This is a genomic window from Thermomonospora catenispora (assembly GCF_006363815.1).
In the GTDB taxonomy this organism is placed as follows: Bacteria; Actinomycetota; Actinomycetes; order Streptosporangiales; family Streptosporangiaceae; genus Thermomonospora; species Thermomonospora catenispora.
This window is the reverse complement of sequence record NZ_RRYT01000001.1, coordinates 225,146-282,816: the sequence shown is the minus strand read 5'-3', so window position 1 is coordinate 282,816 and position 57,671 is coordinate 225,146. Positions and strand designations below refer to the sequence as shown.

Genomic DNA, 57,671 nt, shown 5'->3' with positions numbered 1-57,671 from the left:
TCGTACGGCTCGGCCAACGTCACCGAGTAGACGCCCTGGCGGGCCCGCACCTGGTGGACCAGGCGATCGCCGACGTACCCGGTCGAGCCGGCGGCCGGCGCGTCACGGACGGCCTGGGCGATCGCCGAGGGCGACAGCAGCTCCCGCGGATCGAACCCGAGCAGGGTGACCGGGGCCTTGGACCAGCGTCCCGCGAAGTCCTCCGGCCGCGCCACGGCCCCTCCCGGACCCGTCCAGAACGCCGGCCCCCCGCGAAGATAGGTGTCCCCGTCCACCGTGACCAGCAGGGCCCGCTCGCCGTTCAAGGTCAGCGTGCCGACCGCCGAGCCCGACCGGGTCACCGACAGCACGGCCCGCACGGGCCGCCCGTTGGAGGTGAACGTCCCGGTGTAGCGCAGCGCCGGCAGCGAGCCCAACCGGTCGGCCGCCCTGGTGGGCCATGAAGGCGCCGAGGGCGTGCGGGAGGCGCGCGAGTCAGCCGTGGCCCCGCCGGGGCCGTCCCCCGCCACCACACCGAGCACGATCAGCGTGCCGACCAGCAGCGTCACCGCCAGACCCGCCACCACCGGCCGGGGAATGCCGGACCGTCGCGGGGATGGGGAGCGTGGATGTCCGGACGGCTCCGATAGGTGGGAGCTCACCGCCGCTGTTCCTCCTGCTGTCCACCGGCCGGGCGGTGCTGCCCGGCCGCCGCCGGAGTCAGGATCTCAGCCCCGGCCGCCCAACCCCAAACTCGCGAGGACGAAACGCGGACGAGGCGCGGATGAGGCTCGGCCGAGGCGCGGCCGAGACGACGAAGCGCGGAGAAGGGGTGCAAGACGGGACGAGGAGAGACGAAGAGACGACGGGCGAAGACGCCGCCGGGCGCGCCGGCATCGGCGCGCCCGGCGGGCGGGTGCGGGTCATCCCCGGCTGATGGCGGACAGCATCCGGGAGATGTCGCTGTCATCGACGGCGACCGCCATCGGCTCGGCCTGCATCCACCAGTGGATCCTCCTCTTCTCGGAGGTGCGGTAGAAGGAGGTCCACTCCGGGGTGGAGACGCGGCACTCGGTCCACGTCGACGACAGCCCGATGACGGTCGCGGTGGTGGTGCAGTCACCGAGCTTGCGACCGGTCTTGGTCTCCTCCGTGATCCAGATGTAGACGTTGACCAGGGTCTTGCTGCCGGTGGGCGCCCGGCTCACCGTCACCCGGACCCGGACCGTGCAGCCGGAGGCGCTCTCGTTCTCGCAGCCCTTGACCTCCGAGATCCGGGCGCTCCGGGTGACGTCGAGGGAGTTCTTCAGCTCGTTGACGCGGACGCGGAGCTCGTTGACCGTCGTCACCGAGGACGAGTGCGCGGTCACGTCCGCGTGCAGGTGCGGCACGGTGAGCTCGATCCGCACCAGCTGGTTGTCCTTGGACAGGTAATACGTGCCGCGCGAGGTGACGATCTTGGTGACCCGCCGGCCGTTCCGGGTGACCTCCAGATCCGAACGGATGCCGATGGAGGTGAACGACCGCAGGCTGGCGGCCAGCGCGGACGGGGTGGCGTACCGCTGGAAGTCCAGCTCCAGCGAACTGGACTCGATCCGGCCCCACCGCTCGCCGTCCACCTGGAACTTCTCCAGGTTCACAAAACCCAGCTTGCGCTGCCAGAAGGACTTGTCGGCCTTGACGAACACATCGTCGTCGACCTTCACCAGGGGCCGCGTCTGACCGTCCACGCGGAGCTCGCCGGTGATGTGCCCCGACCGGAGGACCTTGACCCGGCCGCTGTCCAGCGAGCTGCCGAACGAGCCCTCCAGCTCCAGCGCCTGGGCGGAGGACAGCTTGTCGGCGGCCTCCCGCAGCCGCTCCTGAGGGCTGGCGTCGTCGCCGTCGCCGAGCAGCACCACGAACGCGGCGGCGATCAGCAGGACGGCCACCAGCCCGCCGCCGACGAGCAGCGCGATCAGCGCGCCGGAGGTGGACCGACGCGGTGGCGGAGGAGGGCCGGGCAGCCCGAACGGCGGCGGGGTGCCCGGGCCGCCGGGCGGCGGAAAGGGCGGAGGCGTGCTGGGGCCTGAGGGGCCGCCGGGAGGCGGCCACGACGGCCCTCCCGAGGACGGGGGAGGGGTCCATCCTCCACCCGGGGGTGGGGGGGTGCTCATGGGTGGTTCCTTCCAGGTGAAACGTGCGGCGATGCCCCTCAAGTGTGGCGTACGGGAACGACGACCCGCTTCCGGGACGGGCGAAGCCCCCGCCGCGCCCGCCCGAGGGCGATACTTGATCTGACGCGCCCCGGGAGAGGCACCGGGACGGCGCACAGCGCACGGAGAGGTGGCCGTGGTGAGTTACTTCGGTTCGTACCTGGTCATCGCGGTGCTCCTGCTCGTGGGTGCCGGCATCGTCGGCGGGGCTCTGGCGGCCAACCGGATGCTCCGGCCGCACCGGCCCACGGCGGAGAAGCTGACGACCTACGAGTGCGGCGTCGACCCGGTCGGCGAGGGGTGGGCGCAGTCCCATGTGCGGTACTACGTCTTCGCCTACCTGTACGTGGTCTTCGCCGTCGATGCCGTCTTCCTCTTTCCGTGGGCCACGGTGTTCGCCGCCCCTGGTTTTGGGATGACGACTCTGGTGGAAATGTTCGTTTTCCTGGGGTTCCTGTTCACCGGGCTGATCTACGCGGGCCGCAAGGGCGTGCTGTCCTGGGTCTGATCGGCCCGCTCTTGCGGGGAACTGCAAGAATGCAAGGGTGAGCACCGTCGATCTGCCGCCCCCCGGCGTCGGGCCGCTGTCCCGGCTGGCCCCCAAACCGATCAAGTTCGTGCTCAACTGGGGCCGGCGCTACTCGCTGTGGGTGTTCAACTTCGGCCTGGCCTGCTGCGCCATCGAGTTCATCGCCACCTCGATGAGCCGGCACGACTTCATGCGGCTGGGCGTCATCCCGTTCGCACCCGGGCCGCGGCAGGCCGACCTGATGGTGGTCTCGGGCACCGTCACCGACAAGATGGCGCCCGCCGTGCGCCGCCTGTACGAGCAGATGCCCGAGCCCAAGTACGTGATCTCCTTCGGCGCCTGCTCCAACTGCGGCGGCCCGTACTGGGACTCCTACTGCGTGACCAAGGGCGTCGACCAGATCATCCCGGTGGACGTCTACGTCCCCGGCTGCCCGCCCCGCCCCGAGGCCCTGCTGCAGGGCATCATCCGGCTCCAGGACAAGATCGCCCAAGAGTCCCTGGGCGACCGCTACTCCCGCGACGGCGAGCCCGTCGCCCCCGCCCCGCCCACCCCTCCGATGCAGGCCACCGTCCTGCGCCGCCCCCTGCAGCCGCCTCCCGGGCCCGCGGCCGCCCCCTCGGACGCCGAATCCCCCACTCAGGGCGTTCCGGCCGTTCCCGACGCCCCCGAGTCCGCCGCGACCGCCGTCGAGATCGGCGGGACCGCCGAGCCCGCCCAGGGCGCCGAGGCCGCCGAGGGCGTCGGCGCCTCCGAGCCCGCCCAGGGCGCCGAGGCCGCAGGGGCCGTCGGGCCTGACGCGGCCGGCGGGCCCGCCGGGGCCTCCGAGAGCGCTGGGGCGGACACGGCCGCCGAGGACACCGCGCCCGGCGGGGCCGCCAGGTCCGCCGAGACCGGCGGGACCTCCGAGGGCGCCGAGGCCGGCGGACCCGTCGACCCGGACGCCCCGACCGTGGCCCTGCCGGTGCAGGACGGGACCGGCCCCTCCTCCCGGACCTCCACCGGTTCCGCCGACTCCACCGGTTCCGCGGATTCCGCGGACGCCGCCCGCCGGGAGCCTGCCCGGCCGGCCGCCGAGCGGGCGGACCGTCCCCGGGGGCGGGAGGGCCGTCCCGAGAAGGCGGACCGGGGCGAGGCGCGGAAGGAGCCGGGCGAGGCGCAGGGGACCGCCGATCCCGACGCGCCGACGACGCAGCTCCCCGTGGTGGACACCGCACAGGACGCGACGCCGGCCCCGGCACCGGACCCCGCACGGGACGAGGACCGGGCCGCCGCGCCGCACGACGCGCAGTCCACGGAGGGAGAGGAGCCGACGGTCCAGTTGCCGGTGGCGGGCGAGGAGATGGACTTCCTGGTGGAGCGGACCGACGCCCACCCGGCGGTGCCGACGGAGGAGACCGAGCCGCACGGCGGGGCCGATGCGGACCTGTCGTTCATCCCCGGCTTCGACCCTCCTCCGGAGGAGACGGGCCGCGACGACGACCGTGACGACGACCGCGACGACGGACGGCGCCGGTGAGCGCGATGGATGCGACGACGTGGACCGAGCGGTTCGGCGAGGACGTCGCCGTGAGCGACAGCTTCGGCCAGCAGGTGGTCGACGTCCCGGCGGAGCTGTGGACCTCCGCGGTGGAGTTCGCCCGGACCGAACTGGGATGCGAGTACTTCGACTGGCTGAGCGCCGTCGATGAGCTGGAGGCCGGCTTCCGCGTCGTCGTGCACGTCTACTCCCTGCAGACGAGGCTGCACCTGCTGATCCGCACCCTGGTGCCCCGCGAGAACCCGACGCTGCCCACCGTCACCGGCGTCTACCGGGGCGCCGCCTGGCACGAGCGGGAGACCTACGAGATGTTCGGCGTGGTCTTCGACGGCCACCCGGACCTGCGCCCGCTGCTGCTGCCCGAAGGGTTCCAGGGCAACCCGCTGCGCAAGGACTTCGTGCTGGCCGCCCGCGTCGCCAAGCCCTGGCCCGGGGCCAAGGAGCCCGGCGAGGGCGGCACCGGCGCCCCCAGCCGACGTCGCATCCGGCCGCCGGGCGTCCCCGACGACTGGGGTCCGGCCGCCGCTCAGACCTCCCGCGCCGCCGGCAAGGGCGGACCCGGCCGGCCCGCACGGGGCGCGCGCGACCCCCAGGACACCGAGCGCCCCGGGCGCGGACCCCGAAGCGGAGACGAGGGCGGCGATGCTTGAGCTGGTCGTCAAGCTGGTGCTGCTGGCGGCGGCGTTCGCCGTGCTGCCGCTGCTGGTGGGACAGACCGAGCACAAGGTCATGGCGCACATGCAGGCGCGGCTCGGCCCCATGTACGCCGGGGCCTTCCACGGCTGGGCCCAGCTGGTGGCCGACGGGGTGAAGTTCGTCCAGAAGGAGGACGTCGTCCCGCGTGCCGCCGACCGGCGGATCTTCAAACTGGCCCCCGCGGTGGCGTTGGTGCCCTACCTGATCGTGCTGGTCGTGGTGCCGATCGGCCCGGACGGGCAGGTGGTGCTGGACCTGCGGGTGGGGCTGTTCTTCGCGCTGGCGGTGATGGGCGTCGGCGTGATCGGCGCGATCATGGCGGGCTGGGCCAGCGCCAACAAGTACGCGCTGCTCGGCGGCATGCGGGTGGCCGCCCAGCTGATGTCGTACGAGCTGCCGATGGTGCTTGCGGCGGCGTCGGCGGCGATGGCGGCCGGGACGCTGTCGCTGACCGGCATCGTCGAGGAGTGGCGCTGGTGGTGGCTGCCCTGGCAGGCGATCGGCGCGGTGGTGTTCTTCGTCGCCGGCCTGGCCGAGCTGCGCCGCCCCCCGTTCGACATGCCGGTGGCCGACTCGGAGATCGTCTTCGGCCCCTACACCGAGTACGGCGGCCTGCGGTTCGCGTTGTTCCTGCTGGCCGAGTACGCCGGGATCGTGGTGCTGTCGGCGCTGACCACGGTGCTGTTCCTGGGCGGCTGGAAGGGCCCGTTCCTGGAGACCGAGCTGGGCTGGCTGTGGACCCTGCTGAAGGTCTTCGCGCTCTCGTTCGTCGTCATCTGGCTGCGGGTCAGCTATCCGCGGCTGCGCGAGGACCAGCTCCAGCGGCTGGCGTGGGCCTGGCTGGTCCCGCTGTCGCTGCTCCAGCTCGCCCTCACCGGCGTGGTCAAGGTGGCGATGGCCTGACCGGCGCGCCGGTCCGACGCCTCCCGCGCAGGTCACGGCGGACGCCGCCGCATCGACGCCGACCCGCGTTCCCTCAGGGCGAACGGTACGGAATCATGGGGGCGTGGCACGGCTACCAGGAAGCGGACTGGCCAAAGGGCTGGCCGTCACATTGCGGACGATGACACGGCGCTCGATCACGCGCCAGTATCCGGAGGTGCAGCCCGACCTTCCTCCGCGCAGCCGAGGAGTGATCGCGCTGCTGGAGGAGAACTGCACGGTCTGCATGCTGTGCGCGCGCGAGTGCCCGGACTGGTGCATCTACATCGACTCCCACAAGGAGACGCTGCCCGCCGAGGGCGGCGGCCGCCCGCGCACCCGCAACGTGCTGGACCGCTTCGCGATCGACTTCGCGTTGTGCATGTACTGCGGGATCTGCGTGGAGGTCTGCCCGTTCGACGCGTTGTTCTGGTCGCCGGAGTTCGAATACGCCGAATACGACATCGGCGAGCTGACTCACGAGCGGGAACGGCTGCGCGAGTGGATGTGGACGGTGCCGCCGCCGCAGGCCCATGACCCGGCCGCGGAGACCCCCAAGGAGGTCACCGCCGCCGAGCGGGCGGCGCAACGCGCGGGACGGGGCGGCCGGTGACCGCGCAGGAGGTCGTGTTCACGCTGCTGGGCGCGGTCGCCGTCGGCTCGGCGATCCTGGTGGTGACCACCCGGCAGCTGGTGCACGCGGCGCTGTGGCTGGTGGTGTCGTTCGGCGCCCTCGCCGGCGCCTACCTGCTGCTGACCGCGGAGTTCGTGGCCTGGGTGCAGGTGCTGATCTACGTCGGCGCGGTGGTGGTGCTGCTGCTGTTCGGGATCATGCTGACCCGCGCCCCGATCGGCCGGATGCCCCGCGGCGGCCCCGACGACCCGCTGGACTCCGGCAACCGCTGGGCGGCGCTGGCGGTCGCGCTGGCCACCGCGGGAGTGCTCATCACCACCCTGGTCCACGGCTTCTCGGACGCGGTCATCGACCTGAAGGCCGAGGGCGGCGGGGCCGAGCCGCTGGGCGCCAGCCTGTTCCGCACCTGGGTGCTGCCGTTCGAGGTGCTGTCGGTGCTGCTGCTGGCCGCGCTGATCGGCGCGATCGTGCTGTCGCGCACCGACATCGGCCCGAGGGACCGGGAGGGCAGGCGCTGATGCACGCCCTCTACCCCCTGGTGGTCTCCGCGCTGCTGTTCTCCGTCGGCGTGTACGGAGTGCTGGCCCGCCGCAACGCCATCCTGATGCTGATGTCGGTGGAGCTGATGCTCAACGCCGTCAACCTCAACCTGGTGGCCTTCGACGCGCTGTGGCGGGACCGGCTGCACGGCGGACAGCTCCTCACCCTGTTCACCATCGTGATCGCCGCCGCCGAGGTCGGGCTGGGCTTGGCGATCGTGCTGCTGGTGTTCCGCAACCGGAAGACGGTGGAGGTGGACCGGCTGACCGAGCTGGGCGAGGCCCGCCGCGACCCCGCCGAGGCCCGTCGCGGGGCGGACGCCGAGACCTCCGCCGAACCGGTCGCCGCGGCCCGAGAGGGGGACGGCCCGTGATCGCCCTGGTCTCGCTGACGATCGCGCTGCCGTTCTGCGCCGCGTTCGCCGGGATGCTGCTCGGCCGGCGGCTCTCCCGGACGCTGAGCGCCCGCGCGCTGCCCGCCGCCGGATCCGCCGCGCCCGACGCCCCCACCACGCCGCTGCCGGCGGTGGTCCCCGACGCCGCCCCGGCGCCCGGCGACGAGGCCCGGGTGCCGGAGCTCAGCCGCCTGGCCGGCCCCGACCTCGCCCTGCGCCGCCTCCCGCGCAACGGGCCCGCGCTGATCGCCATCGCGTCGACGGCCCTGGCGACCCTGCTGGCGCTCATCGTCGCGACCACCGTCTGGCTCGACCCCGGAACCCGCGAGGGGACCCTCACCCTCGTCCCCACCGGCACGGTCGACATCGCCATCGGGCTCCAGGCGGACGGGCTGGCGGCGCTGGTCGGCCTCATGGTGTGCCTGGTGGCGCTGGCCGTGCAGATCTACTCGGTCGCCTACCTGGCCGAGGACCCCCGCTACTGCTCCTATGCGGCGTTCGTGTCGCTGTTCACCGCCGCGATGCTGCTGGTGGTGTACGCGGCCGACCTCCTGCTGCTGTACGTGGGCTGGGAGGTCATGGGGATCTGCTCGTACTTCCTGATCGGCCACCACTGGGAGGACCGGGCGAACTCCCGGGCCGCGGTCAAGGCGTTCCTGATGACCCGGCTCGGCGACGTGGGCTTCCTGATCGGGATCTTCGCGCTGGGGATCGGAGCCGGCACGTTCTCCATCGGCGGCGTGCTGGACGCGGTGCCCGACCTGCCCGCCGGCACGCTGACGGCCGCGACGCTGCTGCTGCTGGCCGGGGTGGCGGGCAAGAGCGCCCAGTTCCCCCTGCACACCTGGCTCCCGGACGCGATGGCCGGCCCCACCCCGATCAGCGCGCTGATCCACGCCGCGACGATGGTGGCCGCCGGGATCTACGTGATCGCCCGGCTGTACCCGGCGTTCTGGGCCGCCCCCGCCTCGCTGACCGTGCTGGGGATCGTCGCGGTGATCTCGATGGTCGGGTCGGCGCTGGCGGCGCTCGCGCAGACCGACCTCAAACGGGTGCTGGCCTACTCCACGATCAGCCAGCTCGCCTACATGGCGGCGGGCCTGGCGGTCGGCGCGCAGACCGCCGCGGTCTTCCACCTGGTGACGCACGGGGCGTTCAAGGCGCTGCTGTTCCTGGCCGCCGGCTCGGTGATCCTCGTGGCGGGGTCGAACCTGCTGGGACGCTACGGCGGGCTGCGCCGCACCATGCCGATCACCTTCTGGGCGATGACCGTCGGATACGCGGCGCTGATCGGGCTGCCGCCGGTCAGCGGCTTCTTCAGCAAGGACTCCATCATCGAGGGCGCCCGGCACGCCGCCGCCACGGCCGGCCGGGAGGGGACCGGCGACACCGCCGCGGCGGTGCCGGACATCCCCGGCGGAGCGGCCTGGGCGATCTACATCGCCCTGCTGGTCACCGTCGGGATCACCGCCGCGTACGCGATGCGGGCCTGGCTGATGACGTTCTTCGGAGAGCAGCGCGGCTCCTTCCAGGCCCGGGAGGCCCCCGCCCTGATGACCTGGACCGTGGCGGCGCTGGCGGTGCCCTCCGCCGTGTTGGGGTTCTTCGGGCTCGGCGCCGCGGAGCTGCGCCCCCACCTGGTGTCGGCGGGGCTGGCGCTGCTGTGGGCCGCCGGCGGCGGCGCGGCCGCCTACCTGCTGTGGAACCGGGACCCCGCGCGCGACCCCGCCGACCGGCTCGGCCCGCTCCGCACGGTCTTCGACCGCGCCTTCTACCTCGACGAGCTCTATGCCGCCCTCGTCGTCCGCCCGGTGCGCGCGGCGGCCCGGGCCGTCGTCGTCGCCGACCGCCGCGGCCTCGACGCCCTCGTGGTCGGCACCGCCGGATGGTCGCGCCGCGCCGGCGGGGCGCTGCGCCGCATCCAGACCGGCAACGCCCAGAGTTATCTGACCGGCCTGCTCGCCGGTGTCGTCGTCATCGCGGCCGGGGTGGTGATCTTGCTGTGATCCTGCTCGTCACGCTGGCGATCCCGCTGGCCGGGGCGTTGGCGCTGCTCCTGCCGCGCACCCGGTTCCTGCCCGACGAGGAGTCGGTGCGCCGCTACGGGGCCGCGGTCACCGGCCTGGTGCTGCTGACGACCGTGGCGGTGGCGGCGGCGTTCGACCACGGCGACCCGCGGCGCATGCAGCTCGAGGTGGACTGGTCCTGGGCCCCGGCGATCGGCCTGCGGTTCCACCTGGGCGTGGACGGGGTGTCACTGCCGCTGGTGGTGCTGACGGCGCTGCTGACGTTCCTGTGCTCGATCTACACGCTGCGGCACCCGCCGGCAGAAGGTTCGGCCCGGCTGTTCACCGGGCTGGTGCTGGCGCTCCAGGTCGGGATGCTCGGCACCTTCCTCGCCCTGGACCTGCTGCTGTTCTTCGTCTTCTTCGAGGTCGTGCTGATCCCCATGTACGCGGTGATCGCGTTGTGGGGCGGCCCGGGACGGCGCGCGGCGGCCTACAAGTTCATCCTCTACACCCTGCTCGGCTCGGGCCTGCTGCTGGTCGGCCTGCTGCTGGTCGCGGTGAACGCCGGCACCCTCGACATGGTCGCCCTCGCCGAACGGCACGGCCACGGGCTGACCCCCGCCGTGCAGATCGCCGCGTTCGCCCTGATCGGCCTCGGCCTGGCGATCAAGGTGCCGATGTGGCCGCTGCACACCTGGCTGCCCGACGCGCACACCGAGGCCCCCACCGTGGGGTCGGTGCTGCTGGCCGGGGTGCTGCTGAAGATGGGCACCTACGGGCTCGTCCGCATCGCGCTGCCGGCGGCGCCGGAGGGCGCCGAGCTGTGGGCGCCGTGGCTGGGACTGTGCGCGGTGATCGGCATCGTCTACGGCTCCCTGGCCTGCCTGGCGCAGCGCGACCTCAAACGGCTGATCGCCTACTCCTCGATCGGCCACATGGGCTTCGTGCTGCTGGGCATCGCCACGCTCACCCCGGTGGGCGTGAACGCGGCGCTGTTCGGCAACATCGCCCACGGGCTGATCACCGGACTGCTGTTCTTCCTGGCCGGCGCGGTCAAGGAGCGTTACGGCACCGGCGAGCTGAACGCCCTGGGCGGCGGGATGCTGACCGCCGCGCCCCGCCTGGCGTCGTTCCTGACGTTCGCGGCGGTGGCGAGCCTGGGACTGCCCGGCCTGGCGGGCTTCTGGGGCGAGATGCTGGCGCTGCTGGGGGCCTACCGGCCGGCCGCCGGGCTGCCCCGGGAGACGTTCGTGACCTTCATGGCGGTGGGGGCGCTGGGCGCGGTGCTGACCGCCGCGTACTTCCTGCGGCTGCTCGCCACGATCACCCACGGCCGCACCGAGCGCCCCGCGGGGTCGGTGGCCGCGCTGACCCGGGCCGAATACGCCGCCTGGGTGCCGCTAGTCGTCCTCACCCTGCTGGTGGGGCTGTGGCCCAAGCTGCTGCTCGACCTGACCACCGCGCCGGTCCGTGCCCTGCTGGGAGGCGGCTGATGATCCAGTCGATCGACTACGCGGCGATCGCCCCCGTGCTGATCGTCGCGGCGGCGGCGATCGGGCTGCTGCTGGCCGACGCCTTCGACGTGCCGCGCCGGGCGCTGGGGACGCTCGGCGCGGGGGCCCTCGGCGGCGCCCTGATCGCGGTGATCGCGCTGGCGTTCGGCGACGACCGGGGGACGTTCTGCCTGACCGGAGACCTGCGCGGCGACGGGCCGCCGTCCTGCTCGTACGCGACCGACGACTTCACCCTGCTGTTCCAAGGGGTGATGCTGGCGGCGGCGCTGATCGTGGTGCTGCTGTCGCTGGAGGAGATCACCGCCTCCCGGATGCCCGCGGGGGAGTACCACTTCCTGCTGCTGGCGGCGGTCACCGGGGCGCTGACGCTGGCCGCGGCGCGGGACCTGGTGCTGCTGGTGGTGGCGCTGGAGACGCTGTCGCTGCCGGTGTTCGCCCTGGTGGCGCTGCGCCGCTACGACGGCGTGGCCTCCGAGGCCGCGCTCAAGCTGTTCCTGATCTCGGTGATCTCCACGGCGGTGATGCTGCTCGGCGTCAGCCTGCTGTACGGGGTGACCGGGGCGATGCACCTGGACCGCCTCGCGCCCGCGCTCTCCCGGGTCCCCGCGGAGCTGGAGCCGGTGGCGGCGCTCGGCGTGGTGCTGGTGCTGGCCGGCTTCGCTTTCAAGATCGCCGCCGTGCCGTTCCACTTCTGGGCGCCGGACGTGTACGTGGGGGCGCCGCTGCCGGTGGCGGCGTTCCTGTCGGTGGTGTCCAAGGCGGGCGGGTTCGCCGGACTGGCGATCGTGGTCGCGCTGGGACTGCCCGCGTACGCGCACGTGTGGGGACCGGTGCTGGCGGTGCTGGCGGCGGTCACCATGACCCTCGGCAACCTGGTGGCGCTGCGACAGCGGTCCGCGATCGGGCTGCTGGCCTGGTCCTCGGTGGCCCAGTCCGGATACATGCTCGCCCCGTTGGCGGTGGGGGAGGAACGGCTGGGAGAGGCGGTCGCGGCCACCGTCGCCTACGTCGCCGTCTACGCGGTGATGAACATCGGCGCGTTCGCGGTGGTCATCGGCTTCCGCCGCCGCGCGGGCGCCGCGGCGGGACCCGATGCGCTGGAGGACTTCCGCGGCCTGGCGCGACGCAACCCGGCCACCGCGGCGGCGATGGCCTTCTTCCTGATCTGCCTGGCCGGACTGCCGCCGGGCATCATGGGGCTGTTCGCCAAGATCGTGGTCTTCCGGGCCACCGTGGCCGGCGGAGTGACCTGGCTGGCGGTCGTCATGGCGATCAACACGGTGATCGGGCTCTACTACTACCTGGCCTGGGCGGCCCGGCTGTTCACCGCTCCGGCGGGCGAGCGGCCGCAGATGCCGCGCGGCGCGGCGGTGCGGGCGGCCATCGCGGCGTCTGCCGCCGGCGCCGTGGTGCTGTCGATCGCCCCTCAGCTGGTGCTCCAGGCGGCGTCCGCCGCCGGCTGACCCGCAGATGCCGGGTTCGGTTCGGCGGGGCCCGGCGCCGTGCCGGGCGCCGTGGTCGGAGAGGTCCGGGCGGTGTGCGCGGCAGGGGTCGGGCGGCGCGTCCGACGGGGCGCGGGCGGTCGCCCGGCGGGGCCCGTCCAAGCGGCGTCCTGGAACGTTGACGCAGGTCAAACCGTTAATCACACGGTACGCCGTACGGGGCGACGCGGCTGGACATACCACCGCACACGGCACTGTCGGTATCGGGGAGGCTGGCGAAAGTGCAGTTCAACGGTGTCAAGACGGCCGCACTGCTCGGCGCGCTCGCGGCGCTGATGCTGGCGGCGGGCTGGGCGCTGGGCGGCACCACCGGGCTCACCATCGCAGCGATCATCGCGCTGGCCACCAACGGCATCGCCTACTTCTTCAGCGACCGCATCGCGCTGAGCTCCATGCGCGCCCACCCGGTCGGCGAGGTCGAGGCCCCCGTGCTGTACCGGCTGGTCCGTGAGCTGTCCACCGCGGCCCGGCAGCCCATGCCCCGGCTGTACGTGTCGGAGACCCCGCAGCCCAACGCGTTCGCCACCGGCCGCAACCCGCGCAACGCCGCCGTCTGCTGCACCCGGGGGATCCTGCAGATGCTGGACGAGCGGGAGCTGCGCGCGGTGCTGGGACATGAGCTGTCGCACGTCTACAACCGCGACATCTTGATCTCCTCGGTGGCCGCCGCCATCGCCACCGTCATCACCTACCTGTCCCACCTGGCGATCTTCCTGCCGATCGGGCGCTCGGAGGACGACGAGGGGCCGGGACTGCTCGGCGCGCTGCTGATGGTGATCCTGGGCCCGATCGCGGCGGCCGTGGTGCAGATGGCCATCAGCCGGACCCGGGAGTATCAGGCCGACGCCTCCGGGGCGCAGCTCACCGGCGACCCGCTGGCGCTGGCCTCGGCGCTCCGCAAGATCGAGGCGGGCACCCGGGCGATGCCGCTGCCGCAGGACCCCGAGCTGGCCACCACCAGCTCGCTGATGATCGCCAACCCGTTCCGCGGTGGAGGCATCGGCCGGCTGTTCTCCACCCACCCGCCGACCACCGAGCGCATCGCCCGGCTGGAGCGGATGGCCGGGCACCGCTGAGGGAAAACGATTCCCATACCGGTATTTCCATCCCGGGTACAGTCGTCCCCATGGTGCGCACCCCGCTGACCGATGAAGAACGCGACCGCGGCCGGGCGCTCGGCCGGGCGCTGCGGGCCGCCCGAGGCGCGCGCAGCGCCGCCGATGTGGCCCGGGAGGCCGGCATCTCCCTGGACACCCTCCGCAAGATCGAACGGGGCGCCATCTCCGCCCCCGCGTTCTTCACGGTCGCCGCGCTGGCCCGGGTGCTGGATCTGGACCTGGACGCCCTGGCCCGCGATCTGATGCCCGACCGGCGAACCCCGCTGGCCGGCTGAGCCCGTGCGATCGGGCGGCTTCGGCGGCCGGACGACTTCACCGATCGGCCATGAACCGGAGCACCCTTCGCGGCGTCCCACCACATGGGAACGCCGGAGGCCAGTCGGCGGGGTACGGCCTTCGGCGTTCCCCTCGCAAACCCCCCGGGCCTCGCAATAGGCGCGGGCGAAGCCCGGGAACGTCACGCGGCCGGAGTCCGATCCGGCCGCGCGGATCCGGCCGCGTGACGCTCTTGCTCAGCGGTAGTTGACGAACTGCAGGGCCACGTCCAGATCCTTGCCCTTCAGCAACGCGATCACCTGCTGCAGGTCGTCCTTCTTCTTCGAGCTGACCCGCAGCTCGTCCCCCTGGATCTGGGTCTTGACGCCCTTGGGCCCCTCATCCCGGATGATCTTGCTGATCTTCTTGGCGTTCTCCTGGGAGATGCCCTCCTTGAGCCCCACCGTCAGCTTGTAGAGCTTGCCCGACGGCCGAGGCTCCCCGACGTCCAGGACCTTCAGCGAGACCTTCCGCTTGACCAGCTTGTCCTTCAGCACGTCCAAAATCGCGTTGGCCCGCTCCGCGGAGTTGGCCTGGATCTCAATGGCCTGCCCCGACCACTTGATGCCGGCGTCGACGTTGCGGAAGTCGAACCGGTTGGCCACCTCCTTGGCCGCCTGGTTGACCGCGTTGTCGACCTCCTGCCGATCCAGCTTGGACACGATGTCGAACGAGCTCTCGCCGGCCATCCCTCACCCTTCCATAGCTCACGTCACGGCCCTGCAAGGCCCCACTGTCCAACCCACGTAGCCCTCAACCCTAGTCAGCCCGCCGCTTCCGCCGACGCGTCGCCACGACCGCAGCCGGATCGCTCGCCCCTCGATGTCACGAGCACTCGTCATGTCCGCTAAGCTTTCCTCGTCGCCAGCAACGAGGCGCAAGGCGGGTTGCCCGAGCGGCCAAAGGGAGCGGACTGTAAATCCGTCGGCTCAGCCTACCCAGGTTCAAATCCTGGACCCGCCACCAGCAGCCGAACGGCCCCTGACCAGGGAGAACCTGGGCAGGGGCCGTTCGCGTTCACGGTCGGTCGCATGCAGCCGAACGTCGTCGAATGCGGCTTCCTGTCACCGGCCCCGGAGAAGCACGGAACCTGCCTGGATGCATCTGTGCAGGTGGGCCCATCGAGAGCGGCGGCTGCGCCGTGCCTGCTCGCTCGGAGTTCTCGCCGATAGGGCAGGAAACGGGGGCAGGAAGAGGTCAGCGCACCGCCCACTCCTCTTGGGGCACGAAACCGAGCTGGGCGTCCGCCACACCGGGAGCCCACTCGCGGGCGACGAAGACCGGCCGGGTGAGCAGGAGGTCTCCGGCCCGTTGGGTGCGTATCACGAGTCCGAGCTCTTCCGACCCCCATGAGCCGTCCTGGGAGTGGCAGACCTCTGCCCGTCGTGACTCGGCGTACCGCGTGAACCGGTCCTCCAGTTCGGTCGGCTCGCAGCCCGCCGGCGACAGATCCTCCAGCACGACCTGGGGACCGCGGAACGCGTCGACCGCGACGCACATCAGCCGCCCGGAGTCCCCGTAGTACGTCGTCACGGCCGCGTCGCCGAACTCGGCCGGGGAGCCGGGACGCCACGCCACCGGCGGGGTGGCGCCGAGCGCCGCGACGACTTCCCCATGGCTCATCCCGAACCGCAGCGACCCCACGCTCACGAACGGGACGACGGTCCACCGAGGCCGGTCAGATCGGCCCGCCTCATGTCCGGGAGCCCGCATATCTCTCCGACGAACGAATCCTCCCTCGGGCCGGAGCACGGAGTCCGCCATGGCCTCTCACAAAGACCTCAGGGGGACTCGGCGTTGGCCAGGCCGGTGCGGTACCAGTCGGGCATGTGCTCCGGCGAGCGCGGGAACCTCCGCTGCTCCAGGGCGATGTCCTCCGGCGTCGCGGGGACGGACGGCTGGTTCTGGCGGTCGTAGTCGATGGTGTACCGGCCCGGAGGGGTCAGGGAGAGACGGCAGGAGAACCATGTGCCCCTGCCCTCGGCGTACATGCCGGTGCGCAGGTTGTCCAGCGACGTCAGGACCTGGTGGGGAGGCGACCACGCCCGGGTGGAGCCGTCGGACATGGTGAGGGTCCCTCTGACCCCGACGAACCGGCCGATGCTCTCGAAGTCGATGGTCAGCTCCCGCCAGCCTGCGGGGAGGACGTCCAGCAGGCTCACGGTGATCTCCTCCAGCCGCTCCATCTGCTCGATGGGGTTCAGCTGCACGGGCGGCAGGGGCGTCTGGGCCTGCCGCTGCGGCGGCGACTGGGGCGGTGACGGCTGGGAGAAGGGCGGGGCAGCGGCCGGGGGAGCGGGGGATGCGGCCTGAGGGGCCGGAGGAGCGCTCTGCGGAACCGGAGATGCGGCCTGGGGAGGGCCGCCCTGCCCCCTGGCCGGGGCTCGTCCCCTCTCCGGGGCGCGCATGGCGGCCGCGGGTTCCTTGGCCTCGGCGATGTGGGCCCACCAGCCGGCCAGGTCGTCCGCGGTGTGCTGCCCCTCGACGGTCAGGGAGGCGGTCATCAGGGGATGCCGGCGGCCGGGGTTCCAGGAGCGCTGGTAGGAGGGCGGGTCCAGGACGACGACGCGGGTGCCGTTCACCGCGGGGATGTCGGCGGGGACGCCCTCGTTCCAGATCCAGTCGCCGTGGGCGTCGACCAGGTTCCACCAGCCGACGACGGGCGGGGTGCCGGGCTCGACCTCCCCGGAGGTGAAGCAGGAGATCCACCGCGGGTCGGCCGCCTCGCCGGGCAGCCCGTCGGGGTGGCCGACCAGGGCGCCGCCGAGGAGGGTGTGGAGCTGGAAGTTGTCGCCGATGCCGCTGATGGTGACGGTCCAGCCGCGGCGGCTGGCGCGGTCGAGGACCAGCAGCCGTTCCCCGTCCAGCACCCGCAGCAGCTCGGCGGTCCATCCCGCCGGGGCGAAGTACTGCTCCAGCTCGGCGAACACCGACGACCGGCGCTCCCGGTCGGACACCGCGCCGCGGACCATCGGAGAGGTCGCCAGCATGGTGCGGGCGCTCAGCGTGAACTGCGGCATCGCGAACCAGGACAGCATCGCGGCCACCGGGTCCTCCAGGTGAGGGCCGACGGTGTCGACGATCTCCTGGGAGGGGCCGGACTCCTCGGGGTCGGGCGGCTCGGAGCCGGTGGCCTTCTGCCAGGCGTTCGCGAACTCGTGCGCGGCGGCGGCCACCCCGGTGGCGGTCTCGATGACGGCCAGGCCGGCCGGCTCGGGGGAGGCTCCGCGTTCGACCCAGGCGCCGGCCATGACCGCCAGCCAGCAGCCGAGGTTGGGCGGCGCCTGGGCGATGCCCTCGGCCATCGCGGGCAGCGCGGCGGTGAGCTCGGCGGGGGGAAGCCCCTGCGCCTCCTGCATCACGCGGGGGAACAGGTCGCCGAACGCCTGATCCCTCGTCACGGCGGCGCGGACCAGGTCGTCGATCAGACGGGGAAAGCCCTCAAGCATGATCGCCAGCCTTCCACACCCCACTGACGGTCAATCTTGGAATGGAGTTCTAGAATCCGTCTCATGGATGCTCAGGACTTCGCCGACGTGCTCGACGCGGTGCGCAGCTTCGTGCGCGAGCAGGTGATCCCTCGGGAAGAGGAGATCGAGGAGACCGACTCGATCCCCGAATCGCTGCGGCAGGCCGCGCGAGAGATGGGGTTGTTCGGGTATGCGCTGCCGGAGGAGTACGGCGGGCTCGGCCTGTCGCTCAGCGAGGAGGTGCGGCTGGTCTTCGAGCTCGGCTACGCCAGCCCCGCGTTCCGCTCGATGTTCGGCACCAGCAACGGCATCGCCGGTCAGGTGCTGGTCAACGCCGGCACGCCGGAGCAGAAGGCCCGGTGGCTGCCGAAGCTGGCGTCCGGCGAGGTCGTCGGCGCGTTCGCGCTCACCGAGGCGGAGGCCGGCTCCGACCCCAGCACGCTGTCCACCAGCGCGGTCAAGGACGGCGACGAGTACGTGCTGAACGGCGCCAAGCGGTTCATCACCAACGCCCCCGAGGCCGACGTGTTCATGGTGTTCGCCCGCACCGGCGGCCCCGGCTCGCGCGGCATCTCCACCTTCCTGGTGGAGCGGGACGCCCCCGGCCTGAAGGTCGGCCCCCCGGACCAGAAGATGGGCCAGCGCGGCGCGCACACCGCCGAGGTCTTCTTCGACGACGTCCGCGTCCCCGCCGACGCCATGGTCGGGCCCGAGGGCACCGGGTTCCGCACCGCCATGGCGTCCCTGGCGCACGGCAGGCTGAGCATCGCCGCCGTCTGCGTCGGCCTGGCCCAGCGCATCCTCGACGAGACCGTGGCGTACGCCAAGGACCGCGTCCAGGGCGGCCGCACGATCGGCGAGTACCAGCTCGTGCAGGGGATGATCGCCGACTCCCAGACCGAGCTGTACGCCGGACGCGCCATGGTGCTGGAGGCCGCCCGCGCCTACGACGCCGGGGAGGACCGCAAGCTCGGCCCGTCCTGCGCCAAGTACTTCTGCTCGGAGATGCTCGGGCGGGTCGCCGACCGCGCGGTCCAGGTCTTCGGCGGCATGGGCTACATGCGCGGCGTGCCCGTCGAACGCTTCTACCGCGACGCCCGGCTGTTCCGCATCTACGAGGGCACCAGCCAGATCCAGCAGCTGGTCATCGCCCGCCGGCTGCTGAACGGTTGACCCGCCCGTCCCGGGGCGGCCCCTGGGGCGCCGGTGTGCGGACCAGGCGACCCGCGCGCCGCCCGGCCGCCCGATCCACCGGTCCGGACACGGCCCGTCTCCCCTCGGAGGCGGGCCGTTCGCCGTCCGTCCGCCGGCTCCGCACCGGCCTGCGCGGACCCCGTGCGAGGAGGGACGGATCAATCGATTTCTCATCCGGCGCGCACTCCGTGTATGGTTTCAGTGCGCAAGCGACGCAGGCCCCTTTAGCTCAGTCGGCAGAGCGTCTCCATGGTAAGGAGAAGGTCTACGGTTCGATTCCGTAAAGGGGCTCTCGAGCGGTGAGCCGCCACCCGAGGGATCGGGTGGCGGCTTCAGCGTTTCACAGGCGTCTCTCACGAGCGCTTCGCCCGGTGATCCGAGCCCGATGTGATCGGGATCCGATGTGATCCCGGCCCGGCGATGCCCGCCGTCCCGCCCGCCCTGCCGGCACAGGTGGCCTCAAATGACCGCAGGCGGGTGCATACCGCTGCGGACGGCACGGCGGCAGGGGGGAGGTCCCGCGGGGCGTGAGCGGGCTCGCCTCGCCGGGCCGGCCCGCCGCCCGTGCGGTTTCCGACCCGGACGCGTCGCCCCCTCCCGCGCCGGACGCATCGAACGCGCCGGGCGGACACGTTCGCCGCGGGGCGTGAGCGGGCATCGCTCGCGGTGACGCCGCAAGGAGCCCGACTCGTGAACGCCCCCGCCCGTCCCGACCGGGGACGGTCGCCGGTCCGGCGCATCACCGGCTGGACTCCGGCCCAGGCGGCCCGGGTCGTGTTCTTCCTCGTCGTGGAGATCGCGGCGCTGCTCCGCAAGGCGCCCGGCGACGCCTTTCTCCGGGCGCTGGTGCTCGCCGTTCCGGCTGCGCGAACGGGTGCCGGTGCCGGTCCGGGCCGTCCGGCCGGCGGTGCAGGTCGGGTTCGGGATCCGGCTGATCGGGCACCTGACGTTCGGCTGGTGGTCGCTCTGAGCTGGTTTCGGGTGGATTTTTCTGCTCCGGGTAGCCTCGGGCTGAGGTATCGCTAGGAGCCCGATTGATGGAAAATTCCGGCGATCGGATGCTGGGCGCCGTAGTGAGCGGCAGCCATCTGATCTCGTTCGAGGACCTGCCGGCCCTGATCGCCGAGGGGGCGCAAGCCTTCGGCCTGGACCTGCCGTTGATCTATGTCGCCGATCTGCAGCAGCGGATGCTGATGCCGCTGCCGCGCCAGCAGGACGCGTTCGGCCGGCCGCTGACGCCGATGCGGATCGACGGCTCGGTGCCCGGCAAGGCCTTCCGCGGGCAGTCCATCGTGCGCAGCAACCGGGCGTTCGGCGTCCACCCGAGGCGGCACGATCCGCAGCGGCTCTGGCTGCCCCTGCTGAACGGCGCCGAACGGCTCGGGGTGCTCGGGGTCATCATCGGCGCCGACACCGAGGACGTCCGCGAGCGGGCGCGTCAGCTCGCCGCCGTGGTCACCCTGCTGCTGGCGAGCAAGCGGAGCTCCAGCGACACCTACGCCCGGCTGACGCGGACCGCCTCCACGACGCTGTCGGCGGAGGTGACCCGCAGCCTGATGCCGCCCAGCACGTTCGCCACCGGGGACATCGTGATCAGCGCGGCCACCGAGCCGATCTACGAGGCCGGCGGGGACGCCTATGACTATGCGCTGAGCGGCGAGACGCTGCACCTGTCGATCTTCGACTCCATGGGGCACGACACCGCCGCCGGGCTGACCAGCACCATCGCGATGGCCGCCGGCCGCAACGCGCGGCGGAGGGGCGCCGGGCTGAGCGAGCGGGCCGACGAGATCGACGAGGCGATCGCCGGGCAGTTCGCCGAGCAGCGGTTCGCCACCGGGGTGCTGGCCGACGTCGACATCGGCACCGGCATGGTGAGCTGGATCAATCGGGCCCATCCCGCACCGCTGGTGATCCGCCGCAACCGGCACGTGGCCGATCTGGACAGTCCGCCGTGCACTCCGATGGGCTTCCGGATGGAGCGTTCCCCGCCGCCGGCCCGCTACCAGCTCGAGCCCGGAGACCGGCTGATCTTCTACACCGACGGCGTGGTGGAGGCCACCGACGCCCGGCAGGAGCGTTTCGGGCTGGAACGCTTCGTGGACTTCATCATCCGCTGGGAGAGCGACGGGCTCTCGGCCCCCGAGACCCTGCGCCGGCTCGTCCACGCCGTCCTGGAGTACCAGGGCGACCGGCTGGACGACGACGCCACCGTGCTGATGGTGGAGTGGCGCGCCGGCACGGGGAGGCTGCGGCCGTGACCCCGGCCCGTCCGCGGCGGGCGGAAAAACTCATGTCAGAGTTGCTCTCCGGCTCTGGTAACCTCTGTGATGACCCTTCGATCGAGGCCCGGCCACGTCATCGCGGCCCGGCTCGTCGAAGGAGCGGAAACCCGAGTCGACGGCTCGTCAGAGCGTCCGGCTCGCCTGTTTCCGCGGTCCGTTCCCGGACCGGTATCCTTATCGACCGGTCTGGACAGACCATCACGGCGAGGTAGCTCAGTCTGGCAGAGCAAGCGGCTCATAATCGCTGTGTCGCCGGTTCAAGTCCGGCCCTCGCTACTATCTCCGGCCCCCGTCACCCGGCGGGGTGCCGGGGTGCGCATGTCCATGTCCCTCGTCAGAAAGGCACTCCCACGTGGCCGCCACCGACGTCAGGCCGAAGATCACGCTGGCCTGCCAGGAGTGCAAGCACCGCAACTACATCACGCGGAAGAACCGGCGCAACGACCCGGACCGCCTCGAGCTGAAGAAGTACTGCCCGAACTGCCGGTGCCACCGGGTGCACCGCGAGACGCGCTGAGGCGTCGCGACCCCGGTCGCGACGGCCCGGCCGGGCGGACCGCTCGGCGTGCGCCGCGCCGCGTTCGGCTCCTGTCCTGTCGCGTTCAGCCCGCTCTCCGAGACCTGCGAGAGCGGGCTGAACGCTGTTCTGTTACGGTCACGCAGAGGATGCTGCGGGCACAGGGCCTCGCGACCCTGCGAGCAAGGACGGATGCATGCCACTGAACCGTGATTTCATCGGGCGGACCTTCCCGCCGACCGCCCCATACGAGGTCAGCCGGGTCAAGATCCGGGAGTTCGCCGACGCCATCGGCGACCCCAACCCGATCTACCGCGATCGCGAGGCGGCCAAGGCCGCCGGATATCCCGACGTCATCGCGCCGCCCACCTTCCCCATCGTGATCTCGCTGGGCGGCGAGGCGCTGGCGGACCCCGAGCTCGGCCTCAACTTCGCGATGGTCGTCCACGGCGAGCAGCGTTTCGAGTACACCCGTCCGGTCCGGGCCGGGGACGAGCTGGTGTGCCGGACGACCATCACCGAGATCAAGACGATCGGCAACAACGAGAAGATCGAGCTGCGCACCGAGGTCACCACCGTCGACGGCGAGCCGGTCTGCACCGCCTACAACACGATCGTGGAACGGGGGGCCTGATGACCGCCAGCGTGAAGTACGACGAGGTCGAGGTCGGCACCGAGATCCCGGCCCGCACCTTCCACGTCGACCGGGCCAACCTGGTCATGTACGCGGGGGCGTCGGGCGACTTCAACCCGATCCACTGGCGGGAGAGCTTCGCCAAGCAGGTCGGCCTGCCCGACGTCATCGCGCACGGCATGTACACCATGGCCCAGGCCGGCCGGTTCATCACCGACTGGGTCGGCGACCCCGGCGCCGTCCTCGATTACGGCGTGCGGTTCTCCGCCCCGGTCGTGGTGCCCGACGAGGGCGGCGCCGACATCGAGGTCAGCGGCAAGGTCGAGGAGAAGCTCGAGGACAACAAGGTCGTCGTGGCGCTCACCGCCCGCTGCGGCGGGCAGAAGGTGCTCACCCGCGCCAAGGCGGTCGTCCGCCTCGCCTGAGGCGCCGCGACCCGGGTCCTGCACACCGGAGCATGCGCGCGGCTTCCCGAGGGCGACGCCCCGGGACGCCGCGCCCTCGACGCCGCCGGGCCGCCTCGGCGGGTCCGCCGGGCCCGGGACGGCCCGCCGACATCGAGGCCGACCCCCACCCCGCGACGGCATTCCGAGAGAACGGGCACATAAGCTGAGCCGATGGCCGTGCACTGCGAGAACGTGAAACTGGCCGCCTACACCACGCTGCGCCTCGGCGGCCCGGCGCGCCGTTTCGTCGAGGCCGCCACCGAGGACGAGCTGATCGAGGCCGTCCGGCGGGCCGACGAGGAGGGGCAACCGGTGCTGGTGCTCGGCGGCGGCAGCAACCTGGTGGTCTCCGACGAGGGCTTCCCCGGCACCGTGGTGCACGTCGCCAGCCGCGGCGTCGCCTACCGCACCGACCGGGACCATCCCGGCAAGGTGCTGGTCACCGCACAGGCCGGCGAGGAGTGGGACCCGCTCGTGGCCCGCTGCGTGAGCGACGGGCTGGCCGGTGTGGAGTGCCTGTCCGGCATCCCCGGCCTGGTCGGCGGCACCCCCATCCAGAACGTCGGCGCCTACGGCCAGGAGGTCGCCCAGACCATCGTCGCGGTGCGGGCCTACGACCGGCGCACCGGCCGCGTCGTCACCGTCGACCATGACGCCTGCGGCTTCACCTACCGCAACAGCGTCTTCAAAGGCACCGACCGCTATGTGGTGCTGGAGGTGACGTTCGCGCTGGAGGAGGCCGAGGAGTCCACCCCCATCGCCTACGCCGAGCTGGCCCGCGCCCTGGGCGTGCGGCCGGGGGAGCGGGTGCCGCTGCGCGACGCCCGCAAGGCCGTCCTGGAGCTGCGCCGCGGCAAGGGCATGGTGCTGGACCCCGCCGATCCCGACACCCGCAGCGCCGGATCGTTCTTCACCAACCCGATCCTGGACGCCGACCAGCTCGCCGAGCTGGAACGCCGCGTCGCCGAGCGGCTCGGGCCCGAGGCGACCTTCCCCCGCTACCCCGAGAGCGACGGGCGCACCAAGACCTCGGCCGCCTGGCTGATCGACAAGGCCGGGTTCAGCAAGGGGCACGCCCTCGGCCCGGTGCGCATCTCCACCAAGCACACCCTCGCGCTGACCAACCCGGACGGCACCGGCACCACCGCCGACCTGCTGGCCCTGGCCCGCCAGGTGCGCGACGGGGTCCGTGCGGCGTTCGGCGTCGAACTGGTCAACGAGCCCGTCATGGTCGGCGTCAGCCTGTGAAAACGATCCGGTCAAGACCGGCCGGTCACAGCGTTCCCCACCCGCCGTCGGCGGCGCATCATGAAGAGGGGACCCTTGCGGCCGCGGCGCCCCCGCCGCGGAAGGGTCCCGATGGGGCGGGTGCGACGCAGTGGTGCCATCGCGGAGGGTCATCGCCAGACCGCAGTTGAGCGACGAGGTCGCCGCGAGGCTGCGCGAGCAGATCATGGACGGTCGGGTCCGCCCCGGCGAGTACCTGCGCCTGGAACGGCTGGCCGCCGAGTTCGGCATCAGCGTCACCCCCGTCCGCGAGGCCCTGCAGTCGCTGCGCAGCCAGGGCTTCGTCCATCTGGAGCCCCGCCGCGGCTTCGTGGTCGCCCCGCTGTCCCGGCAGGACGTGGCGGACCTGTTCTGGGTGCAGGCCGGGATCGCCGCCGAGCTGGCCGCCCGGGCCGCGGACGCCATCACCACCGGCGTCCTCCGGGAGCTGACCGGCATCCAGGAGGCGCTGCGGCGGGCGGTCGCCGACGGCCGGACCGACCTGGTCGAGGAGCACAACCACGCCTTCCACCGGTCGATCAACCTGGCCGCCGGATCCGCCAAGCTCGCCTGGTCGCTGTCGTCGGTGGCCCGCTACGTCCCGCGCGGCCTGTACGGGCGGCTGCCGGACTGGCCGCGCACCGCCCTGCAGGACCACGAGGCGGTGCTGCAGGCGCTGACGCGGGCCGACCCCGACCAGGCCGCCGCCGCCATGCGCGCCCACATCACGCGGGCCGGCGAGCTGCTCATCGTCCACCTGGAACGGCGAGGGCTGTGGAACGGGAGTCGCTGACCCGCCCGGCCGGCGAGGCCAGCCAGGCGTCGATGTCGGCCAGCAGCCGGGTGCGGACCTCCTCGGGGGCCGCCGACCCTTGGACCGAGGCGCGGGCCAGCTCGGCCAGCTCCGCGTCGGTGAAGCCGTGCTCGGTGCGCGCCAGCTCGTACTGGCGGGCCAGCCGGGACCCGAACAGCAGCGGGTCGTCGGCGCCCAGCGCCAGCCGGGCGCCGGCCTCGAACAGGGCCCGCAGCGGCACGTCGGCGGCCGACGGGGCCACCCCCAGCGCCACATTGGAGGTCGGGCAGACCTCCAGGGTCACCCCCCGCTCGACGATCCGGTCCAGCAGCGCCGGGTCCTCGATCGCCCGCACCCCGTGCCCCAGCCGGTCCGCGCCCAGGAACTCCAGGCACTCCCGGACGCTGGCCGGACCCAGCAGCTCCCCGCCGTGCGGCGTGGACAGCAGCCCGCCCCGCCGGGCGATCCGGAACGCCCCCTCGAACTCATAGGCCCGGCCGCGACGCTCGTCGTTGGACAGCCCGAACCCCACGACCCCCCGGCCGGCGTAGCGCACCGCCAGCCGGGCCAGCGTCTTGGCCTCCAGCGGATGCTTGGTGCGGTTGGCGGCGATCACCACGCCGATGCCCACCCCGGTCGCCGCCTCGGCCTCGCGCGCGGCCTCCAGCACCAGCTCCACGGTCGGCGTCAGCCCGCCGAACCGCCCCGCGTACCCGCTGGGGTCGATCTGGATCTCCAGCCACCGGGACCCCTCGGCGGCCTCGTCCTCGGCCGTCTCCCGCAGCAGCCGGTGCACGTCCGCGGGTTCCCGCAGCACCGAGCGGGCGATGTCGTACAGCCGCTGGAACCGGAACCAGCCGCGTTCGTCGGTGGCCCGCAGCCTCGGCGGCCAGTCCTCCACCAGCGCGTCCGGCAGGTGCACCCCGTGCCGTCCGGCCAGCTCCACCAGCGTCGAGTGCCGCATCGACCCGGTGAAGTGCAGGTGCAGATGCGCCTTGGGCAGTGTCCGGATCGAGCGGACGGTCGTGACATCGGCCTCCATGACCCAACTTTGCCGGATCCGGTCGCCGGCGTGGCCCGCGTCGCCGCACAACCACCCGTTCGGGCCATGCCCGGGCCATGGGCGCATGACCCGTCCCGACCCCGGCGGGAGGGGCCGGAGCGGACCCGCCGCGCCGCGGAAGGGCCGGCGCACCGATCCCGTCGAGATCCCGTCGAGGTCTCCTCCAGGCCCCTCGAGGTCCTCGTCAAGGGCGGCGGGTCCGCCGGGCCGGGCGGGACGCCGGCGGGGTCAGCGCGCCTCGGACAGCAGCTTGGCGACCCGGCTGACGCCCTCGACCAGGTCCTCGTCGCCCAGCGCGTACGACAGGCGGAAGTAGCCGGGGGTGCCGAAGGCCTCGCCGGGGACAAGGGCCACCTCGACCTCGGTGAGGATCAGCTCGGCCAGCTCCACGGTCGTGGCGGGGCGCTTGCCGCGGATCTCCTTGCCGAGGACGCCCTTGACCGACGGGTAGGCGTAGAAGGCGCCCTCCGGCTCGGGGCACACCACGCCGGGGATCTCATTGAGCATCCGCACCATCGTGCGCCGACGCCGGTCGAACGCCTCGCGCATCCGCGCCACCGCCGACAGGTCGCCGGTCACCGCGGCCAGCGCCGCGGCCTGGGAGACGTTGGCGACGTTGGAGGTCGCGTGCGACTGCAGGTTGGTGGCGGCCTTGACCACGTCCTGCGGGCCGATCAGCCAGCCCACCCGCCAGCCGGTCATGGCGTACGTCTTGGCGACCCCGTTGAGCACCAGCGTCCGATCGGCCAGCTCGGGCACCACGACCGGCATCGAGTGGAACTCGGCGTCGCCGTAGACCAGGTGCTCGTAGATCTCGTCGGTGACCACCCACAGCCCGTGCTCGGCGGCCCACCGGCCGATCTCGGCGATCTGGTCGCGGGTGTAGACCGCGCCGGTCGGGTTGGACGGCGACACGAACAGCAGCACCTTGGTGCGCTCGGTGCGGGCCGCCTCCAGCTGGTCCACGCTCACCCGGTAGCCGGTGCTCTCGTCGGCCGTCACCAGCACCGGGACGCCCCCGGCCAGCTTGATCGACTCCGGGTAGGTGGTCCAGTACGGGGTCGGCACCAGGACCTCGTCGCCCGGGTCCAGCAGCGCTGCGAACGCCTCGTACACCGCCTGCTTGCCGCCGTTGGTGACCAGCACCTGGGAGGCGTCCACCCGGTAGCCGGAGTCGCGGGCGGTCTTCTCGGCGATGGCGGCGCGCAGCTCGGGCAGCCCGCCGGCCGGCGTGTACTTGTGAAAGCGCGGCGTCCGGCAGGCGGTCACCGCCGCCTCGACGATGTAGTCCGGGGTCGGGAAGTCCGGCTCTCCGGCGCCGAACCCGATCACCGGCCGGCCCGCGGCCTTCAGCGCCTTGGCCTTGGCGTCCACGGCCAGCGTGGCGGACTCGGAGATCGCGGCGATCCGCGCGGAGATGCGAGGTCGGTCAGTGCTCATGGGTCCCATGCTTCCAGACCCCTCTCGCCGGCTTCAGCCGAGTGCCGCATCCGGCGGGGCGGCGGGGGACGCCCGGGCCGCGGAGGCCGTCGCGCGGCCGGGCGCCGCGCCCGTGCGGAGCCCCGGGGGAGGCGCCCGGGGCGGCGTCGCGCCGCAGGTGAGGGTTTCGGTTCGACTCCGGGCGATCGTGCACGTACACTCAACGACTTAGTGGCGACCTTCAGCATGCCGCCCGTCCCCAACGGGCGGCTAAGCTTGGAGTGACCACGAAGGGCAGTAGCTCAATTGGTAGAGTCCCGGTCTCCAAAACCGGCGGTTGGGGGTTCGAGTCCCTCCTGCCCTGCGAAGTGCGGTGCCCGCACCGGTGCGCCTTCACCGGCTGCCATGCCTGGGCTGGGCGTCGGTGGGTACGCCGCGGCGCAGGCGCGTACGGACCACGGGAGTGGTTGATTCCGACCGATAGGTGAACGGCGATGGCGACTGAGATGCGCGGCGAGCCCGCGACCAAGGACTCCGACAAGGAGCGCAAGTCCGCGCGCAAGCGGACGTCTCCTGTCCTGTTCGTCCGTCAGGTCGTCGCCGAGCTGCGCAAGGTGATCTGGCCCACCCGCAGCGAGCTGATCAACTACACCCTGGTTTCACTGGTCTTCGTGTTGGTGATGGTGGGGATCGTCGCCGGGCTGGACTGGGCTCTCCAGCAGGGCGTCTTCGCCGTCTTCGGCTGACGGCCCGCGGGCCCGTCGGTCGCTTACGCCACCGTTCCGCTGTCGACAACGAACGAGAGAAGAGTCACCGTGTCCGAGTCCCCACAGCCCCCTCACGAGGCCGCCGAAGAGGCCGGGTCCGCTGCGGAGGCTGCGGTCGAGCCGACGGAGAACGGCTCCGAGGACCAGGTCGAGGCCGCCGCGCAGGAGCAGGAGCCGGCCCCCGACCCGTACGCCGACTTCAAGCGCGAGCTGCGGATGCTGCCCGGCGAGTGGTACGTCGTCCACTCCTACGCGGGGTACGAGAACCGGGTCAAGTCCAACATCGAGACCCGGACGCAGTCCCTGAACATGGAGGACTACATCTTCCAGGTCGAGGTGCCCCAGCACGAGGTCACCGAGATCAAGCAGGGCAAGCGGCAGAAGGTCAACGAGAAGATGCTGCCGGGCTACATCCTGGTCCGGATGGAGTTGACCGACGAGTCCTGGGCCGCGGTCCGCAACACCCCCGGCGTCACCGGTTTCGTCGGGCTGTCCAACAAGCCGTCCCCGCTGAGCCTGGACGAGGTCGCCCAGCTGCTGGCCCCCAAGCCGGAGGAGCCCGCCGCCAAGGACAAGGAGCAGGCGACCAAGGTCGCCCCCGAGGTGGACTTCGAGGTCGGCGAGTCGGTCACCGTGATGGACGGCCCGTTCGCCACCCTGCCCGCCACGGTGAGCGAGATCAACGTCGAGCAGCAGAAGCTGAAGGTCCTGGTGTCGATCTTCGGACGGGAGACCCCGGTCGAGCTGTCCTTCAACCAGGTCTCCAAGATCTGATCCGGGTCCGCCCGTCCGAACGCGCGGCCCGGGCCGGTCGGTTCCGCCGCACCCTGCGGCGCCCCGCCGCCCGGGGCGCACGGCACAGGGCCGCGGGCCGCGCCTCCGCCTGATCGGGCGGGGCCGCTCGCAGGCGGACGCCGCGATCGCGGCGTCGATCCCGCCCCGGCGGGAACGGCGCACGACAGGGTCCCTACATGGCGGATGTGTTCCGGCCGCCATGTTGCCCGCACAACCGGGAGTCGGGACCAGGCGAAACAGGAACGAGAAGGAAGGCTCGCATGCCTCCCAAGAAGAAGATCGCTGCCGTAGTCAAGGTTCAGCTGCAGGCCGGCCAGGCGACGCCGGCGCCGCCGGTGGGTACCGCGCTGGGTCCGCACGGCGTGAACATCATGGACTTCTGCAAGCAGTACAACGCTGCCACAGAGTCCCAGCGCGGCAACGTGGTCCCCGTCGAGATCACCATCTACGAGGACCGCTCGTTCACCTTCGTCACCAAGACCCCGCCGACGCCGAAGCTGATCCTTAAGGCCGCCGGGCTCGAGAAGGGCAGCGGCGAGCCGCACAAGAACAAGGTCGGCTCCATCACCCGCGAGCAGGTCCGGGAGATCGCGCAGACCAAGATGCCCGACCTGAACGCCCGCGACCTGGAGGCCGCCGAGAAGAGCGTCATCGGCACCGCCCGTTCGATGGGCATCGAGATCAAGTAACGCACCTGTGTGGAAGGGCCCGGCGCTGGCCCGTACCACGAACTCTCACCGTCGGGAGCAGACATGAAGCGCAGCAAGGCCTACCGCAACGCCGCCCAGCTCGTCGACCGGGAGCGGCTCTACACCCCGGCCGAGGCCGTGGAGCTGGCCCGCAAGACCTCCACCGTCAAGTTCGACGCCACCGTCGAGGTGGCCATCCGGCTCGGGGTGGACCCGCGCAAGGCCGACCAGATGGTCCGCGGCACCGTCAACCTGCCGCACGGCACCGGTAAGACCGCCCGGGTGCTGGTCATCGCCGGCGGCGCCAAGGCCGAGGAGGCCCGCGGCGCCGGGGCCGACTACGTGGGCGCCGACGACCTCATCGAGCGGATCCAGGGCGGCTTCCTGGACTTCGACGCGGTGGTCGCCACTCCGGACATGATGGGCAAGGTCGGTCGCCTGGGCCGGATCCTCGGTCCCCGCGGCCTGATGCCCAACCCCAAGACCGGCACGGTCACCATGGACGTGGCCAAGGCGGTCTCCGACATCAAGGGCGGCAAGATCGAGTTCCGGGTGGACCGGCATGCCAACCTGCACTTCATCATCGGCAAGGTGTCGTTCGACGAGCGTCAGCTGCTGGAGAACTACGCGGCGGCGATCGACGAGGTCCTCCGGCTCAAGCCGACGGCCGCCAAGGGCCGGTACCTGAAGAAGATCACCATCACCACCACGATGGGTCCGGGCATCCCCGTCGACCCGAACGCGGCCCGCACCCTGGCCGCGGCCTGATCGCGGCCCGATCGCGCAGCATCCTCCGCAGGGGGCGCTCCCGGGGAACCGGGGACGCCCCTGCGACGTTTCCACCCCCTCAGAGTCCGCCCGGGGGCCCGCCCGGAAGCCCGATCGGAGTCCGCTCGGCGTACGTCGTGAGGCGGACGGCCGGCGAGGGGTTTCGTACCGGCGAGGGATGCCGCCCGCCGCGGCCTTGTCGAGACTGGACCGTGAGCGAGACGACATACGGCGATAGAGAGGACATCTCTTCATGGCACGCCGAACGACTCTCTTCCGGCGGTCCGGCGCCGACCTGCCCCCGGCGGGTGCGGAGCGTCCGGGGACGGCGAGGCGCGGCACCGGCGGCGCCGAGGGGGCCCCACAGGCCCGCCGAACAGCCGGCCGGACGACCCGCCGGGCGAGTGCGGCCGCCGCGACGGGCGCCGTGCTGGCCCTGTCCCTGACCGGATGTCTGGGCGGCTCGGGCGACGACCCGGTGCGCGGCGCCGGCGACACGACCCGACTCCCGGCGAACACGGTGCTGGTGAAGGCCTCGCAGCGGACCGGGCAGGCGGACACCTTCGAGGCCGACCTGACCGTCACCGACGGCGACACGACCATCCGCGGCTCCGGGGCCGTCCGGCTGCGGCCCGCCCCGGCGTTCACCGCGACCTTCGACGAGGTGCGGGTGAACGGGCAGACCCTGCCCGCCGCCGGCAGCCAGGTGATCCTGCTGAACGACGTCCTGTACGCCAAGGTGCCGCAGCTCGCCCAGATGTTCACCGACGGCAAGCCGTGGCTGCGGATGAACCTGGATCAGGTGAGCCGGCGGGCCGGGGTCGACCTCGACCGGATCACCTCGGCGGTGCAGCGGATCAACCCGGCCGAGCAGACCGCGATGCTGACCGCCTCCAAGGACGTGCGCCGGGTCGGCGAGGAGAAGGTCGAGGGCGTCCCCACCACCCGGTACACGGGCACGGTCACGCTGCAGGAGGCGCTGTCCCGGCTGGACGAGCAGGCCCGGGAGAAGGTCCGGCGGTGGCATGCCGACGGCTCCGAGCGGCTGGCGTTCGACATCTGGGTGGACGCCGAGAACCTGCCGCGCAAGCTGGTGCTGAAGGGCACCGCGGACGGCCGGGAGAACTCGACGGTGACGGTGCTGTACCGGGACTTCGGCGAGCCGGTGACGGTGAACGCGCCGCCCGCCGACCAGGTCGGCGACGTGACCGACCGGCTCGGGCGGCTCCCGGGCGGGGGGTGACGACCGGAACGGGCCACAGCTCCGGAAAACGGCGGCTTGCGGGATAACGTGCAAGATCGCAAGTGATCCGTTTCGGGGGAAAGGGCCCGATGATGTACCGCCGACTGACCGCGACGGTCGCCGCGGGCGGCGCTCTGCTGCTCGCACTCACCGGATGCCTCGGTGACGGGGGCGAGAAGGCGACCGGCCAAAGGCCCGAGGGCGCCGACGGCGCGGACAAGATCCCCGCCGCCCAGTACATGGCCCAGGTCTCCAAGAAGACCGAGCAGACCGACACCTACAGCATGCGCATGGTCACCAGCGGGGAGATGACCGAGCAGGGTCAGACCGTGAAGGCCGAGAGCGAGGCGCGGGTGCAGGTGCGGCTGCGGCCGGAGCCGGCGATGAAGGGCACGATCGTCATCCGCGGCACGGGGCCGGGGATGGGGGCGTGGGATCCTCCGCGTCCGCGGACAAGCCGGTAGAGATGATCATGATCGGCGGGACCATCTACATGAAGATGGATCTGCCGCAGGGGGCCGCCGGGGGCAAGCCCTGGCTGAAGTTCTCGACGGGCGAGTCCATGGCCGAGGCCCTGACGCAGAGTGAGCAGTACTCCCCGTCCCGGATGGCCCAGATGCTGACCACCGCGCCGGACGTCCGCCGGGCGGGCGAGGAGACGGTCGAGGGGGTGCGGACCACCCGCTACTCCGGCACCGTCGACGCGAACACGGGCCTGAACGTCCTCGACCCCAAGGACCGTCGGGCGGTGGAGAAGCAGCTGCAGGAGCTCGGCGCCCGGGCGATGATCGTCGACCTGTGGGTGGACGACCAGGGCCTGCCGCGCAAGCAGCACGTCAAGCTCGACATGAAGCAGGGCCGTCTGGAGATGACCGCGCACTTCTCCGACTACGGCGAGCCGGTGCAGATCAGCGCGCCGCCGGCCGACCAGGTGGGCGACTTCGACGAGATCTTCAAGGGCCTGGAGGACATCGTGAACGGCGCCAAGCCGCCCACGGCGGGCTCCTGAGGCTCCCGGTCGCGCGGTCGGTCTCCGGGCTCACCGGGGGCCGGCCGCCGGCGGATTCCACGCCGGAGCCCGACGGTTTCCGCGGCCGGGGGCCCGGCGGATTTTGCGGCCGGGGTTCGGCGGATTTTGCGGCCGGGGTTCGGCCGCGTACCCTTGACTGTTGCCGAAGACCGCCGGCCGTCGCCCGCCTGGGCGACCGAAGGTCCGCTGACCATGCGGACGGCCTGCGCAGGCTAGAGGAGAGCGATCCATGTGTGTCCGTACGGACACGTGTGTCCACGCCCCGTGCGCCTGCGCCGGGGCGTCTGTGTTGTCTGCGGCCCTTCACGCCGGCGGCCTGAACCCCAGGTAATCGGAAGGAGGCCCATGGCGAAGGCCGACAAGGCGGCCGCGATCGCTGAACTCACCGAAGAGTTCAACAGCTCCAGCGGCGCCGTGCTGACCGAGTACCGCGGGCTCACTGTGGCGCAGCTGAGCGAGCTGCGCCGCAACCTCGGTGACAACGCGAAGTTCACCGTGGTGAAGAACACGCTGACCAAGATCGCGGCGAACTCCGCCGGGGTCGACGAGGAGTTCACCAAGCTCCTGGCCGGTCCGTCGGCGATCGCGTTCGTCAAGGGCGACGTGGTCGAGGCCGCCAAGGGGCTGCGTGACTTCGCCAAGGACAACCCGCTGCTGGTGATCAAGGGCGGCGTCATCGAGGGCAAGCCGATGGACGCCGCCGAGATCAACCGCCTCGCCGACCTGGAGTCGCGCGAGGTGCTGCTGGCCAAGCTGGCGGGCGCGATGAAGGCCACGATGGCGAACGCCGCCGCCACCTTCAACGCCCTGCCGACCCAGATGGCCCAGCTGGCGGAGGCCCTGCGGGCCAAGCGCGAGGAGTCGGGCGAGGGCGAGGCCGCGTAAGGCCCCGTCGGCGCGACTCCCGCCGAGGACGACGACCCGCGGTCACCCACGATCGCATCCGCTCAATCCCGTACGGAGGAAACACACATGGCCAAGCTCACCACCGACGAGCTGCTCGACGCCTTCAAGGAGATGACCCTGCTGGAGCTGGCGGACTTCGTGAAGAAGTTCGAGGAGGTCTTCGACGTCAAGGCCGCCGCTCCGGTCGCCGTCGCCGCCGCTCCGGGCGCCCCGGCCGCGGGCGCTCCGGCCGAGGCCGCCCCCGAGAAGGACGAGTTCGACGTCATCCTCGAGGCCGCCGGCGACAAGAAGATCCAGGTCATCAAGGAGGTCCGCGCGCTGACCTCCCTGGGCCTGAAGGAGGCTAAGGACCTGGTGGACAACGCGCCCAAGCCGCTGCTGGAGAAGGTCAACAAGGAGACCGCCGACAAGGCCAAGGAGGCCCTGGAGAAGGCGGGCGCGACGGTCACCGTCAAGTAATTTCGGTCGGCCCCGAGTCGCCGCGCCTGCATGGCGGGGCACTCGGGCGTCCGCGACGCTCCGCGGGCGGCCGTCCCACCGTGGGACGGCCGCCCGCCGTCGTCTCCGAGGAGAGTTGTTGGCATCGTGTCCAGCAGGGACTTGTGAGAGATCACACGTCAGGCGTAGTCTCACGATGCAGATGGGGTCATGCTGGCAGTGTCGCCGGATGTCGCAGTTCCGTGGACACCCGCTCTGGATGGAGGTTCACCGCCCCCGACCGCCACTCCGGGTAAGTAACGATTGCCTTACAAGGTTATGGTTGGCCACAGATCGTGCGTTAAACCCCTTCCATTTTTCCGATTCGTCGCTACGGTAGTGGCCACCGCCACAGCTACTCGCTAGTAGTAAACCGGCGAACACCAGACGTGACGACAGCTCGGCGCAGCCGGGCACTGCTCGAACTTTGGTTCCGGGAGTCCCCCGGCCTGGACGGAAGGTGACGAGTGGGCGTCGAGATCCGGGTCGAAGGGTTGACCAAGACCTTCGGCCGTCAGGTCATCTGGCAGGACGTGTCGCTGACCCTGCCCGCGGGAGAGATCTCCGTGCTCCTGGGGCCCTCCGGCACGGGCAAGTCCGTGTTCCTCAAGTCGCTGGTCGGGCTGCTCAAGCCGGACCGCGGCAACATCTGGATCGGCGATCGCAACCTGCCCTACCTGTCGGAGAACGAGCTGTATGAGACCCGCAAGCTGTTCGGGGTGCTGTTCCAGGACGGCGCCCTGTTCGGGTCGATGAACCTGTTCGACAACATCGCCTTCCCCCTGCGCGAGCACACTCGCAAGACCGAGGCGGAGATCAAGCGGATCGTCCTGGAGAAGATGGAGATGGTCGGCCTGATCGGGGCCGAGCGCAAGCTCCCGGGCGAGATCTCCGGCGGTATGAAAAAGCGCGCCGGCCTGGCCCGCGCGCTGGTGCTGGACCCGGAGATCCTGCTGGTCGACGAGCCCGACTCCGGTCTGGACCCGGTCCGCACCGCCTACCTCAACCAGTTGATCGTCGATCTGAACGCCCAGATCGAGGCCACCATCCTGATCGTCACCCACGACATCAACACCGCCCGCACGGTGCCCGACAACATCGGGCTGCTGTTCCGTCGCGAACTGGTCATGTTCGGGCCGCGGGAGATGCTGCTGTCCAGCGAGGAGCCGGTGGTGCGGCAGTTCCTCAACGCCCGCCGGCAAGGGCCCATCGGCATGTCCGAGGAGAAGGACGTCTCCGAGCTGGAGGCCGAGGCCAGGATGGGCGCCGACCCCGGCCGGCTGCCCCCCATCCCGCCGCAGCTGCTGCCCAGCGACGGCCGGATCCGCCGCACCCAGCACCCGCCCGGGGAGTGGCTGCGGGCCAACGGCGTGCAGCCGCCGCCCGGCTCGTTCATCGACGAGATGGGCCGCAACTGGCTCGAGGAGTGGCCGCGGTACGTGGCCCAGCACGGCGGCGCCGCGATGCCCGCCGGCGCCGGCCCCGCCCAGGCCCCGCCTCCGCCCCCGCCCGCCCAGGGCCCCGATCCCCACCAGCCCGGTCCGTCTCAGGGCGGGGCGCCGCCCGCAGGAGGCCGTTACTGATGACCACCGCTCCTGGTATCGGCGCGAACCGGCGCGGAGACCAGGCGGGAGCGAAGACCGGCGGCGGCCGGATGGCCAAGTTCACCGACGGCTTGGTGAACATCGCCGTCAAGGAGCCCGGCCGCTTCTTCGCCCTGTGCCTGGACACCTTCCGGGCGATGTTCAAGCGCCCCGTGCAGTGGCGCGAGTTCATCGAGCAGTCCTGGTTCATCGTCTCGGTGACCGCCATCCCGACGATGCTGGTCGCCATCCCGTTCGGCGCCATCCTGTCGATGCAGGTCGGCGGGCTGATCCGGCAGCTGGGCGCCCAGTCGTTCACCGGCGCCACCGCGGTGGTGGCGATCGTCCGGGAAGCCAGCCCCCTGGTCACCGCGCTGCTGATCGCCGGCGCGGCCGGGTCGGCGATGTGCGCCGATGTGGGCTCCCGCAAGATCCGTGAGGAGATCGACGCGATGGAGGTGCTGGGCATCAACCCCCTGCACCGCCTGATCGTCCCGCGGATGTGGGCCTGCGCCTTCATCGGCCTGTTCCTGAACGGGCTGGTGTCGGTGGTGGGCCTGATGGGCGGCTACGTCTTCAACGTCATGCTGCAGGACGGCACGCCCGGCGCCTACCTGGCCTCCTTCAACGCCATGGCGCAGCTGCCGGACCTGATCCAGGCCGAGGTCAAGGCGTTCGTCTTCGGGCTCACCGCCGGGCTGGTGGCGGCCTACAAGGGCCTGAACGCCAAGGGCGGCCCCAAGGGCGTGGGAGACGCGGTCAACCAGACCGTGGTGATCACCTTCATGCTGCTGTTCCTGGAGAACTTCCTGATCAGCGCCCTGTACTTCCAGCTCGTTCCGCAGAAGGGGATGTGACCGATGGCAGCCCCTCCCAAGGGCGGCCGCGCCGTTGCCAAAGCGGTCGGCAAGCCCCTCGAACGGGTCGAGGACTTCGGCCATCAGCTGTCGTTCTACGCCCGGGCGTTCGCCTGGGTGTTCCGGGTCCTGCGCCGCTACCGCACCGAGGTGGCACGGCTGCTGGCCGAGGTCAGCCTGGGCACCGGCGGGCTGGCGGTGATCGGCGGCAGCGTGGCGATCGTCGGCTTCATGACGTTCTTCACCGGAAGCCAGGTCGGCCTGCAGGGATACAACTCCCTCAACCAGATCGGCACCGCCGCCTACACCGGGTTCGTCTCCTCCTACTTCAACACCCGTGAACTGGCGCCGCTGGTCAGCGCACTGGCGCTGTCGGCGACGGTGGGCTGCGGGTTCACCGCCCAGCTGGGCGCCATGCGGATCTCCGACGAGATCGACGCGCTGGAGGTCATGGCGGTCCCGACCATGCCGTTCCTGGTGACCACCCGGCTGCTGGCCGGCATGATCGCGGTGATCCCGCTGTACATCGTGGGCCTGCTGGCCTCGTACCTGGCGACCCGGCTGATCGTGACGGTGTTCTACGAGCAGTCGACCGGGACCTACGACCACTACTTCGAACTGTTCCTGCCGCCGTACGACATCCTCTGGTCGTTCGGCAAAGTGATCGTCTTCGCCATGCTGGTGATGCTGATCCATTGCTACTACGGCTTCCACGCCAGCGGCGGCCCCGCCGGGGTCGGCGTGGCGGTGGGCCGGGCGGTGCGGACCAGCATCGTGGTGATCAACCTGGCCGACCTGTTCCTCGGCATGGCCATCTGGGGCACCACGACCACCGTGCGGATCGCGGGGTGAACCGATGAGCGCCGACAAGTCTCAGCGAATGCGGTACCGCATCTACGGCCTGGCCATGATCTGCGTGATCATCCTGCTGCTGGGCCTGGCGGTGGCGCAGTTCAACCAGGCGTTCCGCCCGGTCGTGCACGTCACGCTGCGCGCCCAGCGGGCCGGTCTGCAGCTGTTGCCGCACTCCGACGTCAAGGTCCGCGGGATCATCGTCGGCGAGGTGCGCGCCACCCGCGCCACCTCCGACGGCGCCGTGCTGGACCTGGCGATCGACCCCGACAAGGCCAAGCTGATCCCGGCCAACGTCACCGCGCGGCTGCTGCCCAAGACGCTGTTCGGGGAGAAGTACGTGGCACTGCAGATCCCGGCCGACCGCAGCGCGACCCCGCTGCGCGACGGCGCGGTGATCCGCCAGGACACCTCCCAGGTCGCGGTGGAGGTCGACCAGGTGCTCGACAACCTGCTGCCGCTGCTGCAGTCGGTCCGGCCGGACGAGCTGTACTCCACGCTGAACGCGCTGGCCACCGCGCTGGAGGGGCGGGGCGACCAGATCGGCCGCAACCTGGAGCAGCTGGACGCGCTGCTGACCAAGGTCAACCCCGACCTGCCGCTGGTGGTGGAGGACCTCAAGGCGCTGTCGGACGTGGCCGACATCTACAACTCCGCGGCCCCCGACCTGCTGCAGACGCTGCGGAACCTGAACGTGACCGCCAAGACGGTCACCGACAAGAAGCGGACCATCGAGGAGCTGATCCCCGCGATCACCGGCGTGGCCGGCAAGGGCGACCGCTTCATGCAGGAGAACGGGCCCAAGGTGGTCGGCTTCAACATCGCCAACCGGCAGGTGCTGGAGCTGTTCGCCAAGTACTCCCCGTCCCTGCCGTGCGTGCTCGAGGGGGTCATGAAGCTGAAGCCGCTGGCCGAGGAGGCCGGAGGGGGCAGGACCCCGACGTTCAACGTGACGATCGAGATCGTCAAGCCGCGGCCGGCCTACAAGAACCCCCTCGACCTGCCGGAGATGAAGGACCACCGGGGACCGCGGTGCTACGGCCTGCCCAACCCGAAGGTGCCCTTCCCGGACTACACGGCCCTCGACGGCACCGAGGACGACCTGTGGTGGAAGGACCCGCACGACCCGGACGAGCCGCTGCCGCCGGGGCACCGCAACCGCGCCGCCTCGGGGGTCTTCGTGGACCCGGGCGCCGAGATGTCCGACAAGGAGCGGATCAAGGCCATGGTGGGGCCGCTCACCGGCATCCCCGCCGACCGGCTGTCGGACGCGTCGGTGCTGCTGTACGGGCCGCTGCTGGGTGACGGATCGGTGGTGACGATCTCGTGAGGACCGCGAGCGCCGCCCTCAAACTGGGCATCTTCGTGGTGGTCACCTCGCTGGTGACCGGGATCCTGGCGATCAGCATCGCCAACGCCCGGTTCGCCGACTCGGTGCGCTACAAGGCGATCTTCACCGACGTGACCGGGCTGCTGGAGAACGACGACGTGCGCGCCTCCGGCGTCCGGGTCGGCCAGGTGGAGGACATCAAGCTGCGCGGCACCGAGGCGGAGGTGACGTTCAGCATCGTCAAGGACGGCGTGTTCCGGCTGGGCCTGCCCGCCTCGGTGCAGCTCCACCTGCGCTACCGCAACCTGGTGGGCCAGCGGTACATCGAGCTGACCGACGACGCCCCCGGCACCCCGGGCGAGTTCCTGCGGCCCGGAGCGACCATCCCCAAGGAGCGCACCCACCCGGCGCTGGACCTGACCGCGCTGTTCAACGGGTTCCGCCCGCTGTTCCGGGCGCTGGAGCCGCAGCAGGTCAACCAGCTGGCGATGCAGATCGTGCAGGTCCTCCAGGGCGAGGCCGGCACCGTCAACAGCGTGCTGACGCACGTGGCGTCGCTGACCAACACGCTGGCCGACCGGGACCGGGTGATCGGGCAGGTCATCGACAACCTCAACCAGGTGCTGGGCACCATCGACCAGCGCCACCAGCAGGTCGACACCATGATCACCGACCTGCGCGACCTGGTCAGCGGGCTGGCCGCCGACCGGAAGGCGATCTTCGACTCGATGGCGGCGATCAACCAGCTCACCGGGACCACCGCCGACCTGCTCGTCGACGTCCGGCCGGACCTGAAGAAGGACATCGCCGGCCTCAACCGGCTGGCCGACACCCTCGCCGACAACGAGCAGGACCTGGACACGTTGTTCAAGCGCACCCCGAACCGGATGGAGGAGCTGATGGCGGCGTCCTCCTACGGGTCCTGGTTCAACTTCTACCTGTGCAGCCTGGACGCCCGGATCGCCCTGCCCGGCGGCCCGGCCTACCAGACGCCGCGAATCCAGAACGAGAACGCGAGGTGCAAGTAGCGATGGCCGAGCGGCGAACCCACCAGCGCGCCCGGGCCGTCGCGGCGCCCTCCGCCCGGTGGAAGGGAGCGCGGCCATGAAGGTCCCGTTCCGTGAGCGCAACCCGGTGCCGATCGCGCTGGCCTCGTTCACGGCGCTCGCCGTGCTGATGCTGGGGGCCTACTTCATCGAGGACCTGCCGGTGATCGGCGGCGGCACCACCTACTCCGCCCGCTTCACCGAGGCGGCCGGCCTGCGCGCCGGCGAGGAGGTGCGGGTGGCCGGCGTCCGGGTCGGCAAGGTCACCTCGTTGGAGCTGGCCGGCGACACCGTCAAGGTCACCTTCCGGGTGGACGACGAGGTCCGGCTGGGCGACCTGACCCGCGCCGACATCAAGATCAAGACGGTGCTGGGGGCGCACTATCTGGCGCTGACCCCGCGCGGCACCAAGCCGCTGCGCGGCGAGATCCCGGTCAGCCGCACCGGGGTGCCCTACAACGTGGTGCCGGCGATCAGCGACCTGAGCGGCCAGATCGATCAGATCGACACCCGGCAGGTGGCCAAGTCGCTGCAGGTGCTGGCCGACACGTTCGAGAACTCGCCGGAGGAGGTCAAGGCGTCGCTGCAGGGCCTGCGGCGGCTGTCGGAGACCATCTCCTCCCGGGACGCCGAGCTGCACGAGCTGGCCGACCGGGCGCGCAGCGTGTCGGACCTGCTGGCCAAGCGCAACGCCGACTTCGCCCGGCTGATCGAGGACTCCAACCAGATCCTGGCCGCCGTGCAGGCCCGCCGTGCGGTGATCCACCAGCTGCTGGTCCGCACCGTCCGGCTCTCCCAGCAGGTGAACGCGCTGATCGCGGAGAACCAGGCGGAGCTGAGGCCGATGCTGGACAACCTGCGGCGGGTCAACAAGGTGCTGCTGCGCAACCAGCAGAGCCTGGACAGGATCCTGGAGCTGTACGGCCCGTTCGTGCGGCAGTTCGCCGACGCCACCGGGTCCGGCCGCTGGTTCGACGCCTATATCCAGAACCTGCTGCCGATGCCGCTCTCCATCCAGCCGTCCAACGGCACGAACGGCGATTCGGGCCGGAACGGGACCACCGGCGGGCAGTCCGGGCAGCCGCAGCAGCCCGGCGCCCCCGCCACTCCGCGGCCCACTCCGGACAACCCGCTGCCCTTCCTCCCGTGAGCAGGCAGGACACCACAGTGCGCAGATTCGCAAGCATCCTGAAACTCGGTGGCGTGGCCGTCGCCGTCGGGGCGCTGGTCGCCGCGGCCGTCGTCCTGTTCACCGAACCCCCGCAGCGCCGGCTGAGCGCGTACTTCGAACGGGCGGTGGGTCTGCACCCCGGCGCCGACGTGCGGATCCTGGGCATCCCGGTGGGCAAGGTCACCAAGGTCACCCCCAAGGGCGACGCGGTGCTGGTCGAGATGACCTACGAGGCCCGCTACAAGGTCCCCGCGAACGCACAGGCCGTGATCGTCAGCCAGACCCTGGTGTCGGACCGGTTCGTCCAGCTCACCCCCGTCTACAAGGGCGGGCCGACGCTGGCCGACGGGGCCACCCTGGGCACCGACCGCACCCATGTGCCGGTCGAGGTCGACGAGGTCGGCGGCAGCCTGAACGAGCTGAGCAAGGCGCTCGGCCCGCAGGGCGCCAACTCCGGCGGCGCGCTCTCGCGGCTGCTGCACGTCGGCGCCGACACCTTCGAGGGACAGGGCGAGGACCTGCGGGAGACCATCGCCGACACCTCGCGGATGCTGGCCACCCTGAGCGAGGACCGCCAGGACGTGGCCACCACCATCCGGAACCTGCGGATCATCGCCGACACCATGGTCCGCAGCGACCGGCAGATCCGGCAGTTCAACCAGCAGCTGAACGGGGTGTCGGCACAGCTGGCCGCCGAACGCGAGGAGCTGTCGGCCGCACTGAACACCCTCGGCCCCACCCTGCGCAACGTCGAGCGGTTCATCCGGGACAACCGCGAGGAGCTGTCGGACAGCGTGCGGGAGCTGGCCCAGATCACCGGGACGCTGGTGAAGCGGCGGGAGTCCCTCGCCGAGTTCCTGGACACCGCGCCGCTGGCGATCAACAACCTGGCCCGCGCCTACGACCCGATCAGCGGCACCATCCACAACCGCGCCAATTTGTCGCTGAACTTCGAGAACCTGGCCGACTGGGTGTGCTCGCTGGCCTACTCGGTGGGCACCCCGGCCAAGGAATGCCTGAACTTCATGAAGCCCTACGACGTGCTCGGGGACGCGCTGTCCGGCCTGAGCCTGGACCTGTCGTGGATCACGGCGCTGACCACCCACTACGACCCCGAGCCGTTGCCGCCGGACGCCTACGGCCCCGACGACCCGCGCAACCCGCGCAACGGGGGCTCGGGCGTGCAGGTCGACAAGGCCCGGTCGACCGGGGACTCCCCGGCCCGGCCCGCCGGTGACTTCCGCGCCCTGCTGCCGGGAGGTGGACAGTGAGCCGTCGCACATCGCTCCGCCGGCCCGTCCGCACGGGCCTGGCGGCCGCCGTCACCGCCGCGGCGCTGGCCCTGTCGGGCTGCGGTTTCCGCGGGGTGGACTCCCTTCCCCTGCCGGGCGGCCCCGACCTGGGGGACCGGCCGGTGACGGTGCGGGCCGAGTTCGCCAACGTGCTCGACCTGGTGCCGCATTCGGTGGTCAAGCTGAACGACGTCTCGGTCGGCAAGGTCGTCAAGATCGAGCTGACGCGCAGCGCGGTGCGCGGCCGGTCCTGGCAGGCGGTCGTCACCTTCAAGATGCGCCGGGATGTGAACCTGCCGGACAACGCCCGCGCCACCATCGCCCAGACCAGCCTGCTGGGGGAGAAGTACGTGGCGCTGTGGCCGCCGGTGGGGGAGGCGCCCTCGCCCGACCGGCTGGGCGACGGGGACCTGATCCCGCTGGAGCGCACCTCCCGCGGCGCGGAGATCGAGGAGGTCCTGTCGGCCATGTCGCTGCTGCTCAACGGCGGCGGACTGGAGCAGGTCTCCACGATCACCCGTGAGCTGAACGCGGCGATGAACGGCCGGACCGAGACCATCAAGTCGGTGCTGCACAAGGTGGACGCGTTCGTGGGCACCTTGGACCGCAACCGCTCGGCCATCGTCCGGGCGCTGGACAGCATCGACCGGCTGAGCAAGACGCTGGCCGAGGAGCGGCGGACCATCAACGACACCATCGATCGGACCGGGCCGGCGCTGAAGATCCTCGAGCAGAACCGGGCCGACCTGACCAAGATGCTGGTCAGCCTGGACAAGCTCAGCAAGACCACCACACGCGTGATCAACGCCTCGCACGCCGACATGGTGGCCAACCTCAAGTCGCTGAACACCACGCTGGAGAACCTCAACAAGGCCGGCTCCAACCTGCCCAAGGCGTTGGAGACGATGATGACCTTCCCGTTCCCGCCCACGTTCTCCAACGTGCTGCGCGGCGACTACGGCAACCTGCACCTGACGGTCGACCTGGACCTGAAGAGCCTGACCCAGAACCTGCTGGGCGGCACCGACCTGGAGTACCTGGTCAAGCAGGGCGAGCAGATGCGGCTGCTGCTCAAGCCGCCGAGCCTGAGCGTGCCGCAGCCGCCGCTGGGCGTGCTGCCCGACCGGCAGCCGACCACGACCGGCGCGCCCGCCCCGTCCGGCGGGACGACCGTCGCCCCCGTGACCCCCTCGCCGACGCCCCGCACCGGCGGTGACGGGCAGCGGCCGGACCGGTCGCTCCCGACGGTCCGGCCGCAGTCGATGGGCTCCACGGACGTTCACGCCGGCCTGTACACGCTGATGACCGGAGGGCTCTGGTGATCCTCAAGCGCAGCGTCAAGATCCAGCTGTTGGCCTTCCTGGTCATCACCGTGCTCGGAATCAGCGTGGTGGCGGTCCGCTACATCGGGATCGGCCGGGGGCTGCTGGGACGCGAGTACGTCGCGTACGTGGACCTGACCGACTCCGGCGGCGTGTTCACCAACGCGGCGGTCACCTACCGGGGCGTCACGGTCGGCCGGGTCGGCCCGATGGAGCTCACCGAGGACGGCATCCGGGTCCGGCTGATCCTGGAGCGGGGCCACCGGATCCCCTGGGAGGGCACCACCGCGGTGGTCGCCAACCGCTCGGCGGTCGGCGAGCAGTACATCGACCTGCAGCCCACCAAGAAGCCCGGCCCGAACGGCGAGATCCCCGGTCCCTACCTGGGCGACGGCGGCAAGTACAACGTCATTCCCCGGGAGCGGACCCGGCTGCCGGTGTCCACCGCCGAACTGCTGCGCAACGTCGACGCGCTGGTGTCCTCGGTCGACCCCAAGGACCTGCGGGTGGTGGTGAACGAGCTGCACAAGGCCTTCAACGGCTCGGCCGCCGACCTGCAGGCGCTGCTGGACGACACCGACCGGCTGCTGAAGACCGCCGAGGAGGCCTACCCCGACACCAAGAAGCTGCTGACCGACGGCCGCACGGTGCTGAACACCCAGCGCCAGATGGGCGGGCACATCCGGCAGTTCTCCCGCAACCTGAACGTGCTGACCGCCCAGCTGCGGCGCGACGACGACGCGCTGCGCACGGTGTTGGACCGCGGCAAGCCGTTCACCGCCGAGACCCGCCGGCTGATCGACGACCTGTCGCCGACGCTGCCGGTGCTGCTGGCCAACCTGACCACCACCGGGCAGGTCATGACCTCGCGGATCGCCGGCATCCGCTCGCTGTTCATCCTGTACCCGGTGACCGTGGCGGGCGCGTTCACCGTCACCCCGGGCGACGGCACCCAGCACCTGGGCCTGGTGCTCAACCTGGGCGCCCCGGGGGTCTGCACCAAGGGGTACGAGAAGACCAAGCGGCGCTGGCCGCAGGACACCAGCAAGCAGCAGGTCCGCACCGACCTGGGCTGTGCGGAGCCGAAGGACTCCGACAAGGTCGTCCGCGGCGCGCGCAACGTCCCGCCCGAGGGACGCCGGCCCTACCCGAAGGTCCCCGACGGCGCCACCACCGGGGCGGGCTTCCCGGCGGGCGGCGCGGACGGCGGCGCCGAGGACGCCGAGGAGCGGTCCTCTGAGACCGGCGACGACGGGGTGACCACTCTGGTGGACGACACCCTGTATGTGCCGGTCTCGGCCGGATCAGTGCAGCTCGCCGGGTACGATCCAGCCACCGGGGCCGTGTACGGGCCCGACGGCAAGGAGTACCTGCTGGGCTACGGCGGCGGGCAGCAGCAGGTGCTGGGCGACGCCTCCTGGAAGATGCTGCTCCTCGGCCCCCTGTCCTGAGTTAAGGAGCCCTCACCGTGAAGTTCAGGCGATCACGTGACCGTGACGAGGAACAGGTGGTGGTGCGCATCCCGGTGGTGAACGGGGTGCTGGCCGTGGTCGTCGTGGCGCTGGCCATCGCGGTGACGCTGCTGGGGATCTCGGTGTGGAAGGCCGAGAACCGTGAGGACCAGCGGGTGGCGGCCATGCAGGCGGCGCGGCAGACCGCCGTCAACCTGGCGACCATCGACCACCGCGACCTCCCCAAGAGCCTGGACCGGGTGGCCAGCGGGCTGACCGGCGAGGCCAAGGACCAGTGGGGGACCATGTCCGCCGACATCTCCAAGGCCGCCCAGCAGGGCAAGAGCACCGCCACGGTGCGCGACATGCGGGCCGGCGTGGTGTCGATGGACGACGACAGCGCTGAGGTGATCGTTGCCCTCACCACCGTGGTCACCAGTGCCGAGGTGCCCAACGGGCAGCAGCGTTACTTCCGCTGGCGGTTCGACCTGACCCGCACCGACGGGCGCTGGCTCGTCTCCAACATGAGGCTGGTGGCATGACGATGCTCGGGCGCGGCCGGGGTGCCGGCACGACAAGCAGGGACGACACGGCGAACAACGACGCGGACCAGACCGTGGACCAGACCGCGGACCAGACCGTGGAGCAGGACGCGGACCGGACGGGCGCGGCGACCGAGGCCGACGAGAAGGCGCGCCGGGCCGAGGAGGCCGCCCGACGGGCGCAGGAGCTCGCCGAGCAGGCCCGCAAGGCCGCCGAGGAGGCCAGGGCCGCCCTGGAGGAGGCCGAGCGGGCGCGGGCCGCGGGACGGGCCGTCGTGGACTCCGAGGCGGGCGAGGACGGCCCCGTCGCGGCACGGCCCAAGTACGCCCTGACGAAGGAGGACGACCGGGACGACGCCGAGCCCTCCGAGCCCTCTGACTCCGCCGAGACCGTCGAGGATCTCGAGGACGTCGGGACCGCCGAGGCCGGCGGGGCCGACGAGACCACCGAGCTCGTCGAGACCGTCGAGCTCGCCCCGTTCGACGGGCCGGCGAAGTACCGCGCGGACGCCGCCGCGGAGGCCGAGGACACGGCGGCGGAGAAGACGGTGGCGGAGAAGACGGCGGTCGACCGCGCCTCGGACGAGGCCGAGGAGGGCGACGCGCCCACCGTCGCGCTGAGCAAGGAGGGCGAGGACGGCGAGAGGCCCGGGGACGGCGAGGAGGACGCGGACGAGGAGGGCGGCGCCCAGGGCGCCGCGGGCGGGAGGCGGCGCAGGATCGTGCTCCGCTCCGGGCTGGGCGCCTCCGGCGCGGTGCTGCTGACGCTCGCCGTGCTGCTGGCGGTCGCGACCGGGTGGCTGTGGTACCGCCACGACCGGCTGACCGACGCCGAGAAGGCCCGCAAGCAGGTGGCGTTCGCCGCCGCGCAGGCGGCCCAGGACCTGTCCTCCTACGACTACCGGACGGTGGACTCGGACCTGCGCCGGGCCGCCGCGCACACCACCGGCGCGTTCCGGGACGAGTTCGCCAAGACCACCTCGCAGGTCAAGCAGAACGCCGCCAGGCAGCAGGTGGTGACCGAGGGCATCGCGCTGAAGACCGGCATCGAGAAGGTCGACGGCGACCGGGCGGTGGCGATCGTGTTCCTCAACCAGGAGACCACCAAGGCCACGAGCACCCAGCGGCTGCCGAGCCAGTACCGGCTGCGGCTGACCATGAAGCGGGTGGGCGACCGGTGGCTGGTGGAGAAGCTGGAGGTGCTCTAGCCCGCTCCCGCCCCGCCGCCCCGGGCCCGACCCGCCGCGCGAGCCGCCCCGGATCGCCCGGTCCGGCCCGCGCGGCGTGACGCACGGCATGGGGCGGCCGGTCGCCGCTGCGCTCCACGGTCCCGCCGGGCCGGTCCGGCGACCGGCCGGCTCATGACCCGTTCCGGACATGTCCGGAACGGGTCATGGCGTGTTCCGGAGACCCCGACCGGGGCGGAACTCGTAAACTATGGCTTTCCTCACGGCTGATCAGCGGGGGAAATACCGCAGGCCGGTCTTGACTCCAGGGCTCGGACAAGCGATGCTGCGAGGCGACTGTGATGCATACTGTGCCGCCGGAGTTGTCAGCGGTGTAGCGGTCGGCTACACTGCTCCTTTGCGCTGCCCTCTGACTATCCTCGTACAAGAATCCAGTTCGTAGCGGACCGTGCACGCACGGCATCCGCGATAACGATCTTGTTCGGCGATGGTCTGGCCTGCGCATCACCAGTACCGCCGCGAGCCCTCGGAAGGACCACTCTTGGCAGCCTCGCGCAACGCCTCGAACACCGTGACCGGTCCGAACCGCGTTTCCTTCGCGCGTATCCAGGAACCACTCGAAGTCCCGGACCTCCTCGCCCTGCAGACCGAATCCTTCGACTGGCTGCTCGGCAACGAGAGGTGGAAGTCCCGCGTCGAGGCGGCCCAGAAGGCCGGCCGCAAGGACGTCCCGACCCAGTCGGGACTGGAGGAGATCTTCGAGGAGATCAGCCCGATCGAGGACTTCTCCGGGACCATGTCCCTGTCGTTCCGGGATCACCGGTTCGAGCCGCCCAAGTACTCCGTCGAGGAGTGCAAGGACAAGGACATGACCTACTCCGCCCCGATGTTCGTGACGGCGGAGTTCATCAACAACTCGACGGGGGAGATCAAGAGCCAGACGGTGTTCATGGGCGACTTCCCGCTCATGACCCCCAAGGGCACCTTCATCATCAACGGCACCGAGCGGGTGGTGGTGTCGCAGCTGGTGCGCTCGCCCGGCGTCTACTTCGACCGGTCTCTGGACAAGGCCAGCGACAAGGACATCTACGGCTGCAAGATCATCCCCAGCCGTGGGGCCTGGCTGGAGTTCGAGATCGACAAGCGCGACAACGTCGGCGTGCGCATCGACCGTAAGCGCAAGCAGCCCGTCACCGTGCTGCTCAAGGCGCTGGGCTGGGACGAGGCTCGCATCCGCGAGCACTTCGGCGCTTACGAGTCGATGAACGTCACCCTGGAGAAGGACCACACCGCCGGCCAGGAAGACGCGCTGCTGGACATCTACCGGAAGCTGCGGCCGGGCGAGCCGCCGACCAAGGAGTCGGCGCAGGCCCTGCTGGAGAACCTGTACTTCAACCCCAAGCGCTACGACCTGGCCAAGGTCGGCCGGTACAAGGTCAACAAGAAGCTCGGTCTGGACCTGGACATGAACCAGGGCACCCTGACCGAGGACGACATCGTGGCCACCATCGAGTACCTCGTCCGGCTGCACGCCGGCGAGGAGGAGGCCGTGCTCACCGCCGCCGGCCCCGGCGGCGTCGCGGTGCCGATCGAGGTCGACGACATCGACCACTTCGGCAACCGGCGGCTGCGCACCGTCGGCGAGCTCATCCAGAACCAGGTCCGGCTCGGCCTGGCCCGCATGGAGCGCGTCGTCCGCGAGCGGATGACCACCCAGGACGTCGAGGCGATCACGCCGCAGACCCTGATCAACATCCGCCCGGTGGTGGCCTCCATCCGCGAGTTCTTCGGCACCAGCCAGCTCTCGCAGTTCATGGACCAGACCAACCCGCTGGCCGGGCTGACCCACAAGCGCCGTCTGAACGCGCTGGGCCCCGGCGGTCTGTCCCGGGAACGGGCCGGCTTCGAGGTCCGTGACGTGCACCCCTCGCACTACGGCCGGATGTGCCCGATCGAGACCCCCGAGGGTCCGAACATCGGTCTGATCGGGTCGCTGTCGGCCTACGGGCGGGTCAACCCGTTCGGGTTCATCGAGACCCCCTACCGCAAGGTCGTCGACGGCCGGGTCACCGACGAGATCCACTACCTGACCGCCGACGAGGAGGACAGGTACATCAAGGCGCAGGCCAACTCGCCGCTCAACCCCGACGGCACCTTCGCCGAGGAGAAGGTGCTGGTGCGCACCAAGGGCGGTGAGATCGAGTACCTGCCGCCGGAGGAGGTCCACTACATGGACGTCTCGCCGCGGCAGATGACCTCGGTGGCCACCGCCATGATCCCGTTCCTGGAGCACGACGACGCCAACCGGGCGCTCATGGGCTCCAACATGCAGCGCCAGGCGGTGCCGCTGCTGCGCAGCGAGGCCCCGCTGGTCGGCACCGGCATGGAGTACCGGGCCGCCACCGACGCCGGCGACGTGATCCTGGCCGAGAAGTCCGGCGTGGTGGAGGAGGTCTCCGCCGACTACATCACCGTGCTCAACGACGACGGCACCCGCACCACCTACCGGGTCGCCAAGTTCAAGCGGTCCAACCAGGGCACCTGCTACAACCAGAAGCCCATCGTGGACGAGGGCCAGCGGGTCGAGCAGGGCCAGGTCATCGCCGACGGTCCGTGCACCGACCAGGGCGAGATGGCGCTGGGCAAGAACCTGCTGGTGGCGTTCATGCCCTGGGAGGGCCACAACTACGAGGACGCCATCATCCTGTCCCAGCGCCTGGTGCAGGACGACGTGCTGAGCTCGATCCACATCGAGGAGCACGAGGTCGACGCCCGCGACACCAAGCTGGGACCGGAGGAGATCACCCGGGACATCCCCAACGTCTCCGAAGAGGTGCTGGCCGACCTCGACGAGCGCGGCATCATCCGGATCGGCGCCGATGTGGTGCCCGGCGACATCCTGGTCGGCAAGGTCACCCCCAAGGGCGAGACCGAGCTGACCCCCGAGGAGCGGCTGCTGCGCGCCATCTTCGGCGAGAAGGCCCGCGAGGTCCGCGACACCTCGCTGAAGGTGCCGCACGGTGAGCAGGGCAAGGTCATCGGCGTGCGGGTGTTCTCCCGCGAGGAGGGCGACGAGCTGCCGCCCGGCGTCAACGAGCTGGTCCGCGTCTACGTGGCGCAGAAGCGCAAGATCACCGACGGGGACAAGCTGGCCGGACGACACGGCAACAAGGGCGTCATCGCCAAGATCCTGCCGGTCGAGGACATGCCGTTCCTGGAGGACGGCACCCCGGTCGACATCATCCTCAACCCGCTGGGCGTGCCCGGCCGCATGAACGTCGGCCAGGTCCTGGAGACCCACCTGGGCTGGGTGGCCAGCCGAGGCTGGAAGATCGAGGGCGACGACGCCGAGTGGAAGCGCAACCTCAAGGCCATCGGCGCCGGCGAGGCCGGTCCGTGGACCAAGACCGCCACCCCGGTGTTCGACGGCGCCCGCGAGGAGGAGATCACCGGGCTGATCGAGAGCACGCTCCCCGACGCCGAGGGGCGGCGCCTGGTCGGTCCCGGCGGCAAGGCCAAGCTGTACGACGGCCGGACCGGCGAGCCCTTCAAGGACCCGATCTCGGTCGGCTACATCTACATCCTGAAGCTGCTCCACCTGGTCGACGACAAGATCCACGCTCGGTCGACCGGCCCCTACTCCATGATCACGCAGCAGCCGCTGGGCGGTAAGGCCCAGTTCGGCGGTCAGCGGTTCGGGGAGATGGAGGTCTGGGCGCTGGAGGCCTACGGCGCCGCCTACGCCCTGCAGGAGCTGCTGACCATCAAGTCCGACGACGTGCTCGGCCGCGTGAAGGTCTACGAGGCCATCGTCAAGGGCGAGAACATCCCGGAGCCGGGCATTCCGGAGTCCTTCAAGGTGCTGATCAAGGAGATGCAGTCGCTGTGCCTCAACGTCGAGGTGCTCTCCAGCGACGGCATGTCGATCGAGATGCGCGACAGCGACGAGGACGTCTTCCGTGCCGCGGAGGAGCTCGGCATCGATCTCGCACGGCGCCCGAACGAGGGTGCGATGAGCGTCGACGAGGTCTGAGGCACTAGGGGCGTAAGGGGATATACACAGTGCTCGACGTCAACTTCTTCGACGAGCTGCGGATCGGCCTGGCGACCGCCGACGACATCCGTCAGTGGTCGCACGGCGAGGTCAAGAAGCCCGAGACCATCAACTACCGGACGCTCAAGCCGGAAAAGGACGGCCTCTTCTGCGAGAAGATCTTCGGTCCCACCCGGGACTGGGAGTGCTACTGCGGCAAGTACAAGCGGGTGCGCTTCAAGGGGATCATCTGCGAGCGCTGCGGCGTGGAGGTCACCCGCGCCAAGGTGCGGCGTGAGCGGATGGGCCACATCGAGCTGGCCGCCCCGGTCACCCACATCTGGTACTTCAAGGGAGTCCCCTCGCGGTTGGGCTACCTGCTCGACCTGGCCCCCAAGGACCTCGAGAAGGTCATCTACTTCGCGGCGTACATGATCACCTCGGTGGACACCGAGAGGCGCGAGCGCGATCTGCCCACCCTGGAGGCGCAGATCTCGGTGGAGCGCCAGCAGATCGAGCAGCGCCGGGACGCCGACATCGAGCTCCGCCAGCAGAAGCTGGAGGCCGACCTGGCCGAGCTGGAGGCGGCCGGGGCCAAGGCCGACGCCAAGCGCAAGCTGCGGGACAGCGCCGAGCGGGAGATCAAGCAGCTGCGCGACCGCGCCCAGCGGGAGCTGGACCGCCTCGAGGAGGTCTGGAACCGCTTCAAGAACCTCAAGGTCCAGGACCTCGAGGGCGACGAGATGCTGTACCGCGAGATGAAGGAGCGGTTCGGCCAGTACTTCGAGGGCGGCATGGGCGCCGCGGCCATCCAGGCCCGGCTGCAGAACTTCGACCTCGAGGCCGAGGCCGAGAAGCTGCGGGAGATCATCCGCACCGGCAAGGGCCAGAAGAAGGCCCGCGCCCTCAAGCGGCTCAAGGTCGTCTCGGCGTTCCTCAACACCCGCAACAGCCCGCTGGGCATGGTGCTGGACTGCATCCCGGTCATCCCACCGGACCTGCGCCCGATGGTGCAGCTGGACGGCGGCCGGTTCGCCACCAGCGACCTCAACGACCTGTACCGGCGGGTGATCAACCGGAACAACCGGCTCAAGCGGCTGCTCGACCTGGGCGCTCCGGAGATCATCGTCAACAACGAGAAGCGGATGCTGCAGGAGGCCGTCGACGCACTGTTCGACAACGGCCGCCGCGGCCGCCCGGTCACCGGCCCGGGCAACCGCCCGCTCAAGTCGCTGAGCGACATGCTCAAGGGCAAGCAGGGCCGGTTCCGCCAGAACCTGCTGGGCAAGCGCGTCGACTACTCCGGCCGCTCGGTCATCGTGGTCGGTCCGCAGCTGAAGCTGCACCAGTGCGGTCTGCCCAAGCAGATGGCGCTGGAGCTGTTCAAGCCGTTCGTGATGAAGCGGCTGGTGGACCTCAACCACGCGCAGAACATCAAGTCCGCCAAGCGGATGGTCGAGCGCGCCAAGCCGGTCGTGTGGGACGTGCTGGAAGAGGTCATCGCCGAGCACCCGGTGCTGCTGAACCGGGCGCCGACCCTGCACCGGCTGGGCATCCAGGCGTTCGAGCCGCAGCTGGTGGAGGGCAAGGCCATCCAGATCCACCCGCTGGTGTGCACCGCGTTCAACGCCGACTTCGACGGCGACCAGATGGCGGTGCACCTGCCGCTGTCGGCCGAGGCGCAGGCCGAGGCGCGGATCTTGATGCTGTCCACCAACAACATCCTCAAGCCCTCCGACGGCAAGCCCGTCACCATGCCCACCCAGGACATGGTCATCGGCCTGTACTGGCTGACGACCGAGAAGGAGGGCGCCAAGGGCGAGGGCCGGGCGTTCTCGTCGCCGGCCGAGGCCGTCATGGCCTACGACCGCGGCGAGCTGGACCTGCAGGCCAAGATCCAGGTCCGCTTCAAGGACACCCCGCCGCCGCGCGACTGGGTCGCCCCCGAGGGCTATGAGCCGGGCCAGCCGTACCGGCTGGAGACCACGCTCGGCCGCTGCCTGTTCAACGAGACGCTGCCGGACGACTTCCCCTTCGTGAACTACGAAGTGGGCAAGAAGCAGCTGTCGCAGATCGTGAACCAGCTGGCCGAGAACTACCCCAAGGTGGTCGTGGCCCACGCGCTGGACGAGCTGAAGGACCGCGGGTTCCACTGGGCCACCCGGTCCGGGGTGACCATCGCGATCGAGGACGTGGTGGCGCCGCCGAACAAGGAGCAGATCCTGGCCCGGTACGAGGGCCTCGCCGACAAGGTGCAGCGCCAGTACGACCGCGGCCTGATCACCGACGACGAGCGCCGGCAGGAGCTCATCGAGATCTGGACGCGCGCCACCAACGAGGTCATGGAGGACATGACCAAGGCGTTCCCGAAGACCAACCCGGTGTGGATGATGGTCAACTCGGGCGCCCGCGGTAACCCGCTCCAGGTCCGTCAGATCGCCGGTATGCGCGGCCTGGTCTCCAACCCCAAGGGCGAGACCATCCCGCGGCCGATCAAGTCCTCCTTCCGCGAGGGCCTGTCGGTGGTCGAGTACTTCATCTCCACCCACGGCGCCCGGAAGGGTCTGGCCGACACCGCGCTGCGCACCGCCGACTCCGGTTACCTGACCCGGCGTCTGGTGGACGTGGCGCAGGACGTCATCGTCCGCGAGGAGGACTGCGGCACCGACCGGGCCATCACCTTCCCGGTGGTCGAGCAGGCCCCCGACGGCTCGTGGGTCAGGGCCGCCAACGCCGAGACCAGCCTGATCGGGCGGACCATCGCCGAGGACGTCGAGGTGGACGGGACGGTCATCGTCCAGGCCGGCACCGACATGTCCGAGGCGGTGCTCGATCGGCTGATCAAGGCGGGCGTGAAGGAGGTCCGCACCCGCAGCTCGCTGGTCTGCGAGTCCAAGATCGGTGTGTGCGCCGCCTGCTACGGCCGCTCGCTGGCCACCGGCAAGCGGGTGGACGTCGGCGAGGCGGTCGGCATCATCGCCGCCCAGTCGATCGGTGAGCCCGGCACCCAGCTGACCATGCGCACCTTCCACACCGGTGGTGTCGCCGGCGCGGACATCACGCACGGTCTGCCGCGTGTCACCGAGCTGTTCGAGGCCCGCGTCCCCAAGGGCGTGGCGCCGATCAGCGAGGTGGCCGGCCGGGTCAAGATCGAGGAGACCGAGAAGGCCAAGAAGATCATCATCGTCCCGGACGACGGGTCCGACGAGGTCGCCTACCAGGTGCCGATGCGGGCCCGGCTGATGGACGGGGTCCGCGAGGGGGCCCGCGTCGAGGTCGGCCAGCAGCTCATCGTGGGCGCCCAGAACCCGCACGAGGTGCTGCGCATCCTCGGTCCCCGGGCGGTGCAGCTGCACCTGGTCCAGGAGGTCCAGGAGGTCTACCGCTCGCAGGGCGTGTCGATCCACGACAAGCACATCGAGATCATCGTCCGCCAGATGCTCAAGCGGGTGAACATCCTCGAGTCGGGCGACACCGACCTGCTGCCGGGCGACCTGGTGGAGCGGCCGGTCTTCGAGGAGACCAACCGCAAGGTGGTGGCCGAGGGCGGCACCCCCGCCGCCGGCCGTCCGGTCCTGATGGGCATCACCAAGGCCTCGCTGGCCACCGAGTCGTGGCTGTCGGCGGCCTCCTTCCAGGAGACCACCCGGGTGCTCACCGAGGCGGCCATGCACGCCAAGAGCGACCCGCTGCTGGGCCTGAAGGAGAACGTCATCATCGGCAAGCTCATCCCGGCCGGTACCGGCATGCCGCAGTACCGCAACGTCCGGGTCGAGCCCACCGAGGAGGCCAAGGCCGCGGTGTACTCCGTCGGGTCCTATGACGAGGGCGGCGAGTACACCTTCGGCCAGGGCTCCGGCGAGGCCGTGCCCCTGGAGGACTACGACTACGGCCAGTACAACCGCTGATCGCCGGCGGCCGGCCTGACCGGCCGCGGCACCGGCCTCGAGCCCTCCCCGGTCGCCCGGGGAGGGCTCGAGGCGCCTTTGGGCGCGAAAGGGCCGCCCCGCCCGCGGCACAGGGCTCCTCCGCCCGGAGGGCGCCCGGGACCGAAGGGGCCGCTTCTCGCGACGCCCCCGAGGACGCGCGAAGACGCCCGCGGGCGCCCAGGGCTCAGCGGAAGCGGAGGAGCACGGCGGTGGCGTCGTCGTGGGGCTTGCCCCGGCGTACGGCGCGCTCGGCCTCGGTCTCGGCGCGTTCGGCCTCGCGGGTGCGCCGGACGAGCTCCAGGGGGCCCTCCCGGTCGAGGAGGTCCACCAGGGCGGGCCAGTCGAGCCGGCCGAAACGTTCGACGAGCCGGGCGGCGCCGTCGCTGAACAGGGCCGCCCGCCGGACGTCCGCCAGCGCGACGGAGCCCGTCAGAGCCTCATAGGCGGCCTCGGGGCGGGTGCTCGCCACCCAGAAGCCGTCGGGGGAGTTGCGCAGCGCTCGCACCGCCTCAGGGGTGTAGGAGGGGAGCCTGGCCACCCTGTCGTCACAGATCACCTCCAGGCGATCGCCCAGGTCCACCACGACGGGGGAGTCGGCCAGCACCAGCCAGTCCAGACGGCCCTCCCGGGCGCGCACGATCGCGGCGGTCGCCGACGGGCTGTCGGGGTTGGCCAGGTCGCAGCCGCGATGGGCGTCGCAGGTCTCGGCGATGGACTCGGCCAGCACGTCGGCCAACGCCGCACGCGTTCCGCCGGCCAGCCGACGGGCCAGCGCGCCGGCCAGCCGACCCGCCAGCCAGCGCGGCCCGTGAACGCATCCGGAGTCGACGCCGGGCCGGACGGTGGCCCCGTCCAGCAGCACGGCCCAGCCGTCGCCGGTCACCGCGCGATCTTCGTTGGGAAGGCCGGGTGCGGCCACGGAGGCGTAGCTGATGTGCACGGTTCCCCCAAGAACAGAGTGATCGTCGCTCGAGACGCCCGGCCGGACGCCCGCGCTTTGGCATCCTGTCGGGCTTATGCGAACCCGTACGCCGCGCAACGCCCCGCCGGAGCCGGAGGAGGACCTGTGGCCGGAGGCGGGAGAGGACTGGCTCGAGGACGCCTTCGCCGCCGCCGAGCGGCGCAGACGCCGGGCCAGGATCGCCCTGTCGATCCTGGCCGCCGTCGCCTGCGCCGCCACCGCCGCCGCCGGTGTCTGGCTCTATCGCCCCGACTCTCCGCTCGGACGGGGCGCCGCACCGGCCGGACGGTCGCCCGCGCGCCCTCTGGTCAGGTCCGCGCCGCCCTCCACCCCGGCCGTGCCGGTTCGGGGGACGGGCGAGTTCGTCCGGGCCCCCGGCACCGGCCGCAAAGTCGGGCGGGGCCGGCTGATGCGGTACGCCGTGGAGGTGGAGGTGGGCGTCGGCCGCACGCCCGCCGAGTTCGCCCGCGCCGTCGAGGCGATCCTGGCCCACCCCAGGGGGTGGACCGCCAAGGGCAAGTGGGCGTTCCAGCGGGTGAGCGGCCGCGGCTATGACTTCGTGGTACGGCTGGCCACCCCGCAGACCGTCGACCGCCTGTGCGGCAGGTACGGGCTGAGGACCGAGGGCGAGGTCAACTGCGCCGGCGGCAAGGAGGTGATCGTCAACCTCAAGCGCTGGGAGCTGCTGATCCCGGCCTATCGGGGCAGGCCCGAGGAGTACCGGGCGTTGACGATCAATCACGAGGTGGGCCACCGGCTCGGCTACGGCCATGTCACCTGTCCGCGCAAGGGCGCGCCCGCGCCGGTCATGCAGCAGCAGGTGTACGGGATGAAGGGCTGTGTGATCAACGGCTGGCCCTATGACGAACGCGGCCGTTATGTCACCGGTCCGGCGGTCCCGTGACCCGGTGCCGCCTGGGCCGAGGTTTGAACGAGAGTTGCAGAACGCCGAAACGCGCTTCATCTCCGGCCCGAAGGGGTACAGAATGTCCCACCGGTTGCCCATCGAAGCGTGGTGATTTGCGGTGGGACCTGCCGTCCGGGCAGGCTGGACAACTGAACGTCCCTGGCGGGGATGCCACGGGGCGAGGACAAGGCTTGGAGGCCGCGTGATGCGCCGTGCGCCTCGAAGTGGAACATGACGGCCTGGGCGAGCGTCCGCCCGGGGGAACGGCGCTGAAGGAGCCCGACGATGACCGAGCAGAGCGGCACGCAGGGACCGCAGTGGCCGAGGCCTGACGACCAGAACCCGCCGAACGGCGGGGAGGGCGGGGCCGACCAGGCGGCGGATGCGGGATCCGGCCCGTCCCAGCAGCCGATGCGACCGATCGGCGACCGCACGGTGGTGTTCGGCGCGCCGTCGCGTCGCACGAACACCGAGAACCAGCCCGAGGCCGGCGGCGGGTCCGGCGCTGAGCAGAAGCAGCCCGCCCCGCCCCCGCCCACCATGATCGAGCAGCCCGCTCCTCCGCCCACCGTGGTCGAGCGGCCCGCTCCGCCTCCGCCCACCGTGGTCGAGCAGCCGATCGCCGGTCTGGGCGCCGAGCAGGCCCAGCAGCCCGGCCAGCCGCCGCAGCAGCCCTACCCTGGTCCGCAGGCCCCCTACGGTCAGCAGCCGCAGCAACCGCAGCAGGCCCAGCCGTCGCAGCAGCAGCCGTACGGTCAGCAGCCCTACGGGGGGCAGCCCCAGCAGCAGCCGTACGAGGCGCCGGCGGATCCGTACCGCCCGCCGTCGTTCGACCTGCCCGAGCAGCAGCAGTCGCAGCAGCCGCCGCAGCAGCAGTCTCCGGGCTCCACGGACGGGGAGCGCACCCTGATCGTGCCGGGGCCCGAGCAGCAGGGGCAGCCGGGCGGGACGCCTCCGATCAGCGACAACGCGACGTTGGCCTGGTCGCCGGGGCCGGATGTGCCGGTCGCCGGTCCGGGCCGGGACGCCCAGCAGCGTGATCGGCAGTCGCCCCAGCCGGGAGAGGGGGAGCGCACCGTGATGGTGCCGCCGCCCGATCCCGCCCAGTACTCGGGGCCGGCTCCCGAGGAGCCGCAGCAGCCCCAGTACGAGCCGCCGGCGGCCCAGGGCTTCGGTCCGCCGTCGGGCTCCTCCGACAGCGATGCGGCGCCCACCCAGGCGTTCGCCGCCAACCAGGGCGGCGGGCAGCCGTCGGGCTACCCCGACCAGCCGCAGTGGCAGCAGGGCGCCGAGCAGCCCGGCCAGCAGCCCTATGGTCAGCAGCCCTACGGCCAGCAGCCGGGGCAGCCGCAGGGCGGGCAGGGGCAGCAGCCGGCCTACGGTGCGCCGGGCGGTCAGCAGGGGTATCCGCAGCAGCCCTATGGTCAGCAGCCCTACGGCCAGCAGCCGGGGCAGCCGCAGGGCGGGCAGGGGCAGCAGCCGGCCTACGGTGCGCCGGGCGGTCAGCAGGGGTATCCGCAGCAGCCCTATGGTCAGCAGCCCTACGGCCAGCAGCCGGGG

The 57,671-nt window shown here is 71.3% G+C and carries 51 protein-coding genes and 4 tRNA genes (2 of these 55 running past the window's edge); 47 read left to right on the top strand and 8 right to left on the bottom strand.

Features of this window, described 5'->3' with window-relative positions:
* Together EIO00_RS01365 and EIO00_RS01360 are read right to left on the bottom strand one after the other, a co-directional pair.
* Positions 1-566, bottom strand: the 5' portion of a protein-coding gene (locus EIO00_RS01365) for a hypothetical protein (protein ID WP_140174879.1). It extends 508 nt beyond the left edge of the window; only the first 566 of its 1,074 coding nucleotides appear in the window; its start codon is at positions 564-566; its stop codon lies beyond the left edge, outside the window.
* 336 nt (positions 567-902) lie between these two features.
* Positions 903-2,135, bottom strand: a complete 1,233-nt coding sequence (locus EIO00_RS01360) for a hypothetical protein (RefSeq protein WP_161602623.1) — start codon at positions 2,133-2,135, stop codon at positions 903-905.
* Between the two features lie 175 nt (positions 2,136-2,310).
* On the opposite strand from EIO00_RS01360, the gene EIO00_RS01350 reads away from it, so the two are divergent.
* The 12 genes from EIO00_RS01350 (at position 2,311) to EIO00_RS01295 (ending at position 13,846) form a co-directional block, all read left to right on the top strand.
* On the top strand, positions 2,311-2,682 hold the full coding sequence (locus EIO00_RS01350; protein WP_140175070.1) for an NADH-quinone oxidoreductase subunit A: 372 nt from the start codon (positions 2,311-2,313) through the stop codon (positions 2,680-2,682).
* Positions 2,683-2,719: 37 nt separating this feature from the next.
* The gene (locus EIO00_RS25975; RefSeq protein ID WP_277752842.1) at positions 2,720-4,222 is read left to right on the top strand and encodes an NADH-quinone oxidoreductase subunit NuoB; all 1,503 of its coding nucleotides are present in this window, start codon (positions 2,720-2,722) and stop codon (positions 4,220-4,222) included.
* Between the two features lie 5 nt (positions 4,223-4,227).
* Positions 4,228-4,893 carry an NADH-quinone oxidoreductase subunit C gene (locus EIO00_RS01340; RefSeq protein ID WP_140175068.1) on the top strand — a complete coding sequence of 222 codons (666 nt, stop codon included), beginning with the start codon at positions 4,228-4,230 and terminating at the stop codon, positions 4,891-4,893.
* Complete coding sequence (gene nuoH, locus EIO00_RS01335) at positions 4,886-5,842, top strand: NADH-quinone oxidoreductase subunit NuoH (RefSeq protein WP_140174873.1); 957 nt, start codon at positions 4,886-4,888, stop codon at positions 5,840-5,842. The genes EIO00_RS01340 and nuoH overlap by 8 nt, the downstream gene beginning before the upstream one ends.
* Positions 5,843-6,002: 160 nt before the next feature.
* On the top strand, positions 6,003-6,473 hold the full coding sequence (locus tag EIO00_RS01330) for a 4Fe-4S binding protein (protein WP_140174871.1): 471 nt from the start codon (positions 6,003-6,005) through the stop codon (positions 6,471-6,473).
* A complete protein-coding gene (locus EIO00_RS01325) occupies positions 6,470-7,012 on the top strand; it encodes an NADH-quinone oxidoreductase subunit J family protein (protein ID WP_140174869.1) in 543 nt (180 codons plus the stop codon). The genes EIO00_RS01330 and EIO00_RS01325 overlap by 4 nt, the downstream gene beginning before the upstream one ends.
* Positions 7,012-7,407: an NADH-quinone oxidoreductase subunit NuoK gene (gene nuoK / locus EIO00_RS01320; RefSeq protein WP_140174867.1), complete on the top strand. Its 396-nt coding sequence runs from the start codon at positions 7,012-7,014 to the stop codon at positions 7,405-7,407. The genes EIO00_RS01325 and nuoK overlap by 1 nt, the downstream gene beginning before the upstream one ends.
* Positions 7,404-9,434: an NADH-quinone oxidoreductase subunit 5 family protein gene (locus EIO00_RS01315; protein ID WP_241661042.1), complete on the top strand. Its 2,031-nt coding sequence runs from the start codon at positions 7,404-7,406 to the stop codon at positions 9,432-9,434. The genes nuoK and EIO00_RS01315 overlap by 4 nt, the downstream gene beginning before the upstream one ends.
* Complete coding sequence (locus tag EIO00_RS01310) at positions 9,431-10,930, top strand: complex I subunit 4 family protein (RefSeq protein WP_175596073.1); 1,500 nt, start codon at positions 9,431-9,433, stop codon at positions 10,928-10,930. The genes EIO00_RS01315 and EIO00_RS01310 overlap by 4 nt, the downstream gene beginning before the upstream one ends.
* Positions 10,930-12,414, top strand: coding sequence for an NADH-quinone oxidoreductase subunit N (locus tag EIO00_RS01305; RefSeq protein WP_140174863.1), 1,485 nt, complete (start codon positions 10,930-10,932; stop codon positions 12,412-12,414). The genes EIO00_RS01310 and EIO00_RS01305 overlap by 1 nt, the downstream gene beginning before the upstream one ends.
* Before the next feature lie 260 nt (positions 12,415-12,674).
* A complete protein-coding gene (gene htpX, locus EIO00_RS01300; protein ID WP_140174861.1) occupies positions 12,675-13,529 on the top strand; it encodes a zinc metalloprotease HtpX in 855 nt (284 codons plus the stop codon).
* A 50-nt stretch (positions 13,530-13,579) separates the two neighbouring features.
* Entirely contained in the window at positions 13,580-13,846 is a 267-nt protein-coding gene (locus tag EIO00_RS01295; protein ID WP_140174859.1) for a helix-turn-helix domain-containing protein, read from the top strand.
* 237 nt (positions 13,847-14,083) lie between these two features.
* Here EIO00_RS01295 and EIO00_RS01290 read toward each other — a convergent pair whose 3' ends face one another.
* Positions 14,084-14,575 (bottom strand): YajQ family cyclic di-GMP-binding protein, encoded by a 492-nt coding sequence (locus tag EIO00_RS01290; RefSeq protein ID WP_140174857.1) that lies wholly within the window; start codon positions 14,573-14,575, stop codon positions 14,084-14,086.
* A gap of 192 nt (positions 14,576-14,767) precedes the next feature.
* On the opposite strand from EIO00_RS01290, the gene EIO00_RS01285 reads away from it, so the two are divergent.
* Positions 14,768-14,852, top strand: a tRNA-Tyr gene (locus EIO00_RS01285).
* 231 nt (positions 14,853-15,083) lie between these two features.
* On the opposite strand, the gene EIO00_RS24710 is transcribed toward EIO00_RS01285, so the two are convergent.
* Entirely contained in the window at positions 15,084-15,536 is a 453-nt protein-coding gene (locus EIO00_RS24710; RefSeq protein WP_140174855.1) for a hypothetical protein, read from the bottom strand.
* Positions 15,537-15,667: 131 nt separating this feature from the next.
* Positions 15,668-17,335, bottom strand: coding sequence for a hypothetical protein (locus EIO00_RS01275; RefSeq protein WP_140174853.1), 1,668 nt, complete (start codon positions 17,333-17,335; stop codon positions 15,668-15,670).
* 63 nt (positions 17,336-17,398) lie between these two features.
* Here EIO00_RS01275 and EIO00_RS01270 point away from each other — a divergent pair, with 63 nt between their 5' ends.
* The 9 genes from EIO00_RS01270 to EIO00_RS01230 all read left to right on the top strand — a co-directional run bounded on the left by EIO00_RS01270 (position 17,399) and on the right by EIO00_RS01230 (position 24,491).
* Positions 17,399-18,529, top strand: a complete 1,131-nt coding sequence (locus tag EIO00_RS01270; protein ID WP_140174851.1) for an acyl-CoA dehydrogenase family protein — start codon at positions 17,399-17,401, stop codon at positions 18,527-18,529.
* Positions 18,530-18,768: 239 nt separating this feature from the next.
* A tRNA-Thr gene (locus EIO00_RS01265) sits at positions 18,769-18,841 on the top strand.
* Positions 18,842-19,587: 746 nt separating this feature from the next.
* Complete coding sequence (locus EIO00_RS01260; RefSeq protein ID WP_140174849.1) at positions 19,588-20,811, top strand: PP2C family protein-serine/threonine phosphatase; 1,224 nt, start codon at positions 19,588-19,590, stop codon at positions 20,809-20,811.
* A gap of 226 nt (positions 20,812-21,037) precedes the next feature.
* Positions 21,038-21,111 (top strand) — tRNA-Met (locus EIO00_RS01255).
* Positions 21,112-21,187: 76 nt separating this feature from the next.
* Positions 21,188-21,352 (top strand): 50S ribosomal protein L33, encoded by a 165-nt coding sequence (gene rpmG / locus EIO00_RS01250; RefSeq protein ID WP_012854674.1) that lies wholly within the window; start codon positions 21,188-21,190, stop codon positions 21,350-21,352.
* A 196-nt stretch (positions 21,353-21,548) separates the two neighbouring features.
* Positions 21,549-21,986: a MaoC family dehydratase N-terminal domain-containing protein gene (locus tag EIO00_RS01245; protein ID WP_140174847.1), complete on the top strand. Its 438-nt coding sequence runs from the start codon at positions 21,549-21,551 to the stop codon at positions 21,984-21,986.
* Positions 21,986-22,411, top strand: a complete 426-nt coding sequence (locus EIO00_RS01240; RefSeq protein ID WP_140174845.1) for a MaoC family dehydratase — start codon at positions 21,986-21,988, stop codon at positions 22,409-22,411. The genes EIO00_RS01245 and EIO00_RS01240 overlap by 1 nt, the downstream gene beginning before the upstream one ends.
* Before the next feature lie 192 nt (positions 22,412-22,603).
* Positions 22,604-23,680: a UDP-N-acetylmuramate dehydrogenase gene (locus tag EIO00_RS01235; RefSeq protein WP_140174843.1), complete on the top strand. Its 1,077-nt coding sequence runs from the start codon at positions 22,604-22,606 to the stop codon at positions 23,678-23,680.
* A 130-nt stretch (positions 23,681-23,810) separates the two neighbouring features.
* Positions 23,811-24,491 carry a GntR family transcriptional regulator gene (locus tag EIO00_RS01230; RefSeq protein WP_206664002.1) on the top strand — a complete coding sequence of 227 codons (681 nt, stop codon included), beginning with the start codon at positions 23,811-23,813 and terminating at the stop codon, positions 24,489-24,491.
* Here EIO00_RS01230 and EIO00_RS01225 read toward each other — a convergent pair.
* Both EIO00_RS01225 and EIO00_RS01220 read right to left on the bottom strand, forming a co-directional pair.
* Positions 24,445-25,533 carry an adenosine deaminase gene (locus tag EIO00_RS01225; protein WP_140174838.1) on the bottom strand — a complete coding sequence of 363 codons (1,089 nt, stop codon included), beginning with the start codon at positions 25,531-25,533 and terminating at the stop codon, positions 24,445-24,447. The genes EIO00_RS01230 and EIO00_RS01225 overlap by 47 nt on opposite strands.
* Positions 25,534-25,782: 249 nt before the next feature.
* Positions 25,783-27,003, bottom strand: coding sequence for a pyridoxal phosphate-dependent aminotransferase (locus EIO00_RS01220; RefSeq protein ID WP_140174836.1), 1,221 nt, complete (start codon positions 27,001-27,003; stop codon positions 25,783-25,785).
* 261 nt (positions 27,004-27,264) lie between these two features.
* On the opposite strand from EIO00_RS01220, the gene EIO00_RS01215 reads away from it, so the two are divergent.
* The 23 genes from EIO00_RS01215 to EIO00_RS01100 all read left to right on the top strand — a co-directional run bounded on the left by EIO00_RS01215 (position 27,265) and on the right by EIO00_RS01100 (position 54,222).
* Positions 27,265-27,337 (top strand) — tRNA-Trp (locus tag EIO00_RS01215).
* Positions 27,338-27,467: 130 nt separating this feature from the next.
* Positions 27,468-27,719 carry a preprotein translocase subunit SecE gene (secE, locus tag EIO00_RS01210; RefSeq protein ID WP_140174834.1) on the top strand — a complete coding sequence of 84 codons (252 nt, stop codon included), beginning with the start codon at positions 27,468-27,470 and terminating at the stop codon, positions 27,717-27,719.
* Positions 27,720-27,788: 69 nt separating this feature from the next.
* Entirely contained in the window at positions 27,789-28,514 is a 726-nt protein-coding gene (nusG, locus tag EIO00_RS01205; protein WP_140174832.1) for a transcription termination/antitermination protein NusG, read from the top strand.
* 281 nt (positions 28,515-28,795) lie between these two features.
* Positions 28,796-29,224 (top strand): 50S ribosomal protein L11, encoded by a 429-nt coding sequence (rplK, locus tag EIO00_RS01195; protein WP_140174830.1) that lies wholly within the window; start codon positions 28,796-28,798, stop codon positions 29,222-29,224.
* Between the two features lie 63 nt (positions 29,225-29,287).
* Positions 29,288-29,992, top strand: coding sequence for a 50S ribosomal protein L1 (gene rplA, locus EIO00_RS01190; protein WP_140174828.1), 705 nt, complete (start codon positions 29,288-29,290; stop codon positions 29,990-29,992).
* 253 nt (positions 29,993-30,245) lie between these two features.
* Positions 30,246-31,235, top strand: a complete 990-nt coding sequence (locus tag EIO00_RS01185) for an SCO4651 family lipoprotein (protein ID WP_140174826.1) — start codon at positions 30,246-30,248, stop codon at positions 31,233-31,235.
* Positions 31,236-31,324: 89 nt separating this feature from the next.
* Positions 31,325-31,699 carry a hypothetical protein gene (locus EIO00_RS01180; protein ID WP_140174824.1) on the top strand — a complete coding sequence of 125 codons (375 nt, stop codon included), beginning with the start codon at positions 31,325-31,327 and terminating at the stop codon, positions 31,697-31,699.
* Positions 31,666-32,244: an SCO4651 family lipoprotein gene (locus EIO00_RS01175; protein ID WP_140174822.1), complete on the top strand. Its 579-nt coding sequence runs from the start codon at positions 31,666-31,668 to the stop codon at positions 32,242-32,244. Before EIO00_RS01180 ends, EIO00_RS01175 begins: the two co-directional genes overlap by 34 nt.
* 366 nt (positions 32,245-32,610) lie before the next feature.
* Positions 32,611-33,150 (top strand): 50S ribosomal protein L10, encoded by a 540-nt coding sequence (rplJ, locus tag EIO00_RS01170; RefSeq protein WP_140174820.1) that lies wholly within the window; start codon positions 32,611-32,613, stop codon positions 33,148-33,150.
* Between the two features lie 87 nt (positions 33,151-33,237).
* Positions 33,238-33,630: a 50S ribosomal protein L7/L12 gene (gene rplL, locus EIO00_RS01165; RefSeq protein WP_140174818.1), complete on the top strand. Its 393-nt coding sequence runs from the start codon at positions 33,238-33,240 to the stop codon at positions 33,628-33,630.
* Between the two features lie 485 nt (positions 33,631-34,115).
* Complete coding sequence (locus tag EIO00_RS01160) at positions 34,116-35,231, top strand: ABC transporter ATP-binding protein (protein ID WP_175596080.1); 1,116 nt, start codon at positions 34,116-34,118, stop codon at positions 35,229-35,231.
* The gene (locus EIO00_RS01155; RefSeq protein ID WP_140174816.1) at positions 35,231-36,088 is read left to right on the top strand and encodes an MlaE family ABC transporter permease; all 858 of its coding nucleotides are present in this window, start codon (positions 35,231-35,233) and stop codon (positions 36,086-36,088) included. The genes EIO00_RS01160 and EIO00_RS01155 overlap by 1 nt, the downstream gene beginning before the upstream one ends.
* A 3-nt stretch (positions 36,089-36,091) precedes the next feature.
* Positions 36,092-36,940 carry an MlaE family ABC transporter permease gene (locus EIO00_RS01150; RefSeq protein ID WP_119728414.1) on the top strand — a complete coding sequence of 283 codons (849 nt, stop codon included), beginning with the start codon at positions 36,092-36,094 and terminating at the stop codon, positions 36,938-36,940.
* A 4-nt stretch (positions 36,941-36,944) separates the two neighbouring features.
* Positions 36,945-38,270: an MCE family protein gene (locus EIO00_RS01145; protein WP_140174814.1), complete on the top strand. Its 1,326-nt coding sequence runs from the start codon at positions 36,945-36,947 to the stop codon at positions 38,268-38,270.
* Entirely contained in the window at positions 38,267-39,298 is a 1,032-nt protein-coding gene (locus tag EIO00_RS01140; protein WP_140174812.1) for an MCE family protein, read from the top strand. Before EIO00_RS01145 ends, EIO00_RS01140 begins: the two co-directional genes overlap by 4 nt.
* A 76-nt stretch (positions 39,299-39,374) precedes the next feature.
* The gene (locus EIO00_RS01135) at positions 39,375-40,466 is read left to right on the top strand and encodes an MCE family protein (protein ID WP_140174810.1); all 1,092 of its coding nucleotides are present in this window, start codon (positions 39,375-39,377) and stop codon (positions 40,464-40,466) included.
* Positions 40,467-40,519: 53 nt separating this feature from the next.
* Positions 40,520-41,758 (top strand): MCE family protein, encoded by a 1,239-nt coding sequence (locus EIO00_RS01130; protein ID WP_241661041.1) that lies wholly within the window; start codon positions 40,520-40,522, stop codon positions 41,756-41,758.
* Positions 41,755-43,101, top strand: coding sequence for an MCE family protein (locus EIO00_RS01125; RefSeq protein WP_140174806.1), 1,347 nt, complete (start codon positions 41,755-41,757; stop codon positions 43,099-43,101). Before EIO00_RS01130 ends, EIO00_RS01125 begins: the two co-directional genes overlap by 4 nt.
* On the top strand, positions 43,098-44,552 hold the full coding sequence (locus tag EIO00_RS01120; protein ID WP_140174804.1) for an MCE family protein: 1,455 nt from the start codon (positions 43,098-43,100) through the stop codon (positions 44,550-44,552). The genes EIO00_RS01125 and EIO00_RS01120 overlap by 4 nt, the downstream gene beginning before the upstream one ends.
* Before the next feature lie 17 nt (positions 44,553-44,569).
* The gene (locus tag EIO00_RS01115; protein ID WP_140174802.1) at positions 44,570-45,094 is read left to right on the top strand and encodes a hypothetical protein; all 525 of its coding nucleotides are present in this window, start codon (positions 44,570-44,572) and stop codon (positions 45,092-45,094) included.
* Positions 45,095-45,168: 74 nt separating this feature from the next.
* The gene (locus EIO00_RS01110; RefSeq protein WP_140174800.1) at positions 45,169-46,302 is read left to right on the top strand and encodes a hypothetical protein; all 1,134 of its coding nucleotides are present in this window, start codon (positions 45,169-45,171) and stop codon (positions 46,300-46,302) included.
* Between the two features lie 520 nt (positions 46,303-46,822).
* Positions 46,823-50,314 (top strand): DNA-directed RNA polymerase subunit beta, encoded by a 3,492-nt coding sequence (rpoB, locus tag EIO00_RS01105; RefSeq protein ID WP_140174798.1) that lies wholly within the window; start codon positions 46,823-46,825, stop codon positions 50,312-50,314.
* Positions 50,315-50,343: 29 nt separating this feature from the next.
* Positions 50,344-54,222: a DNA-directed RNA polymerase subunit beta' gene (locus EIO00_RS01100; RefSeq protein ID WP_140174796.1), complete on the top strand. Its 3,879-nt coding sequence runs from the start codon at positions 50,344-50,346 to the stop codon at positions 54,220-54,222.
* Positions 54,223-54,427: 205 nt separating this feature from the next.
* Here EIO00_RS01100 and EIO00_RS01095 read toward each other — a convergent pair whose 3' ends face one another.
* On the bottom strand, positions 54,428-55,183 hold the full coding sequence (locus EIO00_RS01095; protein WP_140174794.1) for a protein phosphatase 2C domain-containing protein: 756 nt from the start codon (positions 55,181-55,183) through the stop codon (positions 54,428-54,430).
* Between the two features lie 76 nt (positions 55,184-55,259).
* Here EIO00_RS01095 and EIO00_RS01090 point away from each other — a divergent pair, with 76 nt between their 5' ends.
* Both EIO00_RS01090 and EIO00_RS01085 read left to right on the top strand, forming a co-directional pair.
* Positions 55,260-56,108: a DUF3152 domain-containing protein gene (locus EIO00_RS01090; RefSeq protein WP_140174792.1), complete on the top strand. Its 849-nt coding sequence runs from the start codon at positions 55,260-55,262 to the stop codon at positions 56,106-56,108.
* Positions 56,109-56,396: 288 nt separating this feature from the next.
* Positions 56,397-57,671, top strand: partial view of a hypothetical protein gene (locus tag EIO00_RS01085; protein WP_140174790.1) — the 5' portion only. It continues 252 nt past the right edge of the window; 1,275 of the gene's 1,527 nt are visible here — the first part of the coding sequence; it begins with the start codon at positions 56,397-56,399; the stop codon falls past the right edge of the window.

What these genes read in the sequence shown, in the direction of transcription:
- EIO00_RS01360 (WP_161602623.1), bottom strand. Translation starts at nt 2,135, where the DNA reads ATGAGCACCCCCCCACCCCCGGGTGGAGGATGGACCCCTCCCCCGTCC.
- EIO00_RS01340 (WP_140175068.1), top strand. Translation starts at nt 4,228, where the DNA reads ATGGATGCGACGACGTGGACCGAGCGGTTCGGCGAGGACGTCGCCGTG.
- nuoH (WP_140174873.1), top strand. Translation starts at nt 4,886, where the DNA reads ATGCTTGAGCTGGTCGTCAAGCTGGTGCTGCTGGCGGCGGCGTTCGCC.
- EIO00_RS01330 (WP_140174871.1), top strand. Translation starts at nt 6,003, where the DNA reads ATGACACGGCGCTCGATCACGCGCCAGTATCCGGAGGTGCAGCCCGAC.
- nuoK (WP_140174867.1), top strand. Translation starts at nt 7,012, where the DNA reads ATGCACGCCCTCTACCCCCTGGTGGTCTCCGCGCTGCTGTTCTCCGTC.
- EIO00_RS01305 (WP_140174863.1), top strand. Translation starts at nt 10,930, where the DNA reads ATGATCCAGTCGATCGACTACGCGGCGATCGCCCCCGTGCTGATCGTC.
- EIO00_RS01295 (WP_140174859.1), top strand. Translation starts at nt 13,580, where the DNA reads ATGGTGCGCACCCCGCTGACCGATGAAGAACGCGACCGCGGCCGGGCG.
- EIO00_RS01290 (WP_140174857.1), bottom strand. Translation starts at nt 14,575, where the DNA reads ATGGCCGGCGAGAGCTCGTTCGACATCGTGTCCAAGCTGGATCGGCAG.
- EIO00_RS01275 (WP_140174853.1), bottom strand. Translation starts at nt 17,335, where the DNA reads ATGCTTGAGGGCTTTCCCCGTCTGATCGACGACCTGGTCCGCGCCGCC.
- EIO00_RS01270 (WP_140174851.1), top strand. Translation starts at nt 17,399, where the DNA reads ATGGATGCTCAGGACTTCGCCGACGTGCTCGACGCGGTGCGCAGCTTC.
- EIO00_RS01260 (WP_140174849.1), top strand. Translation starts at nt 19,588, where the DNA reads ATGGAAAATTCCGGCGATCGGATGCTGGGCGCCGTAGTGAGCGGCAGC.
- EIO00_RS01245 (WP_140174847.1), top strand. Translation starts at nt 21,549, where the DNA reads ATGCCACTGAACCGTGATTTCATCGGGCGGACCTTCCCGCCGACCGCC.
- EIO00_RS01240 (WP_140174845.1), top strand. Translation starts at nt 21,986, where the DNA reads ATGACCGCCAGCGTGAAGTACGACGAGGTCGAGGTCGGCACCGAGATC.
- EIO00_RS01235 (WP_140174843.1), top strand. Translation starts at nt 22,604, where the DNA reads ATGGCCGTGCACTGCGAGAACGTGAAACTGGCCGCCTACACCACGCTG.
- EIO00_RS01225 (WP_140174838.1), bottom strand. Translation starts at nt 25,533, where the DNA reads ATGGAGGCCGATGTCACGACCGTCCGCTCGATCCGGACACTGCCCAAG.
- EIO00_RS01220 (WP_140174836.1), bottom strand. Translation starts at nt 27,003, where the DNA reads ATGGGACCCATGAGCACTGACCGACCTCGCATCTCCGCGCGGATCGCC.
- secE (WP_140174834.1), top strand. Translation starts at nt 27,468, where the DNA reads ATGGCGACTGAGATGCGCGGCGAGCCCGCGACCAAGGACTCCGACAAG.
- rplK (WP_140174830.1), top strand. Translation starts at nt 28,796, where the DNA reads ATGCCTCCCAAGAAGAAGATCGCTGCCGTAGTCAAGGTTCAGCTGCAG.
- rplA (WP_140174828.1), top strand. Translation starts at nt 29,288, where the DNA reads ATGAAGCGCAGCAAGGCCTACCGCAACGCCGCCCAGCTCGTCGACCGG.
- EIO00_RS01185 (WP_140174826.1), top strand. Translation starts at nt 30,246, where the DNA reads ATGGCACGCCGAACGACTCTCTTCCGGCGGTCCGGCGCCGACCTGCCC.
- EIO00_RS01180 (WP_140174824.1), top strand. Translation starts at nt 31,325, where the DNA reads ATGATGTACCGCCGACTGACCGCGACGGTCGCCGCGGGCGGCGCTCTG.
- rplJ (WP_140174820.1), top strand. Translation starts at nt 32,611, where the DNA reads ATGGCGAAGGCCGACAAGGCGGCCGCGATCGCTGAACTCACCGAAGAG.
- rplL (WP_140174818.1), top strand. Translation starts at nt 33,238, where the DNA reads ATGGCCAAGCTCACCACCGACGAGCTGCTCGACGCCTTCAAGGAGATG.
- EIO00_RS01155 (WP_140174816.1), top strand. Translation starts at nt 35,231, where the DNA reads ATGACCACCGCTCCTGGTATCGGCGCGAACCGGCGCGGAGACCAGGCG.
- EIO00_RS01150 (WP_119728414.1), top strand. Translation starts at nt 36,092, where the DNA reads ATGGCAGCCCCTCCCAAGGGCGGCCGCGCCGTTGCCAAAGCGGTCGGC.
- EIO00_RS01145 (WP_140174814.1), top strand. Translation starts at nt 36,945, where the DNA reads ATGAGCGCCGACAAGTCTCAGCGAATGCGGTACCGCATCTACGGCCTG.
- EIO00_RS01135 (WP_140174810.1), top strand. Translation starts at nt 39,375, where the DNA reads ATGAAGGTCCCGTTCCGTGAGCGCAACCCGGTGCCGATCGCGCTGGCC.
- EIO00_RS01090 (WP_140174792.1), top strand. Translation starts at nt 55,260, where the DNA reads ATGCGAACCCGTACGCCGCGCAACGCCCCGCCGGAGCCGGAGGAGGAC.